General features: G+C 59.8%; 47 protein-coding genes, 2 tRNA genes, 1 other RNA gene and 1 pseudogene (2 of these 51 running past the window's edge). 29 read left to right on the forward strand and 22 right to left on the reverse strand.

The window, feature by feature from the left end; all coding sequences use genetic code 11:
• Positions 1-1,211, forward strand: partial view of a leucine-rich repeat domain-containing protein gene (locus QMK47_RS04895; protein WP_320389888.1) — the 3' portion only. 271 nt of this gene lie to the left of the window's left edge; 1,211 of the gene's 1,482 nt are visible here — the last part of the coding sequence; the start codon falls outside the window, past its left edge; its stop codon occupies positions 1,209-1,211.
• A 67-nt stretch (positions 1,212-1,278) separates the two neighbouring features.
• Here QMK47_RS04895 and QMK47_RS04900 read toward each other — a convergent pair whose 3' ends face one another.
• A complete protein-coding gene (locus QMK47_RS04900) occupies positions 1,279-2,250 on the reverse strand; it encodes a LysR family transcriptional regulator (protein WP_258690343.1) in 972 nt (323 codons plus the stop codon).
• 140 nt (positions 2,251-2,390) lie between these two features.
• Here QMK47_RS04900 and QMK47_RS04905 point away from each other — a divergent pair, with 140 nt between their 5' ends.
• The 5 genes from QMK47_RS04905 (at position 2,391) to leuA (ending at position 7,870) form a co-directional block, all read left to right on the forward strand.
• Entirely contained in the window at positions 2,391-3,560 is a 1,170-nt protein-coding gene (locus QMK47_RS04905) for an NADH:flavin oxidoreductase/NADH oxidase (RefSeq protein WP_024617774.1), read from the forward strand.
• A 50-nt stretch (positions 3,561-3,610) separates the two neighbouring features.
• Positions 3,611-3,997, forward strand: coding sequence for a nuclear transport factor 2 family protein (locus QMK47_RS04910; protein ID WP_018612973.1), 387 nt, complete (start codon positions 3,611-3,613; stop codon positions 3,995-3,997).
• A gap of 162 nt (positions 3,998-4,159) precedes the next feature.
• Positions 4,160-4,993, forward strand: a complete 834-nt coding sequence (locus QMK47_RS04915) for an oxidoreductase (protein ID WP_258690344.1) — start codon at positions 4,160-4,162, stop codon at positions 4,991-4,993.
• A 21-nt stretch (positions 4,994-5,014) separates the two neighbouring features.
• Positions 5,015-5,950: an AraC family transcriptional regulator gene (locus QMK47_RS04920; RefSeq protein ID WP_258690345.1), complete on the forward strand. Its 936-nt coding sequence runs from the start codon at positions 5,015-5,017 to the stop codon at positions 5,948-5,950.
• A gap of 225 nt (positions 5,951-6,175) precedes the next feature.
• Positions 6,176-7,870, forward strand: coding sequence for a 2-isopropylmalate synthase (gene leuA / locus QMK47_RS04925; protein ID WP_320389889.1), 1,695 nt, complete (start codon positions 6,176-6,178; stop codon positions 7,868-7,870).
• Between the two features lie 40 nt (positions 7,871-7,910).
• On the opposite strand, the gene bcsC is transcribed toward leuA, so the two are convergent.
• From bcsC to QMK47_RS05010, 17 genes and pseudogenes are all read right to left on the reverse strand, one after another.
• Complete coding sequence (bcsC, locus tag QMK47_RS04930) at positions 7,911-11,387, reverse strand: cellulose synthase complex outer membrane protein BcsC (RefSeq protein WP_320389890.1); 3,477 nt, start codon at positions 11,385-11,387, stop codon at positions 7,911-7,913.
• Positions 11,375-12,490 (reverse strand): cellulose synthase complex periplasmic endoglucanase BcsZ, encoded by a 1,116-nt coding sequence (bcsZ, locus tag QMK47_RS04935; protein ID WP_320389891.1) that lies wholly within the window; start codon positions 12,488-12,490, stop codon positions 11,375-11,377. Before bcsZ ends, bcsC begins: the two co-directional genes overlap by 13 nt.
• A gap of 4 nt (positions 12,491-12,494) precedes the next feature.
• Positions 12,495-14,777: a cellulose biosynthesis cyclic di-GMP-binding regulatory protein BcsB gene (gene bcsB, locus QMK47_RS04940; RefSeq protein ID WP_320389892.1), complete on the reverse strand. Its 2,283-nt coding sequence runs from the start codon at positions 14,775-14,777 to the stop codon at positions 12,495-12,497.
• Positions 14,774-17,368 carry a UDP-forming cellulose synthase catalytic subunit gene (gene bcsA / locus QMK47_RS04945; protein WP_253471534.1) on the reverse strand — a complete coding sequence of 865 codons (2,595 nt, stop codon included), beginning with the start codon at positions 17,366-17,368 and terminating at the stop codon, positions 14,774-14,776. Before bcsA ends, bcsB begins: the two co-directional genes overlap by 4 nt.
• Positions 17,365-18,087: a cellulose biosynthesis protein BcsQ gene (gene bcsQ / locus QMK47_RS04950; RefSeq protein ID WP_320389893.1), complete on the reverse strand. Its 723-nt coding sequence runs from the start codon at positions 18,085-18,087 to the stop codon at positions 17,365-17,367. The genes bcsA and bcsQ overlap by 4 nt, the downstream gene beginning before the upstream one ends.
• Positions 18,084-18,326: a cellulose biosynthesis protein BcsR gene (bcsR, locus tag QMK47_RS04955; protein WP_214512187.1), complete on the reverse strand. Its 243-nt coding sequence runs from the start codon at positions 18,324-18,326 to the stop codon at positions 18,084-18,086. Before bcsR ends, bcsQ begins: the two co-directional genes overlap by 4 nt.
• On the reverse strand, positions 18,296-19,924 hold the full coding sequence (bcsG, locus tag QMK47_RS04960; protein ID WP_320389894.1) for a cellulose biosynthesis protein BcsG: 1,629 nt from the start codon (positions 19,922-19,924) through the stop codon (positions 18,296-18,298). Before bcsG ends, bcsR begins: the two co-directional genes overlap by 31 nt.
• The gene (gene bcsF / locus QMK47_RS04965) at positions 19,911-20,102 is read right to left on the reverse strand and encodes a cellulose biosynthesis protein BcsF (RefSeq protein ID WP_320389895.1); all 192 of its coding nucleotides are present in this window, start codon (positions 20,100-20,102) and stop codon (positions 19,911-19,913) included. The genes bcsG and bcsF overlap by 14 nt, the downstream gene beginning before the upstream one ends.
• Positions 20,099-21,640: a BcsE family c-di-GMP-binding protein gene (locus tag QMK47_RS04970; RefSeq protein ID WP_253471538.1), complete on the reverse strand. Its 1,542-nt coding sequence runs from the start codon at positions 21,638-21,640 to the stop codon at positions 20,099-20,101. The genes bcsF and QMK47_RS04970 overlap by 4 nt, the downstream gene beginning before the upstream one ends.
• 600 nt (positions 21,641-22,240) lie before the next feature.
• Positions 22,241-22,701, reverse strand: a pseudogene (locus QMK47_RS04975) (integrase arm-type DNA-binding domain-containing protein); the annotation flags it as partial.
• A 186-nt stretch (positions 22,702-22,887) separates the two neighbouring features.
• Positions 22,888-23,283: a transfer-messenger RNA gene (gene ssrA / locus QMK47_RS04980) on the reverse strand.
• A 94-nt stretch (positions 23,284-23,377) separates the two neighbouring features.
• On the reverse strand, positions 23,378-23,656 hold the full coding sequence (locus QMK47_RS04985; protein ID WP_253471540.1) for a hypothetical protein: 279 nt from the start codon (positions 23,654-23,656) through the stop codon (positions 23,378-23,380).
• A gap of 127 nt (positions 23,657-23,783) precedes the next feature.
• Complete coding sequence (locus QMK47_RS04990; RefSeq protein ID WP_320389896.1) at positions 23,784-26,594, reverse strand: FAD-binding and (Fe-S)-binding domain-containing protein; 2,811 nt, start codon at positions 26,592-26,594, stop codon at positions 23,784-23,786.
• Positions 26,591-27,262 (reverse strand): LutC/YkgG family protein, encoded by a 672-nt coding sequence (locus QMK47_RS04995; protein WP_258690357.1) that lies wholly within the window; start codon positions 27,260-27,262, stop codon positions 26,591-26,593. The genes QMK47_RS04990 and QMK47_RS04995 overlap by 4 nt, the downstream gene beginning before the upstream one ends.
• Positions 27,259-28,716, reverse strand: coding sequence for a LutB/LldF family L-lactate oxidation iron-sulfur protein (locus QMK47_RS05000; protein WP_214512207.1), 1,458 nt, complete (start codon positions 28,714-28,716; stop codon positions 27,259-27,261). The genes QMK47_RS04995 and QMK47_RS05000 overlap by 4 nt, the downstream gene beginning before the upstream one ends.
• Positions 28,713-29,537, reverse strand: a complete 825-nt coding sequence (locus QMK47_RS05005; protein WP_063322994.1) for a (Fe-S)-binding protein — start codon at positions 29,535-29,537, stop codon at positions 28,713-28,715. The genes QMK47_RS05000 and QMK47_RS05005 overlap by 4 nt, the downstream gene beginning before the upstream one ends.
• A gap of 150 nt (positions 29,538-29,687) precedes the next feature.
• Positions 29,688-31,382 (reverse strand): lactate permease LctP family transporter, encoded by a 1,695-nt coding sequence (locus QMK47_RS05010; RefSeq protein WP_258690358.1) that lies wholly within the window; start codon positions 31,380-31,382, stop codon positions 29,688-29,690.
• Positions 31,383-31,644: 262 nt separating this feature from the next.
• On the opposite strand from QMK47_RS05010, the gene QMK47_RS05015 reads away from it, so the two are divergent.
• The gene (locus tag QMK47_RS05015) at positions 31,645-32,412 is read left to right on the forward strand and encodes an FCD domain-containing protein (protein ID WP_072411334.1); all 768 of its coding nucleotides are present in this window, start codon (positions 31,645-31,647) and stop codon (positions 32,410-32,412) included.
• A 591-nt stretch (positions 32,413-33,003) separates the two neighbouring features.
• Here the strand turns inward: QMK47_RS05015 and smpB are convergent.
• Positions 33,004-33,486, reverse strand: coding sequence for an SsrA-binding protein SmpB (smpB, locus tag QMK47_RS05020; RefSeq protein ID WP_003197663.1), 483 nt, complete (start codon positions 33,484-33,486; stop codon positions 33,004-33,006).
• A gap of 118 nt (positions 33,487-33,604) precedes the next feature.
• On the opposite strand from smpB, the gene QMK47_RS05025 reads away from it, so the two are divergent.
• Genes QMK47_RS05025 through QMK47_RS05035 form a run of 3 tightly spaced genes read left to right on the forward strand, consistent with a single transcriptional unit; the run spans position 33,605 to position 35,758 of the window.
• Complete coding sequence (locus tag QMK47_RS05025; protein ID WP_253471548.1) at positions 33,605-35,008, forward strand: sodium-dependent transporter; 1,404 nt, start codon at positions 33,605-33,607, stop codon at positions 35,006-35,008.
• A 7-nt stretch (positions 35,009-35,015) separates the two neighbouring features.
• On the forward strand, positions 35,016-35,459 hold the full coding sequence (locus tag QMK47_RS05030) for a type II toxin-antitoxin system RatA family toxin (RefSeq protein WP_024617726.1): 444 nt from the start codon (positions 35,016-35,018) through the stop codon (positions 35,457-35,459).
• Positions 35,456-35,758, forward strand: a complete 303-nt coding sequence (locus QMK47_RS05035) for an RnfH family protein (protein WP_214512211.1) — start codon at positions 35,456-35,458, stop codon at positions 35,756-35,758. The genes QMK47_RS05030 and QMK47_RS05035 overlap by 4 nt, the downstream gene beginning before the upstream one ends.
• 59 nt (positions 35,759-35,817) lie before the next feature.
• Here QMK47_RS05035 and QMK47_RS05040 read toward each other — a convergent pair whose 3' ends face one another.
• On the reverse strand, positions 35,818-36,345 hold the full coding sequence (locus QMK47_RS05040; protein WP_214512212.1) for an outer membrane protein assembly factor BamE: 528 nt from the start codon (positions 36,343-36,345) through the stop codon (positions 35,818-35,820).
• Between the two features lie 97 nt (positions 36,346-36,442).
• Between QMK47_RS05040 and fur the strand changes: the two genes are divergently transcribed.
• Entirely contained in the window at positions 36,443-36,847 is a 405-nt protein-coding gene (gene fur / locus QMK47_RS05045; RefSeq protein ID WP_003197684.1) for a ferric iron uptake transcriptional regulator, read from the forward strand.
• Between the two features lie 77 nt (positions 36,848-36,924).
• On the opposite strand, the gene recN is transcribed toward fur, so the two are convergent.
• Positions 36,925-38,598, reverse strand: a complete 1,674-nt coding sequence (gene recN, locus QMK47_RS05050) for a DNA repair protein RecN (protein ID WP_212797594.1) — start codon at positions 38,596-38,598, stop codon at positions 36,925-36,927.
• A gap of 241 nt (positions 38,599-38,839) precedes the next feature.
• On the opposite strand from recN, the gene grpE reads away from it, so the two are divergent.
• The 8 genes from grpE to QMK47_RS05090 all read left to right on the forward strand — a co-directional run bounded on the left by grpE (position 38,840) and on the right by QMK47_RS05090 (position 49,317).
• Complete coding sequence (gene grpE, locus QMK47_RS05055; protein WP_013692249.1) at positions 38,840-39,406, forward strand: nucleotide exchange factor GrpE; 567 nt, start codon at positions 38,840-38,842, stop codon at positions 39,404-39,406.
• Positions 39,407-39,471: 65 nt separating this feature from the next.
• The gene (gene dnaK / locus QMK47_RS05060; RefSeq protein WP_256211756.1) at positions 39,472-41,424 is read left to right on the forward strand and encodes a molecular chaperone DnaK; all 1,953 of its coding nucleotides are present in this window, start codon (positions 39,472-39,474) and stop codon (positions 41,422-41,424) included.
• A gap of 321 nt (positions 41,425-41,745) precedes the next feature.
• Positions 41,746-42,870 carry a molecular chaperone DnaJ gene (gene dnaJ, locus QMK47_RS05065; RefSeq protein ID WP_014336569.1) on the forward strand — a complete coding sequence of 375 codons (1,125 nt, stop codon included), beginning with the start codon at positions 41,746-41,748 and terminating at the stop codon, positions 42,868-42,870.
• 9 nt (positions 42,871-42,879) lie between these two features.
• Positions 42,880-43,686: a 4-hydroxy-tetrahydrodipicolinate reductase gene (dapB, locus tag QMK47_RS05070; protein WP_003197696.1), complete on the forward strand. Its 807-nt coding sequence runs from the start codon at positions 42,880-42,882 to the stop codon at positions 43,684-43,686.
• Between the two features lie 255 nt (positions 43,687-43,941).
• Positions 43,942-45,078: a glutamine-hydrolyzing carbamoyl-phosphate synthase small subunit gene (gene carA, locus QMK47_RS05075; protein WP_018612875.1), complete on the forward strand. Its 1,137-nt coding sequence runs from the start codon at positions 43,942-43,944 to the stop codon at positions 45,076-45,078.
• Between the two features lie 105 nt (positions 45,079-45,183).
• Positions 45,184-48,405, forward strand: a complete 3,222-nt coding sequence (carB, locus tag QMK47_RS05080) for a carbamoyl-phosphate synthase large subunit (RefSeq protein ID WP_014336571.1) — start codon at positions 45,184-45,186, stop codon at positions 48,403-48,405.
• A gap of 2 nt (positions 48,406-48,407) precedes the next feature.
• Positions 48,408-48,884 (forward strand): transcription elongation factor GreA, encoded by a 477-nt coding sequence (gene greA, locus QMK47_RS05085; protein ID WP_027911987.1) that lies wholly within the window; start codon positions 48,408-48,410, stop codon positions 48,882-48,884.
• A 28-nt stretch (positions 48,885-48,912) separates the two neighbouring features.
• Positions 48,913-49,317, forward strand: a complete 405-nt coding sequence (locus tag QMK47_RS05090) for a hypothetical protein (RefSeq protein ID WP_063322987.1) — start codon at positions 48,913-48,915, stop codon at positions 49,315-49,317.
• 10 nt (positions 49,318-49,327) lie between these two features.
• On the opposite strand, the gene QMK47_RS05095 is transcribed toward QMK47_RS05090, so the two are convergent.
• Complete coding sequence (locus QMK47_RS05095) at positions 49,328-49,636, reverse strand: YhbY family RNA-binding protein (protein WP_003177852.1); 309 nt, start codon at positions 49,634-49,636, stop codon at positions 49,328-49,330.
• 105 nt (positions 49,637-49,741) lie between these two features.
• On the opposite strand from QMK47_RS05095, the gene rlmE reads away from it, so the two are divergent.
• The 10 genes from rlmE to nusA form a co-directional block, all read left to right on the forward strand.
• Positions 49,742-50,374 (forward strand): 23S rRNA (uridine(2552)-2'-O)-methyltransferase RlmE, encoded by a 633-nt coding sequence (rlmE, locus tag QMK47_RS05100; RefSeq protein ID WP_003177853.1) that lies wholly within the window; start codon positions 49,742-49,744, stop codon positions 50,372-50,374.
• A gap of 200 nt (positions 50,375-50,574) precedes the next feature.
• Positions 50,575-52,485, forward strand: coding sequence for an ATP-dependent zinc metalloprotease FtsH (gene ftsH, locus QMK47_RS05105; RefSeq protein WP_214512215.1), 1,911 nt, complete (start codon positions 50,575-50,577; stop codon positions 52,483-52,485).
• 8 nt (positions 52,486-52,493) lie between these two features.
• Entirely contained in the window at positions 52,494-53,345 is an 852-nt protein-coding gene (folP, locus tag QMK47_RS05110) for a dihydropteroate synthase (RefSeq protein WP_253471550.1), read from the forward strand.
• 16 nt (positions 53,346-53,361) lie between these two features.
• Positions 53,362-54,699 carry a phosphoglucosamine mutase gene (glmM, locus tag QMK47_RS05115; protein ID WP_253471553.1) on the forward strand — a complete coding sequence of 446 codons (1,338 nt, stop codon included), beginning with the start codon at positions 53,362-53,364 and terminating at the stop codon, positions 54,697-54,699.
• Between the two features lie 66 nt (positions 54,700-54,765).
• Entirely contained in the window at positions 54,766-55,521 is a 756-nt protein-coding gene (tpiA, locus tag QMK47_RS05120; protein ID WP_212797587.1) for a triose-phosphate isomerase, read from the forward strand.
• A 4-nt stretch (positions 55,522-55,525) separates the two neighbouring features.
• Positions 55,526-55,909 (forward strand): preprotein translocase subunit SecG, encoded by a 384-nt coding sequence (gene secG, locus QMK47_RS05125; protein ID WP_003197714.1) that lies wholly within the window; start codon positions 55,526-55,528, stop codon positions 55,907-55,909.
• A 21-nt stretch (positions 55,910-55,930) separates the two neighbouring features.
• A tRNA-Leu gene (locus QMK47_RS05130) sits at positions 55,931-56,016 on the forward strand.
• A gap of 97 nt (positions 56,017-56,113) precedes the next feature.
• A tRNA-Met gene (locus tag QMK47_RS05135) sits at positions 56,114-56,190 on the forward strand.
• Between the two features lie 140 nt (positions 56,191-56,330).
• Complete coding sequence (gene rimP, locus QMK47_RS05140) at positions 56,331-56,789, forward strand: ribosome maturation factor RimP (RefSeq protein ID WP_253471554.1); 459 nt, start codon at positions 56,331-56,333, stop codon at positions 56,787-56,789.
• Positions 56,790-56,848: 59 nt separating this feature from the next.
• Positions 56,849-57,671, forward strand: the 5' portion of a protein-coding gene (gene nusA, locus QMK47_RS05145) for a transcription termination factor NusA (protein WP_003197716.1). It continues 659 nt past the right edge of the window; the window shows 823 of its 1,482 coding nt (coding positions 1-823); its start codon is at positions 56,849-56,851; the stop codon falls past the right edge of the window.

The following is a 57,671-nucleotide window of genomic DNA, read 5'->3' on the forward strand; positions in this document are numbered from 1 at the left end:
ATTGGTGTGACGCACTGGCCGGGCTGCCCTTGCGCACGCTCGTGCTCAACAGCCCGAGGTTTATCTGCGGCCCGGAAACGTGGCAGCGTTTACCCGCCAATGCCCTCGAAACCTTGGAGGTCAGTAATTTTTCCCGCGACGATAACGCCAATTGCCTCCCGTCGCCCGCACGCTTGCGCCGGCTGAAGTTGCAAACCTACGGCGAGGACTTCGATGACGGTTTCCTCCGTCAACTGAGCGACAGCCCGTTGCAGGAACTGTCGTTGAACCGTTGCGATGAGATGACCGACGACGGCCTTCGCGCACTGTCACGCCTCAAGCTGCGCTCCCTGACCTTGCAACGTGTGGGCGAGCTCACGTCCCGTGGCATGGCGCACTTGGCAAGTCATCCCCTTGAACAGTTGTCGCTCAGTGGCAGCGGCGCGATCCTCGACGATCCGTCCTGGCTTGGCGACCTGACGGGGTTGCGCGGGTTGAGTCTGGATGACTGTTATGCAAGCGAGAACGTGTTGCAGGCGATTCGGGGGCTGCCCCTGGAAAAGCTTTCGCTGCACTCTGCGTTCATCTGCGAAGACGATCTTGAAGTGCTGGAGGGAATGCCGCTCGCGGAGCTGGACCTCAAGTGCCTACGCCAGGTGATCGAGCGGCTCGATGTGCTGCACGGGTTTCCGCTCAAGCGATTGGGACTCTCCGATGTGCAGGGCGTCTGCGCCAGTACGTTGAGTGATCTGCGCGGGTTGGCGTTGGAGTCCCTGGACCTGTCCTTGAACGACATCACTTGGAAGGAGCTGAAACAACTGGTCGGCCTGCCGCTGAAGCGGCTCAATCTGAGCTTTTGCCAGGGCGTCGACGGCAAGGTTTTGCGCAAGCTCGTCGAGTTGGGATTGCCATTGGAGGAGCTTGAAATAAGCGGCCTGAACCTGCGCGATGCCGACCTGGCTTGTTTGCGAGACCTGCCCCTGCAGCGCCTGGGTCTGTATGACAGCCCTTGGCTGACTGACGCCGGGGTGGCCCATCTCGCAGGGATGCCGCTGCGGGACCTGACGCTTGGGGCGGATCCAGGGGAATCGCGGATCACGTCGGCCGTGGTGCCTGTATTGGAGCAATTGCCGCTGCAAACACTGTGGTTGCCCAACTGCGCCGGGATCGATGCAAACGGTTGGGACCGCTTGGCCAGGTTGCCAGCCCACGTGACCGGTCCGGGAATCTGACGCGCCGATAGGAATAGGCTGTGCCCAGGGGCCAGTCTCTTTCGTTGCAGCAAGGAGAACCATTAAATCAAGTGTTGTCCGTTTTATTGGCAGCACGCATAAAGTCTACGAACGCACGCAACTTTCCGGGCATGTACTTGCGGTGTGGATAATAGAGATGAAAGGCATCGTCCAGTACGCTGTGCTGTCTCAATATCTGCCGCAACATGCCGTTTGCCAGCTCTTGTTTCGCAAAGTCTTCCAGAACGAATGCAATGCCGTGGCCTTGTATTGCAGCATCAAGGACAGATCTCATTTCGTCGAAGATAAAGCGTCCTTGAACGTCGACTTGAACCATTTGGCCTTGATCTTCAAACTTCCACTCGTACAGTCTGCCGCCAACGGAATAGCGCTGGCGAATGCAGTTGTGGTTTAGCAAGTCATCGATGGTTTGCGGTTCACTTCGCTCGCGGAAATAATCCGGCGCCGCCACCACGATTCGTTTTTGTAATGGCCCCAGCTGCACGGCGATCATGTCATTTTGTACTTTTTTCCCCATCCGTATGCCGATATCAAATCCGGCGTTGACGATATCGCTAAGTTGATTGTCCAGTGATATCTCGACATTGATCAGCGGGAATTTTTCAAGGAACGAAGCCAGGTGCGGCTCAATCAGGATACGGTACGCAACGTATGAAGAATTAACGCGTACGGTGCCCGACGGTTGATCTGTCGCGAGTAATGCTTGTGACAAGGAATTTCTGATCTGAGCAAGCGCAGGTGCTAATGCTGCGTTCAATGACGCGCCAGCCTCGGTCAAACTGACACTACGTGTTGTGCGATTGAACAGTCGCACATTCAGTTGCGCTTCCACATTCTTGATCGTGCGTGATGCCGCAGTTGGCGTGATGCCCATTTCCGCGGCGGCGCGAGCGAAGTTCAAATGCCTGGCAACGGCCTCGAAGGTTAAAAGACCTGGAAGATGCACCTGTGGAGGAGGGATCGCGCCCTCTATGCGTTCAGCGAGAGGTGGCTGCTCGATTATGACCTTATTGCTCATACTGTATGTTCACTTGTGATCATTCACGTCATTATTGCCGATCTCCATACTGGTTACAGCAAGTAACTTCATCACGGATCGCGACAGCGCAAAGCTGTTCTTCAATCTGGTTACTCGGCCCATCATTCCAGAGCAGAACAATGAGCAAGATTTTTGAACCGTTGACTTTACGCGGCGTCACCCTGCGCAACCGCTTCGTCCTTAGTCCGATGTGTCAGTACACGGCGACAGAGGGTCATGCCAGCGATTACCACGCCGTCCACTACGGACGTTTCGCTCTCGGTGGCTTCGGCCTGCTGATGGTCGAGGCTACGGCGGTCTCTCCCGAAGGACGGATCACACACGGCGATCTGGGCCTGTGGGATGACGCTCATATACAAGGCCTGTCACGCATCACCGCTTTTGCCAAGGCCTATGGCGCAACGCCCGGAATTCAGATTGGACATGCTGGACCTAAAGCCAGCATCCAACGAGCCTTTGAAGGGAACGGTCCACTGGATGAACGCGATGCAGCACGCGGAGAACACCCTTGGGTAGTGGTGTCACCGAGCGCACGCCCAGCCGCTGAGGGATGGCTGGTGCCTGACGCGTTGGATGCAAACGGCATCGCCAAGGTACGTTCAGATTTTGTCGCGTCGGCACGACGCGCCTTGCGGGCAGGTTTCGATGTGCTGGAGCTGCACTACGCACATGGCTTCCTGCTTAACGCGTTCTTGTCACCGCTGACCAACGACCGCACCGATGAATACGGTGGCGGCTTCGAGAACCGCATTCGCCTGCCTCTGGAGATCGCTCGCGAGGTGCGTGAGGTCTGGCCGCAGGACAAGCCGCTGTTCGTACGCTTATCGGCAGTCGATGGTAGCAGCAGCGGTTGGACAATCGACGACAGTGTCGCTTTGGCCGCGGCGTTGAAGAAGATCGGCGTCGACGTCGTTGATTGCTCGTCCGGTGGCTTCGGCGTCTACGAATACCCCAACGGCTATGGATTCCAGGTGCCGTTCGCCGCGCAGATTCGTCGCGAGGCAAAAATCGGCACCATGGCCGTGGGGCTCATCAACGATCCGTGGCAAGCCGAAGCGGTAATCGCGTCTGGCCAGGCCGACTTGGTAGCGCTTGGCCATGCAGCTCTGCGCAATCCACACTTCCCGTTGCACGCACAGCAGACGCTAGGGGCCGTTAGCCCAGGGGCCTCGTATGCCAACTGGAATGTTCAGGTGGGCTGGTGGCTCGACCACCGCGAAAGCAAACTTCTCCAATTGGGCCCATGGGCCCCAACGGTTGACGCCGCGGCGAGTGGCCGCATGAATTGATTCCCATGCCGGCCAAAGCGGCTGGTACTTACAACGACCAGGAGTGAAACATGAGCAAGCCTACCTACGTGCACGACTATCAAGCCATCGTCGAGGTACTGAACAAATACAACGAAGGCTGCAAACAGGCAAAAAGCGGCATCATGAAACCCGCTTTCAGCGAGCAGGCGACCATCTTCGGCGTCGATGTCGAGGGCAAGTTGGTTGGCGGTCCGATCCAAGGGCTGTTTGATGCTATAGACAACCCGCCTTTTCGCCCGTCACCCGAAGCTCAGAGTGTATTCGTCAGCATCGATATCGTAAGCACCGCCGCCAGTGCACGCATCGACACCAACGACGTCTCGGGCTTCTCCTTCACCGACTTCTTCAACCTGCTGAAGATCGAGGGCAAGTGGACCGTGGTCAGCAAGATCTACCACACCCACGTCACACCCTGACACTAAGGCCGCTGGATCCTCGCGCTCGGGTTGCCAGCCCACGTGACCGGTCCGGGAATCTGACGCGCTGATAGGAATAGGCAATGCCCCAAGGCAAACCGGCATAGGTGGGCCATTTTTCGATCGTTACCATGGCCTCCTGTTTATCCATTGGAGTTCACCATGCACGACAGAAAAACCCTCTTCATCACCGGCGTGAGCAGTGGCTTGGGCAACGCCCTGGCGCAAGAAGCGTTCGCAGCAGGCCATCGTGTCATCGGCACCGTGCGCAGTGAGGCGGCGTTGCGGGCCTTCGAAGCGCTCTCCACGGAGCGTGCCCATGGCGTGATCCTGGATGTCACCGAGTTCGATCGAGTCGATAGCGCGGTGGCGGAGATAGAAACCACTTACGGCCCGGTCGATGTCCTGGTCAACAATGCCGGCTACGGCCATGAAGGCATCTTCGAAGAATCGCCGCTGGAGGAGATGCGTCGCCAGTTCGACGTCAACGTGTTTGGCGCGGTGGCGGTGACCAAGGCCTTCGTGCCGTATTTTCGCCAGCGCCGTGCCGGTCATATTCTCAATATCACCTCCATGGGCGGCACGATTACCATGCCGGGAATTTCCTATTACTGCGCGAGCAAGTTTGCCCTCGAAGGCCTCTCCGATACGCTGAGCAAGGAGCTGCTACCGTTCAACATCTTCGTGACCGCGGTGGCGCCTGGTTCGTTTCGCACCGACTGGGCGGGGCGTTCGATGCAGCGTACGGCGCGGAGCATTGCCGACTACGACGCCAGTTTCGATCCGATACGTAAAGCGCGCGTGGAAAAAAGCGGCAAGCAACTGGGCGATCCACGGAAAGCGGCGCAAGCGATGTTGCAGATCATTGCCAGCCCGACGCCTCCTGCGCATGTGTTGTTGGGCAGCGATGCACTGAACCTGGTGCGCGACAAACTCAGTCGTGCGGCCAGTGAGATCGATCAATGGGAAGCGCTGACCCGTTCGACCGACGGTTGAGCGGCCAGCAAAGGGGCATCAATGACTCAGGCCTCAAACACCTCGCGCATGGTGCAGTTGATGGAACAGCTTGCGCCGGTCGAGGGCTACAACCTCAGCGCGCTGGAGGACATCCGTTTTCTGCGTTCGAACCGGCCGCTGACGCGCACGCCGGTGTTGTATGAGCCCGGTATCGTGATCCTGTGCCAGGGGCGCAAGCGCGGTTATCTGGGTGAGGACGTTTACGTGTATGACGCCCAGCACTATCTGGTGGTGTCTGTCCCGGTTCCGTTCACCATGGAGACCGACGCCACCGAAGCTGAGCCCATGCTGGCGGTCTACATGCGTCTCGACTTGCAGCTGGCCAGCGAGTTGATGCTGCAAGTGGACGAGACCCACGGCCCCAGCGATGCCCAACCCAAAGGCATGTACGCCTCGCCCATGGACGATTTGCTGCGCAGCTCGACGCTGCGTTTGCTGGAAGCCATGAGTCGCCCGGGCGAAGCGCAAATACTCGGGCCGTCACTGGTACGGGAAATCTACTACCGGATCCTGACCGGCGAGCAGGGCGGCTCGATGCGCGCCGCGCTCAGTCGCCAGGGGCACTTCGGCAAGATCACCCGGGCGATCCGCAAGATCCACAGCTGCTACCACGAGCACCTGGACGTCGAAACGCTCGCCCACGAAGCCAACATGAGCATCCCCAACTTTCACCTGCACTTTCGCAGCGTGACGGACTCCACGCCCATGCAGTACTTGAAATCGACACGCCTGCACCAGGCGCGCTTATTGATGCTGCGCAACACCATGAGCGCCTCGACGGCGGCGTTCAACGTCGGCTACGAAAGCGCCTCGCAATTCAGCCGCGAGTTCAAGCGGATGTTCGGGCGAACGCCTCAGGCGGAGATTGAATGGATGAAGGCGACTTATGCGTTGCCGGCACCTGCTGAGCCGTCTGTTTATGTTTCGTCGCATTAGGGGTGGGCTGGATCCTGCTAGCGCTTAAATTGTTCAAATATTTATAGTTTGAGCATAAATAACCAAGGTGTTAAATTTTATTGGTTATTTTTTGTTGTTTTATCCTTTTGTTGATGTGAAAACGCAATTTGCATCAAGTTATGTTCATTTATGATTGGATCCAATGTTCGGTGGCGTCAGATGCCGAGCCTGCCCACCTATGGACGTATCAAAAGGATAAGCGCCATGATGCTGAAGGATCCTTCCCGCAAATATCGACATTTCACCACCGTGGATCTGCCGGACCGCACATGGCCCGGCCGGGTCCAGTCCGTTGCGCCTAGCTGGTGCAGCGTCGATATGCGCGATGGCAATCAGGCCTTGATCGAGCCGATGAATGCCGAGCGCAAGCGTCGTTTCTTCGACCTGTTGGTCAAGGTCGGTTTCAAGGAAATCGAAGTAGGCTTTCCCGCCGCTTCGCAGACCGATTTTGATTACGTGCGCGAACTTATCGAAACCGGTGCGATTCCCGATGACGTGACGATTCAGGTCATGACGCAAGCCCGCAGCCATCTCATCGAGCGCACGTTTGAGGCATTGAAGGGCGTTCCCCGCGCTATCGTGCATGTGTACAACGCGACCGCACCGGTGTTTCGAGACGTGGTATTCGGTGTTGACCGCGCCGGGTGCATCGAGATTGCCACTCAGGCCACTCGCGAAATCAAACAGCACATGGACAACAATCCCGAGACGCAGTGGACCTTCCAGTATTCCCCCGAGACCTTTTGTTTCACCGAGTTGGATTTCGCATTGCAAGTCTGCGAGGCGGTGACGGACGTCTTCGCACCAACGCCTTCCAACAAGATGATCCTGAACCTGCCGACAACCGTCGAAGTCTCCACGGCCAATGTCTTCGCCGATCAGATTGAATGGTTTTGCCGGCATTTCAGCCGTCGTGACAGCGTGATCATCAGCGTCCATCCGCACAATGACCGCGGCACCGGGGTTTCCACCGCCGAGCAGGCCTGCCTGGCCGGTGCCGAACGGGTCGAGGGCACGCTGTTTGGTAACGGCGAGCGAACCGGCAATGTCGATATCCTCACCCTGGCGATGAATCTCTACACCAGCGGTATCGATCCGCAGCTGGATTTCTCGGACATCATCCACGTCCAGCGCGAGGTGGAATACTGTAATCAGTTGCCCACGCATCCTCGCCATCCTTACGCGGGCGAGCTGGTGTTCACGGCCTTTTCTGGGTCGCATCAGGACGCGATCAAGAAAGGCTTTGCAGTGCGCCAGGCCAATCCCGATGGCTTCTGGGAAGTGCCTTATCTGCCTATCGATCCGGCGGATATGGGGCGCAGTTATGAGGCGGTCATTCGCGTCAATAGCCAATCCGGCAAAGGCGGCGTGGCCTATCTGCTTGAACAGCATGGGGTCGTGATGCCGCGCCGGTTGCAGATGGAGTTCAGCAGCCTGGTCCAGCAAGAGGCGGATGGATCGGGCCAGGAGATCAGTAGCGAGATGATCCTTGCGTGCTTTACCCGGCACTATCTGGAGGAGGGCAAGCCCTACAGGTTGTTGCAGCCTAAATTGGTCAGTGAAGGCGCTGTGACTTACCTGGAGGGCGTGCTCGACATGGGCGGCACCCAGTTCGACCTCAGCGGTGAGGGCAACGGTCCGCTGGCGGCGCTGGTCGATGCATTTGCCCGGCGTGGCGTTCACTTCGATATCGCCGATTATCATGAGCACGCTGCTCGCGATGGGGCTCAGGCCGAAGCACTGGCCTATGTCGAGATTCGCGTGAACAACCGGCTGCTATTCGGCGCCGCGCGCGACGGCAGTAGTTTGCTGGCGTCGCTCAAGGCGGTGACAAGCGCCGTCAATCACGCATCGCGCCTGGGGCTGCTCAGCGTGATGAGCGCTGCGGTGCCTTGCTGACAGGGTTGCGTGTACAGCCCGGCGCCGCTGCTGTGGCGCTCTAGCGCATATCCGCATAAGGCGAGATCGGCTCCACCGGTAGCGGCAGGTTGCCTTGCCACGGGTCAAATGTGTAGCGCAAGTAAAGCAAGGCCCGGCTCGGGGCGTAGCCTTCGCTGTGCTGCCAGGTGATGCCGGTGCCCAGGACCAGGTTATCGGAAAGGCGACGCTCCACGAGGCCCTGGACACGTAAATTGTAGCCGTTGCTGCTACTGCCACTCTTGGTCAGGGGCGGGTTGTTCACCAGCGTCTTGTTCGATTGCGCCAGCAGGCTCTGCAGATCAGCTTCGCGATTGTCTTTGGGGTAGAGATCAGATCCGTCGATTTTCGCGAACGACCAACCCACTGAGCTTTCGAGCAGGGCCGACCAGTCAGCGTTACGCCAGGCGTAGTTCACCGGCACGCTGACCGAGTAGTACTGCTGTGGGCTGTAGTAGCCGCCCTGGCCGAGAGTGTCTTCGCTCAAGTCCTTGTCGAAGCCCATGTACATCAGGGTCAGGCCAGTGCGCAGACGTTCGTCGGCACGTTCCACCAGGCGATAGTAGTAACCGCCCATGGCTGTGCGCCGTTGGTTGTTCTCAACGTTCTGCCCCACTAACCAATGACTGCTCAGGCTTGCCCACACGCCATCCTTGGCGCCTCGGTCATGGCTCAGGCCCAAGGTGAAGCCGTTGGCGGTAACGCCGCCCCACTGGGTTCCGGTGACCGGATCGACCGCACCGGCATACGACACCAGTGAGTTGGTCAGGGGGCGCCGCGATGCCGTGAGGCGGTAGTCCAGGCTGCTCCAGTCGCCGCTGTAGGTGACACCGCCCACCCAGTTCGACACAGTGAATTCTTGTGGCGTGTGGCCAAGGTCGAAGGCCCATCGATCATCGTGCCAGCCCATGCCCAGCTGGGTGCCGCGCACGCTCTGCGAAGCGCTGGTACAGCCATTCGCCACCACCGCGCACAAGCCGAACCGGTCGCTGCTGGAAAAATTGCTGACATCCAGATTGATGTCTTCAGCCTGGACAAAGCCCTGCCCTTGCGCCACCGGCGCGTCGATGCGCAGGATGGTGGTTTGGGTGGTCAGGTCCGAGACCCCCGAGGAACTGTTGTCGGTGCGCCAGGCGAGGTCGTGGTACAGGTTCACCGTCGGATTCTGCTTTTGGTACAGCTCGTCGACGTCGCTGCGGATGCTGCGCTTCAACCAGTCATCGCTGTCGCTGGCACGGCTGGCCAAGGTCATGGCACGGTTGTCGCGCGGTTCGGCCTGTGGCGGTTCGATCATCCTCGCCGCACCCATGCTGCGCGCATAGTCATCCAGAGCCCGCTGCGGCTCTTCTCGGGACAGCAGACGCGCCGCATCCCGATAGACCAACGGATCACTTTGCGGGGTATTGAGCAACTGCGCGAACAGCGCGTTCGCACGCGTCTTGTCGCCCAGCGACGCCCAGGCATTGGCCAGCCGGCGCTGAAACGACACATCAGCCGGTACCGGCGCCGACACGGCCATAAGACTGACCTTGGCGGCGTTCGGTTGACCGCTGGCGATCAGCACTTCGCTCAGGCCGAGTTGGGCCTCGGCATTTTTCGGCACGCTGGTCAGCACCTTGCGATAGCGGCTTTCGGCCTGTACCAGGTCGCCACGCTGCTGAGCCCAGTCGGCCAGGGTCAGGTAGTCGTCAATGGTCGGCGCGCGCATCAGCAGCGCTTCGGCCTGGGCCTCATGGCCGCCGTCGCGTAGAGCTCGGGCCTTCGCGAGCAACTGGCGACGCTGCAGACGAGCCCACAGCGCGTTCATGTTGTCGCTCCAGGCGGCACGGGGGATCTGTTGCAGCGTGCCCATGGCATCGCCGTCACGCTCGGCATTGGCCAGAAACAGGCCGTGGGCATAGCGCGCGTCGGCGTTCTGGCCCCGACGTTGTAACAGCCCGTGGAAGCTTTGATCGGCCTCGGCATTGAGACCAAGTTCGCGTTGGGCATTGGCCAAGCGGTACACCAACCAGGGATTGTCCGGGTCCAGCACGCGAGCCTTGCTCAAGGCTACCGTCACATGCGCCCAATCGCTGCGCCGGGTAGCGCCATCGGCCTGCGCATTGAGGCGATCCAGCGTCAGTTCTCGACGCACGCTTTGGAACTCTTGCTGTTCCTTGGGCGTCAGGCTGTCGAGGTAGTGCTCGGCCTTTTCCGGTGATTGCGACTGGTACAGGCGGACCATCGCACGCACCGTGCTTGCATTGCTCGGATCGAGCTTGCGCGCACGCACCAGCAAGGCTTCTGCGGTGATGTCATCGGATTCGCCCTGGGCAACGTAGGACAAGCCGATCAGCGGCGCAGGGTCGTTTGGCTTGGCTTGGATCGCCTGCCGGTACCATTTTTTTGCAACGGGATAATCCTTTCGCTCAAGGGCTTTATCACCCTTTTGCACTAGCATCCACTGATAGTTGGCAGCCTTGAGATCCTGCCATTTGGTCATCCAGAAGGTGTCCTGCTCGATGGACGAGGCTTTGACGAAAGCGTGGTATGCCGCTTCGTGCCTGTTCTGGCGCATCAGCGAAACACCCAGCGAGCCCAACAGGCTGGAGTCTTGCGGGTAACGCTTGATCGCCCGAAGCAAACTGGCTTCAGCGCCGACGTTGTTGCCGGCCTCAAGCAATGCCTTGCCTTTGACTCCGGCCTGCCAGGCCGGATCAGTCAGGTATTGCTCCTGCTCTTGCAACTGTTTAGTCGCGTCAGGGCGAAAGCTGGTATTGGGATAGAGCTTCAGAAACACTCGCCAGCCCTGCGCGGTTTCGGGCCCTACCGGTTGTTCGAGCCAATAGTTGTATTCGCGCTCGGCAGCGTTGTTGCTGGCGTTTGGATCGCCGGCCAATTGATGCAGGACGTCCAGTGCCTCAGGATCACGCTTTTCGGCAAACAGCAGGCCGGCCAAGGTCTGGCGCAGCGAGGCATTGCCGGGGTACTGCCGGTCCAGTTCGCGCAACTGTTCGATCACGACAGGGCGCTCGGCCTTGATGCCGCTACGCACGTTCAGATATTCCAGAGCCGTGGCAAAGTCCGGCATGTCATCGCCGAACAACTGTCGATAGGCCTTGATTGCGTCTTCGAAGCGGCCGGCGACGGCCAGCAGGCGCGCCTCCTGCAGCGCCCTTTGACCGTCGGCACCGTGCATTTTCAGCAAGCTCTCGGCCTGACGCAGGGCCGCCGTGCCTGGCGCCTGTTGGCGCAGTTGGGCGACCAGGCGTTCGGCTTCCGGTTGATTTTTTTGCAGCAGTGCCTGGCGGACTTCGACAACTTTCACCTGCGCATTGTCCGGGGCGATCAGCTCCAGACGAGCCAGCGAGTCATGCACCAGGTCTTCGCGGTACAGAGCCTCACCAATGCGGACCTGCTCCAGCAGCCATTGCTGCTGGTCGGGCGGGCTGAGAGGCTCGCCCAGGGCGACCCCATAAACGCTGCTCAGCAGCAGCCCGAAACCGATCATTTTTTGCATGCGGCAATCCAGTTTGGCACGAGGCGTCCGTTCTTATCGAAGCGATAACGTTGTTGGTCCCAGCCCTGCCCGAACAGCATCAGCGATTGGTTGTAATAGGCATCTGCCAAGGGCGGCTGTTGTTGCAGGCGTTGGCGTTGGGTCTTGAGAGCCGCCACGCTGTCCGGGCTGGCAGCCAGCAAGGGCAGCAATGCGGCACTGAAACCAACCGGGCCGGCGCCATTATCAAGACCGCTGAGAGTGTCGACTTTTTCCGGAACGTGGCCCCGCCGCGCAGTCAGGTCCAGCATGGGTTTGAAGTGTTCGATCAACCGGGTGCGCCCGGGGGTATCCTTGTCCAGCATGCCCAGCCAGAGGTAGACACGAATGGCGTCATAGCTACCAACGCTGCCTTTCTGACTGTCCACGGCCCAACCCTGCCCGGGTTTCCACAGTTGCCAGTCGGGTGCCAGGCCCTTGGGTGAACTTTCGATCAGCAGACGCTCGGTGTTGCTGGCCAACTCCGCCCAGATCGGTGCTTCCAGGGCGAAGCGTGCCAGCAATTGTGGCGGCAGATAGCTGGCATTCAGACGCCAACCCTCGGCGTTTTCGAATCCGGAGTCGCCGGGCAACAGCATCAGGCCCAGGCCTGGTAGCTTGCGCAGGCTTTGTGCCGCACTGCGCCAGAGCAGGCTGCGGCCCAAGGCCAGGTAATCCGGTTGATGCCACAGACGCCCGGCTTCCAGCAGGCTATAGGCGATCCACAAGTCGGCATCGGTGGCGTTATTGCTATCCAGTACCTGCCAGCGGCCAGCGTTGTCGCGGCCCCACTGCCATGCCGGAAGCTGCCGGCCAAGGTCTCCGCCGGCCAGGTTGTCCTGAGTCCAGCGCAGCACTTTGGCGAAGCTATCGCGGTCATTGCCCAGCAGGGCGAAAAACAGCCCGTAGCTCTGTCCTTCAGACGTGGAGATCAACTGCTCCGAGGAGTGGTCAATGACTCGTCCGTCCGAGCTGAGCATCGCCTGGCGAAAATTCTGCCAGGCCGGCCAGGCGCATTCAGTGGCACCGGCAAAGCCAGGCGCTACGATCAACGCGGCCAAGGCCAGCGTGAAGAAAGCTTTCACCCGACTACTCCTGACCAGCCAGGCGACGACGGGCAGCCCAACGGAGTGCGCGCCACAGCAGGAATGCCGTCAGCAGCACACTGATGGTGGCCATGACCGCCAGCAGGATCGGGTGCTCGGACAATTGGTACCAGAGCAGCAGCCACCACGGAAGGTGGCCGACGAAGTACTGCTGGCCCACCCAACTGCTATCTACGCCACTGCTGCGGATCAGCGCCACAGAACCGGCAACGGCGTCCATTTTTCCCACGTCGCCCAGGGTGTCGCGCAGCAGTTGGTAATCGGCGTCATCGCTCGCCAGCAAGGCCACGATGCTGCGCTGTGGGTGATACGGCGACTGCAAGCCAACGATGGCGGCGATCGGCGCCTGGGCGCTGACTTCGATGCGGTTGGCAGCCAGGTCGCGTTCATCGCTGAACTGACCGGCGCGGGTCGACTTGCCGCTCTGCTCGTGGGACGGTTTGAGTAGCCAGGCACGCGTCTTGTCCAGCACCAGATTGGCATCGGCACCATCGCCCACGCCCGGCGCCATGGCGCCGAACACCAGCAGATCGACATCCGCCTTGGCGTCGTCCCAGTTGTCCGACAGCCGCAGGCCAAACGCTGGCAGGCCTGAGCGCGCAGAGATTCCGGCGATGGTCTCGAACACCGTACTCAGTTGCACAGCACTGCTGTGGGGCGGCACCATCACCAGGGTTTGCGACAGGTCAGCCATACGGCTGTATGGAAAACCGCTTCGGGCCAGGGCGCGCAGGTCGGGCATGGCGATGTAGTGATAGTAACCGGACAGGTCGATGGTCGACTCTTCATCAATCACTGCCTGGTTGTTCACCGGCAGTGAAGTCTGGCAACGGTCGCGCTGGGCACTGCCAAAGGTGCTGGCGAAGTTGAAGTCGAAACGCAGGGTGTTACGGTCGCCAATCTTCAGCGCTGGCACCAGCAACTTGTCGCTGTGGTTCGCCGACTCGTTGGACAACACCGCCAGGCGCAGCTCCTCCAGACGGCTGTCGGTCTTGCTTTGCAGTGCCAGGCTGGTGATGAACTGGTTGTTCAGGCTGATGCTCAAGCGCGATTCGTCGTTGACCGACGGTGGCGTGTAACGGAACTTGGTTTGCAGCCCAATCCCTTGGTTACGCCAGACGAACAGGTCAGGCGGCAGATTCACGTCCACCGTGATGGGACGTGGCTGCAGCCCGTTGGCCTGAAGCTGCTCGGGGTACTTGATCAACTCGGCGAAACGTACCGCGCGGTCCGTGCGCATCCAGTTCGGCGCGTCATAAGGCACCCGAGGCTTGAGCTGCTCGACCTTGTTGACCGTCACGCTCGAGCCTCGGAACGCGCCTGCGCCCAAGGCCAGGGCGCGGGCAGCTACAGCCAGGTCATCTTCATTGCGACCCAATACCAGCAACACTTTGCTGTAGGGATCCTGCGGGTTGTCGATCATCTGTACTACGGGTGCATCCACGGCCGGGAACTTGTCTGTGTCAGCCAGGAAGGACGGACGATGATCGTTGGTGGCAAAGACAATGGCCGACTTGGCGCGATGGTGTTCATCAGCGGGCGGCAGCTGGTCGAACAGAACGGGGAACTGCGCACCACGCCAAGCGGCCAGGCTGCCGAAATAGGACACCAGGATCCCGGCTGCACGCTGCTCGCCCAGGGTCGGCGCATCGGCCAGGACCATATTCAGGACCGGCTTGTCCTGGCCCCGAGCGTCGAAGAAAGGCATCGGAAAATAGGCCAGGTCGTTCTTGAGTGTGAGTGCCTGCTCCTGCAATTGGATCTGGCTGCTGCGCCCAACGTTCAGCCATAGCGTGCTGTTGGCTGGATCTTCACAGATATCGGTGTAGTGGCCGACGAACTCCAGGCGTATGCGGTTGAAGTCCGAAATCAGTCGCGGGTCCAGGGCTACCGATTGGTTGACCCTCTTACCCAATTGGTCCTTTTCGATCGGCACAACGCTCATCAGCACGTCGTTGAGATACACACGTAAATGCGAGATCTGAGGCTGCAGCGAAGGCGACGGCGTGTACTCCAGCTGCAGTTTCGCGTCACTGGCAATACGATCACGACGCAGGCTGAACTCGATCTGGTCGCTATTGCGGATGCCCAGCAATAGGCTGTCGGCGGGACGGCCCAGCTGTTCGAAGCTGTACGCGGTGTTCCAGCTCGGTACGTTGCTGGCCGCGGCTGGCGCGGCCGGCGCTAGTGCGGTGGCGGCCTGGGCACAAACGGTGGTCAGGAGCGCCAGACTGGCAACAAGGGTTTTGCTGAAGTAGCGGCTCATGGTGCGCTCACTGATCGAGAGTTGAGAGTCGGGGCAACTGCCGGCATGCGCGGCAGGAAACTGGCCAGCCAGCGCAATATTCGCAACGGCGGGCCGGCGATGCGGCGGATCCAGGCAGGCAGGTATTCGTAGAGGCGGTAGTAACCGGTGCCGCCAAGTTTGAGAATGTCCACAAAACTGTGCAGCGGGCGATCCGGGGTGAATTTCTCGCCCCAGTTGAGCCACGCGTCGGCGCGGGCAAACGTGCACTGCACAAAGTCGACTTTCTGTTGTGCATTGAGGCCCGTGAAGCTGATACCGATGAAGTGCTTGTGGCTGCGGCTGATATAGCCCGGGAACACGAATTCACGGGTGCCGCGCTGCATCATCAGCGAGATGCTCCCACCCACCGCCAGCGACTGTGGGGTGTCGAGTTGGATGCCTGCGCCACCGTCGGAATAGTCCTGCAACATGCCTGGATAACAGTGACCATTCTCAAGGCGTACTGCAGCGGGCAACTTGACGTATACCCGGTGGGTCTGGCGAACCTGGCGCACTTCAGCGGCGACCGCCATGGCGCCTCCGATGATCAGCAGGTTGTAGATCACCCAGAGAATACTCACCGCAACGGTGACGATCTCGTCGCGGGGGCCGCAGATCAGACGCCAGACGGCAAAACCCAGGCCGGTAATGTTCAGCAACGCCAGTAGCAGGTACGGCTGGGCGATTTTCCAGTCAAACTGGTTCTGCTCCATCAGGCCGCCCTTGGCGGTGACATTGAACTTGCCTTTGCTGGGGTTAAGCAGTGCCACGGTGGTAGGGCGCGCGATGTACCAAGCCAGGACGGTCTCGTACACCTCCCCCCAGAAAGTCCGACGATAGTCGCCCTGCAGCCGCGAGTTGGTGAGGCTTGCGTGGATCATGTGTGGTAGCACGTACAGCAGGATCATCAGCGCCGGGGCGTAGATGATGTAGGCATGCAGGAACAAGAACGCCAGCGGCGCCATCAGAAACACCAAGCGCGGCAGGCCGGCCAAAAAGTGCATCATCGCGTTGGCGTAACAGATGCGCTGGAAGAGGGTCAGGCCTTTTCCGAACAAGGGGTTGTCGGTGCGGAAGATCTGCGCCATGCCACGGGCCCAGCGAATGCGCTGGCCGATATGCGCTGACAGGCTTTCGGTCGCCAGGCCAGCCGCTTGCGGCAATTTGATATAGGCCGAGTTCCAGCCGTTGCGGTGCAGGCGTAGCGCCGTGTGGGCGTCTTCGGTAACCGTCTCGACGGCAAAGCCGCCAATCGCATCCAGCGCGGTGCGCCGCAGCACCGCGCATGAGCCGCAGAAAAACGCCGCGTTCCACATGTCGTTGCCGTCCTGAATCAACCCGTAGAACAACTCGCCCTCGTTGGGGTGCTCGCGGAATACATTGAGGTTTCGCTCGAAGGGGTCCGGTGACAGGAAATGGTGCGGGGTCTGCACCAGCGCGAGTTTCGGATCACGCAAAAAGCCCCCGGTGGTCATCTGCAGGAAAGAGCGCACAGGTATGTGGTCACAGTCGAAGATGGCGACCAGTTCGCCGTTCAGTTGCTTCAGCGCGTGGTTGAGGTTACCGGCCTTGGCATGACGATTGTCGCTGCGAGTGATGTAGCCCACGCCTACTTCGGCGGCGAACTGGCGGAAGCTCTCGCGTTTGCCGTCATCGAGAATGTAGATGTTCAGCTTGTCGGCCGGCCAGTCGATGCCCATGGCCGCGTACACCGTACCTCGCACGATCGACAGGTCTTCGTTGTAGGTCGGGATCAACAGGTCGACGCTCGGCCACAGGCGCGTGTCGCGCGGCAGCGGCGCCGGTTTTCGGCCCAAGGGCCAGCACGTCTGGATGTACCCCAGGATCAGCACTAACCAGGAATAAGTCTCGGCCACCAGCAGGATCATCCCGCACATCAGGTCCAGGGGCTGGTTCCAGTTCAGGGTCGAGGTGTAGCGCCACCACAGGTAACGGCACGAGACGATGGTCGACAGTACCACCATCAACAACGTCGCAAAGCGGCCCGGAACCCGCCGCACCAGCAGGGCCAAGCCCCACAACAGCAAGACGAATACCAACTGGGAGACGTAGCCGAAGGGCTCGGTGATGCACAGCAACGTAAAAGTGAAGGCGACGACACCGATGGCCGCGTTGATCAATCGTTGGCTGTGACGGTCCAGGCCTTTCCACCAATGGCTGCTCTGACGAATTTGCTGGCTGGACTCGGCGCGCTGGGGCAACGCTTCCAGCACCTTGCCAATCCACGTCCACTGCCGCAGGTACAGCGCTCCGACGCGTTTGAGCCAGGCTGGGGTCGACAGCGTCCACACCCGTGGCCTGGCCGGGCGAACCAGCAGTAGCCAGAGGCTTTGTACCGCATAGCGCAACGGATCGCCCAGGCTCGGCGCCTTGTCGCTCAGTTGTGGATACCAGCGCTTTGGCTGATCGAGCACTGCGCGCCAGTTCGGTGACTCCAGGCGCAACAGCAGCCATGCCAGGGCGTTCATTGTCGCCAGCAGCAACGCAACTGGCGGAGTACCGTCATAGCGCCGACGCAGGTGAGCGTAAGGGAAAATGCGAGCGATCATGCCGTCCCCATGCGTTGGGTCAGGCACCAGGTGGCCAGGCTCAGCACATCCTGGGCAACCAGACTGGCCTCGGAATAAGCCCCCACCGGCATCTTGAACGCCTGGGCTTCGCGCATCGCTTCATCCTGATGCACGTTGAGAGGCAGCAGGCGGGCACCATATTGTTTGCGCCAGATCAGCAGCAGGTCGCGCTGCAATTGGCTGACCGGGTCGAAGCGGTTGATCAGCAGATGCTCGCGGGGGGCTTCCTCCTGCTGCAACAGCACGTGACAGGCAGCGTCCGCCTCGACAATCTGCAGGCGCAACGCACAGGGTCCGACACAAGCATGACCGGGCAGTCGCAAGGGCACATCGAACAGGATCCAGTCAAAGTGCTCGGCAAGGGCGGCCTGTCGGCGGCGCCATAGATTCGGCTCGTTCAGCAGGCGCTGCTCGACGTGGTCCTGCTCTTCCCGTTTCAGGCGGCCGTAAGGCAACACACTCAATCCCGGTTCCACGGTCCAGGCCTGGGTGTTCCAGCCCTTACCTTCGATCATGGCGCGCGCCCAGCCACCGCGCTCGCCGATGCTGACACTGAAGTGCAGGCGAAGCAGGTTTTCCGGGCACATGTCGACCAGCAGCACGCGCTCGCCCAGGCTATGCAATGCATAGCCTGTGGCCGCCAGCAGCGAGCTGGTGCCGACACCGCCGCGCAGACCACGCAGGCTAAGTGTGGTCACGACAGCATCTCCAGTCCGGACTCACGTACCATCGGCAGGGCCGCCGGCTGCAGGCGTTCCATCTCTGCCAGCAGCGGCCAGCGATGCAGGGCCTTTTGCAATTCGATCTGTGCGGAGGTGTCCACGTAGTCCAGTTCGGGCAGCTCAAGCGCCAGTTTCAGGCGGGCGATGTCATCGGCACGATCCGCACGCGACTGCACCCGTGCCTTCACTTGAAGCGCTGTGGGTAAGGCAGCCATCCTGCTTTCTCCTTGATTCGTATGTAAGGTTTCCCGGCGTAGTCAACGACCACCGTGCCAGCGTTTTCGGAGACTGCCGCTGTCTGCGGCAGATTGCTCAGCAGAGCCGACCAGTCGAGACCCTGGCCATCCGCCTGGGGCTGGGCGCTATACAAGCGGCTGATGATTTCCGACAGGGCCAGGAAACTGCTCGGATCGGTGATGTGCAGGGGGGCAGAACCGGGCTTATGCCCCATGCCCACCAACTTGATGCCGACCGGCACGAGGGTAATGGACTGGCTCGGGATCTCGCGCATGCCGGCGATCTGCATACGGTCGCCATGCAGCGCCGCACCATGCTCCGGCACGATCACCACCACTACCCGACGGCCACTGAGTTCCAGTTGTTTGATGAAGCCATTGAGGTCATCGATCAGCCCTTGGGCAAGCGGTTTGTAATCGCTGCTCCTGGTGCCGCCATCAGCGGTCAGCGCACGGTTGCCGTCATGCAATGTGGTGGTGTTGTAGAACAGCGCCACGCGATCGTTCTCTTCTGCTTCGCGGTGCTTCCACCAGGAGTCCAGTACTTGAGCATCGCGCAGGATCGCTGAACCGTCGAAACCCACCAAGGCACGCGGTAATTTACTGGTACTGATCGCGGGCCCCGGCAATGACCCTTGGGCGCGGACTTCGTCAAGGAAGCCTTCGAACTGCCCACTGTGGTTGAGCATGACTTCGCTGGAAAAGCCCAGCTTGCTCAGGTCGTCCATCAACATGCACTGCTCCGGGGCGGTGCCATAGAGCTGGCTGTGCGGAACCTGTCCACAACTGGCGCGCAGCAGGCGGATCGCCGCCGGGCCGCTGTAGGAAGTGGCCGAGTTGAAGTTGTCGAAAATAACGTCCATCTGCTGGAACAGCGTGTTATCGCGCAGGCCCACGGTTTCCAGATCATCCCAGGACATGGAGCAGATATTGATCAGCAACAGGTCGAAAGGCTGCGCTGCAGAGGCCGCAGGCTTGAACTCCACCTGCCGTCCAGCCTCGGTGCTATAGAACTTCTGCAGGTAGGCTTCCAGTGTCGCGCTGTCCGGAGGGGCCGTGCTCACCGCTGCAATGGGAGCGTCACTGGCCGCCTCCGCGACCGGCTCGTTGCTGGGGTTCAGGGCTAGCACATTCGCGCTGGCCAGCCAGGCTAAACCCAGCACACTCAGAGTGGTCAGGCGCAGCCAGTGCCGGACGAAGACGTAGACCACCACCAACACAGCCAGCAGCGCACACAGGTTCCAGTCAATGAAACGACCCATCAGTTCGACCATGTATGCACCGCTGAAATCCAGCACGCCTGGCTGGCTCAGCAGGCGGCTGAAGGGCGGCAGCCAGGTGTCCTGGTAAAACAGCGCTACACCCACGGGGATCGCGATGGCTGTGCGCAGGATACGCAGATAACGATGCGGCAACGGCAGCAGCAACGCCGCCGCGAATACCAGGTTGGGCAATACCTGCAAGTTCAGGTAACCCGCCCACAGCAATGCGAACTTGAGGATGAAATACAGATTCCAGGGGCCCAGGCCCGGCCAGACGCGCACTGACGCCGGGGTAATGACTTCAAACTGGCTCATTGGGCTCGCTCTGGGCCGGGGCACGATGACGCACACCACGGGATTTCAGGTAACGCGGGGGCAGGAGACCCTGCACGACAGATAGAAAATGGCGACCGAACCTGATCAGTACCACGATCAGTGCCAGGGTCAGCAGGCTACTGAGGCCAATCGCCTGTATCAGCTGGGAATAACTCATGAACAAGGGTCCGTAATGGGCAGTGTGGTGCGTCGAGGCGAATAGGCAACACGGCCGGCAGCTTCGGCGGAGCTACCGGCCGTGCGTTCTTCTGCCAGAGCGAACGTGGGAGGCAGCAAGGGTGCCGCGAGGAAGTCCTCGCGCGGCAACGCTTCAATGCCTTGGAGAATCTGGAAACTGCTGAAAAGATCGCGCCAGGCGAGCCGACAGATATTCCCCAATGCGGGTTCCAGTCCGTCCGCGCGACAGCCAAACAGGAACAGATAAAAGGCACCGTTGACCACGCAGGCGACGTCACCGAAACGACGCAAGCCGATTTGACTCGAGTACTGCTCGATTTCCAGGCCACCGCGCGGCATCAGCTTGAGCAGTTGGTGGCTGATTTCTCCAGAGGCGCCGTTATAGACGCGCTCCACCATGCCGATGAATTCCCGGGGCGTTAACAGACCGCGCTCGGGGGGCGGCCGCAGACGTTCGAACAGAGACTGGAAGTTGGTGGTGTGGCTCCGGCGCCAGGTCTGGCCCTGGGCTCTGTCGATGATGCTGAAGAAGTGCGCCAGCGTCGTCCCATAGGGCACGGTGATGTTGGCACCGCAGGACACCAGCAAACGCTCGTCCCGATAACGCAGGCAGGGTTCCATCTCGCGGATGATGATCTTCAGTGCGATACCGCAGCGCTCGCGCAGGTCGTGAATCTGACGAGCCAACGCTTCGACGTGCAGATTGCTGTCGATGGCCACGATGATACTGGCAGCACGCGCGTGACTGGCTTGCTGGAGCAAGTCCTCGCGGCTCTCGAACAGCCTCCACTGATCCGACAACGGCGGCGAGCCTTCAAGCACAGAACGCTGGGTCAGGTAGATCCGCTGGTCGTCGGTATGGGGCACTTGCACATTGGCCTGCTCATTGACCGACAGCGCAAAACCGTCCACCAGCAACTCGAGCTCGAACTCCTGCCCGCTGCACACGCCCAGTTCGCTGCGCCAGTAGTGCAATTGATAGCGAATACCACCATCACGGCGATAGAGCTGAGCGAGCCCGGAGATCGTATCGTTGAGCCGCAACAAACCGTCATGCAGTTGAGGTGTCTGGCCATGGCTGATCACCAACAGGGAGCATTGGCGTGCGCCCAGCCATTGCCTCAGTGACAGGCAGCAATGCCGCAGCTGCGGCGCGACGTCGCCCTGCCATGCGCTCCCCGGCAGCATCAACACAATGGTAGTGCCGGCAACCGGAGCAGCACGGGTCAGCTCACCGACCAGCGATTTGAGGGTCAGGCCAATGTCGTCTTTGTTGATGTCAAACAGCTTCAGCTGACCAGGACCGGTATCTGCCGCCAGTTTCTGGGCCAGGTCCTGACTTGAATGTCCGCAGCACACTAACATCCCTTGCGCATGGGCCGGCATCGCTGCCAGGCACTGGATCGCCAGCGCGGCAGAGTCGCTCGCCTGATCCACTGCCACCCAATAGAGCCCGCTGTCACGTAACAAAATCTGCTCATCGCGCAGATGGCGGATGTCTAAGGTGACCTGACTCAAATGAAACTCCCTTTTCCTTTAAATCGGATGCGGCGCGATCAGCACCTTCCCTGGCGTTACAGTTTTTCAAATGCGTCACGTTTCTGACGACTAGCACAAGCTCTCCGAGCCGGGCTCAGTGTCAGACTTAGTCAGCATAAATAGGATGTTGCACTGCCAAGCAGCCCCCATGATGTTCAGGAAGCGAGCTTTCAAAGCAGTATCGAGCGGCTGGAAGAAGACGAAACATCGCATTCTCCGCCGATCACCCTTGCCAGACTCTCTTGTGCCTCGGTGACGGCGCGCAATTGTGATGAGGTCGGACTGATAGTGTCAATAAATTGTAACGAAATAGCTCAAATATTGTGCATAAACGGTTTGGCTGGAGATTTCGCCATTTTATTGGCGATTGGGCGGAGCCGCCTAATTTCAACGCGCTGATTTATACCGCTTGGGGAATGCTCCGCTGTACGCTGCTGGGTTCAAGGTGGGTCGCCGGCCGGCCGCTGAAACTCAACAGGTAAGGGGGCATCTCATTGCCGGGCAGAGCGGCCGCCTGATCACTCATCTATAACGCCAACGAGTAAACAAACCGCTTACCACGATTGTGAGGCGACCCCACATTCGGGCGCTGACTTCCGAGAGAGGCGTTGATTTCATGCTCGGAAACACATGCAGTGTGAGGGAGCGCCAAATGTCTTCGGCATACGCCGGCGTGACGGAATCCTTCTTCAACTCGAGCCCGGCGGTGGCGACGTTCTCGAAGGTGTGTTCTGTTTCTGCTCGTTTGGCTTTCTGCAGCTCATTGCGCTGAGCTTTTGGGTCGATGCCCTGTGCAAGCAGCTCTCTAGCCTCAACGTTTTCTTCCTTGCTTGCGCAAGAGAAACCTGGGGATAAGAGCCGAGTGCCATGTTGATTCGATTTTTGGTGACGGGATGCCGGTAGTTGAAATTCTACTGCGTCGAGCGATTGACCCAGACTCGCAGCTGGAGCCCGTCGCCATCGGTGAGGACGTAATCCTTGCCCTTCGGTTTGATCGCCTTGGGCTGGCGGTCGGAGAGGTGGGTGGTTTGAGCGCACATGAGATGTACTCCATGACACTTTTTGGTATTCCCAAGATTAGCCTCGGGTAGCCGGGAATACCGTTGGGAATACTAAATCACTTGGAGCTCAAAAAACTGAAAAGCCCCCAGCAGCCCTGAAAGCCCCGTATTTACTGAATTCCAGGCACAAAAAAAGACGTCCGTGGACGTCTTTAGATGATGAAGTGGTGGAGCCGGGGGGATTTGAACCCCCGTCCGCCAGTACTCCGCTGTCGGTACTACATGCGTAGCCGTGTCTATTAAGTTAACCCTCAGCGACCCGACGGGCAGGGTGCTTTGGGCGAGTTGTGTAAGTTTTAGCCGATTCGTCCACAACGTACTGCACGGCGATTCCGTTCTATATGACAATCACTTTGGGTTTACGGACATCCCCTAATGATTGCTGGACCCGAAGGTACCAGAAGCTCAGGTCTAAGGCTGCTTACGCAGCGATAGCGAATTCCTGGCCGTAGTTTTCGTCATTGGCAACTATAGAAGTTGCAACAGTGGATTTACGAGTTCTGTTACCAACTCGGCATGCACCTAAAGTTTCGCAACCGGCGTCGAATCCTAAACGGCCCCGAGCCTGACGCTTCGTGGATCTACTGAAGCGGCAAGCATCTGCAGTGTACGCCAATCCGCGTCTGAGGCCAACCCGAAGGTTGGCCCTCAGCGGTCAGGAGCTTTTACCGTCTTTGCTGACCTTCTGGATCTCCTGGATGGTCTGGGTGGTCTCGGAGATGCATTTCTCGGTGCCTTCCTTGGTGTTCATGGCTTGATGGGCCTTGGCTTGCTGGATGCTGGCCTCGACTTTAGCTTCTATATCCGAGCCCTGATACTGGGTCTTCGCGTTCTCGATGGTTTTCAGGTTGGTATCACAGAGATCGGCGGCAAACGAAGACGACGCCAGCATGGAGGCAGTGACGAACAGACCTAGCAGTACAGAGCGTTTCATGTGTCTCTCCTTGAACTGAGGGCCCAGGCATCGCTGGCCATCAGGACGGCTACCAGTTTTTGGAAGGTCCCGCGTTTGCGGGACTTGATCAGTGGACTGTGCCGGTGCGCCAGGGTTCTATTTTTCTTCAGGTCGCCCTGGCCTGGGTCACTCGATCAACCAGGTAGACCAGCCCGTGGTAGTCAATTGCGCCGTGTTGTGTAAGACCGATCTCACAGGTGCGGCTGGTGGAAATCCCTTCGCTGCAATGCTGTACCGCGTCCTTCAGTGAGCGCAGCGAGTGGGCGTTCAGCTCTGGTGTGGAGAAGCCCTTGTCGCCGGCGAAACCGCAACAATGGATGCCTTCCGGGATGACCACGTTTTTACTGCACTGGCGCGCCAGTTCGATCAACGCCTGGCCTTCGCCAAGGTGCTGCGTGCTGCACGTGACATGCACCGCGATGGGCGCCTCCTGGGGAGTGAAATCGAGACGATCCATCAGATGGGTGCGGATGAAGCGCACTGGGTCATACAGATCCAGGCGCACGTCGCCAAGGTCCTGGACCAGCCGCAATGTGCAGGGGCTGGTGTCACAGTAGATAGGGTCGAGCCCGCCGCGACTGGCGTGCAGCAAGGCGCCGATCAGTTCCTGGCGCTTGTGCTCGGCCTGTTCCGTGTAGCCTTTGGACGCAAAGGGTTGGCCGCAGCAGAGGCTGTCCACGTTGTCTGGAAAGACCACCTGATAACCGGCCTTTTCCAGCAGGCCGCGGGTCTTGTCGTACAGCGACATCTGCTCCTTGTCCGGTGCCGCCGGGCCCATGACCCGCGACACGCACGCCGCCAGGTACACGACTCTCGGACGTTCGTCCGACACGGCGGGGCTGAAACGGATCGCCTTTTCCGGTTGGGGCATGGCGTTGGTCCACTGTGGGACCTGGCCCTTGGACAGGCGCGTCAATGAGGTCGACAGTTTCGCCAGGCGGGGCGCGCCCAGCAGCATGCGCGCACCGTTGGCGACGTGCAGGGCGAAGCGTGCGCCTTGCAATGTGGTGGCGAAATTTCCTTCAATCCAGTTGGCGGTTTTCGTCTTCGTTGCGTCACGGCTGCGCAGTTTTTTCACCAGCTCGCCGGTATTGATGCCTACCGGGCAACGTTGTGCACACAGGCCCGTGGCGGCGCAGGTATCGATGCCCTGGTATTGGTAGGCACGTTCCAGTTCGGTGGTGTCCGTGCCGGCGCGTTTTTTGGCTTGGATATCCCGCCAGATCACGATGCGCTGGCGCGGGCTCAAGGTCAGGTCCTTGGACGGGCACACCGGCTCGCAAAAACCGCACTCGATGCACTTATCCACAATCTCATCGGCGGCCGGCAGCGGTTTAAGGTGCTTGAGGTGGATTTGCGGGTCTTCGCTGAGCACCACGTCCGGGTTGAGGATGCCGTTGGGATCGAGCAGGCGTTTGAGCTGCCACATCAACTGATAGGCGTCACTGCCCCATTCCAGCTCGACGAACGGCGCCATGTTGCGCCCGGTGCCGTGTTCGGCTTTCAGCGAGCCGCCGAATTCCACTGCCACCAACTGCGCCACGTCATCCATGAACGCCTGGTAGCGTGCGACTTCTTCAGGGTTGTTGAAGCCTTGGGTGAAGACGAAGTGCAGATTGCCTTCCAGCGCGTGTCCGAAAAGGATCGCTTCGTCGTAGTGATGTTTGTCGAACAGCTCGATCAGGCGGTTCACGCCAATGGCCAGTTGTTCCACCGGAAAGGTCACGTCTTCGATGATCACCGTGGTCCCGGTTTTGCGTACCGCACCCACGGCCGGGAAGGTGTCTTTGCGGATCGCCCAGAGCCGGGCGTTTTCCCGTGGGTCTTCGGTAAAGTCGACCTGTTTTTCCACTGGGAAGCCGGCCAGCGAGGCCATGATCCGGGCCAGTTGTTCTTGCAGTAAAGACGAGGAAGCGGCGCGGGATTCGATGAGCAAGGCGCAGGCATTGATCGACAGATGCTGTACGAAATCCGGCATGCCCGGTTTGTCCTGCACCGAGCGCAGGCTGCGGCGGTCAAGCAGCTCCACGGCCGAGACTGGTTGGCTTTTCAGCACGGTGACGGCGTTGCAGCAGGTCTCCACATCGGGGAAGACGATCAGGGCCGAGGCTTTGTTCGGGTGGTCGATAACGGTGTTGTAGGTCACCGCGCTGATGAAACCGAGGGTGCCTTCGGAGCCGACCAGCAGGTGGCTCAAGATATCCACAGGCTCGTCAAAATCCACCAGGGCATTGAGTGACAGGCCAGTGGTATTTTTCAGACGGTATTTATGCCGGATTCGCGCAGCCAGTTCAGTGTTGGCGCGGGTCTCGCGGCCCAGAGTCGCCAGGCGTCCCAGCAGTTCGCCATGGCTCGTACGAAAAGCCGCCACGCTGCTGTCGTCTTCAGTGTCCAGGCGCGTGCCGTCGGCCAGCACCAGGCGGATGCCGGCCAGGGTGTGATAGGTGTTCTGCGCCGTGCCGCAGCACATGCCGCTGGCGTTGTTGGCGACGATGCCGCCGATTTTGCAAGCGTTGATCGACGCCGGATCTGGGCCGATCTTGCGCCCGAACGGCGCCAGCCAGGCGTTGGCCTGGGCGCCGATCACGCCGGGCTGCAAACGGATCTGCATGCCCTGTTCACGAATCTCGCGCCCGTTCCAGTTATCCCCCAGCACAATCAGCACCGAGTCGCTGATGGCTTGCCCGGACAGGCTGGTGCCGGCGGCGCGGAACGTGACTGGAACCTGGTCGCGCTGGGCCAGTTTCAGCAGGGCAATCACTTCATCTTCGGATTCGACGCGTACCACCAGTTTCGGAATCAGCCGATAGAAACTGGCGTCGGTGCCGAAGGCCAAGGTCGACAGCGGATCGTCGAAACGGCGTTTCTGCGGGATCAGTTGTTGAACGTCGTGTAGGAAAGAGGCCGGAAGGGTCATTGGTCCTCCAGAATCAAAACCACCAGATCCTTCGGGCCATGGGCGCCATAGGCCAGGATTTGCTCGATGTCGGCGGTTTTCGACGGGCCCGATACCAGCAGGGCGTTGGTGGGCATGCCTTGGGCCCACTCGAATTCCTGCTGCACTTCATAGAAGTTGTCACGGATCTCGCTGGCCTTGAGCAGGGCGAAATGCACCGGTGGCACCAGGCTCATCAGCCGTGGTTCTTCACGGGTTGGCCAGAGAATCAGGCTGCCGGTGGCGGCGATGGCGCCGAGGGTCCCGGTGAGGCTGGCGGGGGTGTCGTTGAACAACTCGGCTTTCCACTCTTCTACTGGGCGGTCGTAGGCCTTGAGGGTTGGCAGGTCCGGATGGTTCGCCCAGAACTGTGTGATTTTTTGCCCGTGCGCGGTGGTCGGGGCGATGAGCAAGCTCGGCAATTGACGGTCGCGCAGCAATTGCGCGAGCAGGGCCGGCCAGCCTTCATCGGACGTCAGGTGGATTTCGGTGTGCACCGCTTCCATCAATTTGCGCAGTTGCGGGATGCGTTCCTCGGGCGCATAGCGGTAGGTCTGCGTCACTAGCTCGACGTCGAAGTTGTCGGCAACGGGCGTGGCGCCGGTCAGGCTTTTACGCAGCTTGGCGAGGATATTGTCCTTGGCGCTCATCGGCGGTCTCCCTGCTGGTTCAGGTGTTCGCGAGCCAGGTCATGCAATGAGCGGGCGGCGGGTTTGGGGGCGCTGTGGTTCTGGGTCCATGGGCCGATGTTGTTGGGCGTCAGGGCGCGCAGGCGCGTGGCGAGGAACCCGAACAGCCGATACAACCGTGGCGAACTGTTGAGCCGAGCCCAGGCATTCCAGATGAAGCGTTCCTTGGGCGAATATTTGCTGCCCTGGCCGCGCATCACCTGATGGGGGCTGTCCGGCGCCTTGACGTTTTCTTCCCGCAGCCGCCGCAGCAAAGCCGGGATCGGAATCTTCACCGGACACACTTCACCGCAGGCACCGCATAGCGAAGAGGCGCTCGGGTGGTCCGGCACCTTGGCCAGGCCGACCATGTGTGGCGTGATGATTTTTCCGATAGGCCCAGGGTAAACCTCGCCGTAGGCATGACCGCCGATTCGGGTATAGACCGGGCAATGATTCATACAGGCGCCGCAGCGAATGCAGTTCAGTGTCTGGCGCAGTTCGCTGTCGGCAAACGCCTGGCTGCGACCGTTGTCGAGCAGGACCAGGTGGACTTCCTGGGGGCCGTCCAATTCGTCAGCCTTGCGCGGGCCGGAGATCATGTTGACGTAGGTGGTGATGGGCTGGCCGAGGGCCGAGCGGGTCAGCAGCGACAGCAGCGGCACGACGTCGCGCAGGTTCTCGACGACTTTTTCGATGCCGGTCACGGCAATGTGCACCGGCGGCACGGTGGTGGACATCCGCCCGTTGCCTTCGTTTTCCACCAGCAGCAGCGTGCCGGTTTCAGCGACGGCGAAGTTGACGCCGGAGACGCCGATGTCGGCCTCGAAGAATTTCTGCCGCAATACCTTGCGACCGATCTGAATGAGTTGGTCAACGTCCTTGGTGTACTCCACGCCGAGTTTGTCGTGGAACAAGGACGCGACCTGACCGGCATTCTTGTGGATCGCCGGCATAATGATGTGTGAAGGCTTCTCGTGGTCGAGCTGGACGATGTATTCCCCCATGTCGGACTCAAGACATTCAATGTCCCGAGCCTCGAGGAAATGGTTCATCTCCATCTCTTCGCTGACCATCGATTTGCCCTTGATCACTTGCCGCGCCTCGTGAGCGCGGATGATCGAGAGGACGATGCCGTTGGCTTCGTCCACCGTTTCCGCCCAGTGCACGTTCACACCGTTGCGGGTCAGGTTGCTTTCAAGTTGCTCGAGCAGGTCGGGCAGCTTCGATAACGCACGGGCGCGGACGGCATTGCCCAGCACGCGCAGGTGTTCTCTTTCGTGGGCATCGCTGAAGGACGTTGCCCGCTTGGTCATCAGTGAATCCATCGCGCTGCGAAAGTTGTTTCGCAGTTGCGTGTCGTCCAGGGCCTTGTGGGCTCGGGCGCGAAAATCTTCCTGCACCTCAACGGTCGGAATCAGCGTCGGCGTGCTCATGCGACACCTCCGCTACGCTGCCAGAGGAAGCTCGCCAGGTGCTGGCCGCGTAACGCCTCCTGCTGTTTTTCCAGTGCGCCGTTGATGTTCATCAGGCAGCCACAATCGGCACTGATGACCTTGTGCGCGCCGGACTCCTTCAGCGCTCGGGTCTTGTCGGCCACCATCGCGCCGGAAATATCCGGCATGCGAACGCTGAACGTCCCACCAAAGCCACAGCATTCACTTTCGTGGCTGTGTTCAACTCGTTCCACATTGCGCAACTGCGCCAACAACGCGCGGCCGTGCAGGTGGGTGTTCATTTCACGCCGTGCCGAGCAGGACGTATGCAGCGCGACTTTCACTGGTTCGCCGCTGTCGTTCAACTGCACCTTGCAGACGAACAGCAGGAATTCAGCCAGTTCATAGGTCCGGGCCGCCAGGGCCTGGACCTGTTTGAGCGTGTCGGGCTCATCCTTGAACAGATCGGCGTAATGCTCGCGCAGCATGCCGGCGCAGGAGCCCGAGGGCACGACCACCGGATAATCTTCGGCAAACAGGGCCAACTGCGCCCGTGCCACCGTCCGCGCCTGCTCGGTGTAGCCCGAGGTGTAGGCCGGTTGGCCGCAGCAGCTTTGCCCTTGCGGGTAGTCCACCCGGATTCCTTCGCGCTCCAGCAGATGAATCGCATCCATCCCGGCTTCGGGATAGAACAGGTCCACCACGCAAGTGCCGAACAGGTAGACCCTTTGCGGTTTCTCGCTGGGGTACTGCCGAGGCTCAGGCAATGGCGGGGCGACACGGGTCGCGTTCGGCACGGCGTTGTAAAAAAGCTCGCTCATCAGGCGTGTCTCCGGGTGGTCCCGGTTATCCGTCCGCTGAGGCTGCTGAATATAGACAGGAAATCTTTCAGCAGCCTTGCAGACCCGGTGGTGAATAGCAGACGCCGAATCACGGTTCGGCGTCGGTTTTTTCAGTGCTGCGTGTAGGACTTAATGAACCAGCATGCCGGTAAACCAGTAGGCCTGGGCCAACGTGATCAGGCCGACAATCGTTGCAAAGAATAGGCTGTGTTTGAGGGTGAAACGGAACAGATCCGATTCCTTGCCCACCAGCCCGGTCGCCGCGCAGGCCACCGCGATCGATTGTGGCGAAATCATCTTGCCGGTCACGCCGCCGCTGGTATTGGCCGCGACAAGCAAGGTGTCGTTGACGCCGAGCTGGTGCGCGGTGGTGGCTTGCAGCGAGCTGAACAGCGCGTTGGACGACGTATCGGAACCGGTCAGGAACACACCCAGCCAACCCAGGAACGGCGAGAAGAACGGGAACGCCGCGCCCGTGCCGGCCAACACCAGGGCCATGGTCGACGACATGCCCGAGTAGTTGGTGACGAAGGCGAATGCCAGCACCATGCCGATGGACAGGATCGGCCAGCGCAGCTCGAAAAGTGTCTCTTTAAAAGTGGTAAGACCAGTTTTTACATTGATCTTCAGCACCAGCATCGAGATCAATGCGGAGAAGAAAATCGCCGTGCCGGTGGCGGAAATCGGATCAAGCTTGAACACGGCCGGAATGGCAGTGGGGTTGATCACGATGGGCGCGACCTTGATCACCATCTGGTCCAGGTGCGGGATGGCGAAGTTGAACACCCAGCCGTACATCGAGCCACCTGCGGCGAACATCGCCTTGAACGGCTTGAGGGTCCAGATCGTCACCAATACGGTCAGGATCAGGAACGGCGACCAGGCCTTGATGATTTCTCCCAGGCTGTAGGGCGAAGCCACGGTGCTGCGCGGTTGGCCGAAACCGCCGGCGCTGGCGGTGACCGTGGTGCTGGAGGTGGCGCCGGCAATCTGGGCGCCAGCGGTGCGCTTGGGCTGCCAGACTTTCAGGAACAGCGTCAGGGAAATCAGGCTGGCCAGGGCGGAGGTGATGTCCGGCAGTTCCGGGCCAATGAAGTTGGAGGTGAAGTACTGGGTGACGGCGAAGCTCAGGCCTGCCACCAGTGCAGCAGGCCAGGTTTCCCGCACGCCGCGCAGGCCGTCCATCATGAACACCAGCCAGAACGGCACGAACAACGACAGCAAGGGCAGTTGGCGACCGGTCATGGCGCCGATCTTGAAGGCGTCGATCCCGGTGACCTGACCGGCCACGATGATCGGAATGCCCAACGCGCCGAACGCGACCGGGGCGGTGTTGGCGATCAGGCACAGGCCCGCGGCGTACAGGGGGTTGAAACCCAGGCCGACCAGCAGGGCGGCAGTGATCGCCACCGGAGCACCGAAACCGGCGGCACCTTCCAGGAATGCGCCGAAGCAAAAGCCGATCAGCAGCACTTGCAGGCGTTGGTCATCGGTAATCGACAGCACCGAGCTGCGGATCACCTCGAACTGGCCGCTCTTGACCGTCAGTTTGTAGAGGAATACGGCGGCGACGATGATCCAGGCGATGGGCCACAGGCCGTAGGCAAAGCCATAGCCGGCGGCTGCGAAGGCCATGTCGGCGGGCATATTGAACGCGAAAATCGCCACGGCAATCGCCAGGGCCAAGGTGATGCTGCCGGCCACATGCCCCTTGAGGCGAAACACCGCCAGGGCCAGGAAGAAAAATACGATGGGAATGACGGCCGCGAGCGCGGACAAGCCGAGGCTGCCGAGCGGGCTGTAGAGCTGTTGCCAGGTTTGCATGATGGGTGGGCCCCTAATTGTTGTTGGTCAGGCACTGCCAGCGGGTTTGGTTAATTGGTAATACCAATTTACAATCGCTGTTGGCTAGGGTAAAAGCCTTGGTTGTCATGTGTCAATTTGCCGCCCTGAAACTTTCGTCGAATAAGCGGTGCAGAGCGCATCTGATCCGGTGGTGCAAAACGGCTTTGATGGGTGTGGACAAGGCCCGGATGGGCCAGAATAGAGAGCCCGGCGAGCGGTCGGGATCGTGGAGAATTGAGTTATGGGGTTTGATCAGATTCGTCAGCGCCGTTTGTCTGACGATATTGTCGAGCGGCTTGAAGGCATGATCCTTGAGGGCACGCTCAAGTCCGGTGAGCGGCTGCCGGCCGAACGGACCCTGGCTGAGCAGTTCGGTGTGTCACGCCCTTCGTTGCGCGAGGCGATCCAGAAGCTGGCGGCCAAAGGCTTGTTGGTCAGTCGCCAGGGCGGCGGCAACTATGTGGTGGAGTCGCTGGGCTCGACGTTCAGTGATCCGCTGCTGCAGCTTCTGGAAAGCAATCCCGAAGCGCAGCGTGACTTGCTGGAGTTCCGTCACACCCTGGAAGCGTCCTGTGCTTATTACGCGGCCCAGCGGGCCACGGATGTGGACCGCGAGCGGCTGACGGCGGCATTCGACGAACTGCAGGACTGTTACTCGCGCCACGACGAGGTGAGCCGGGCGGAGGAGGGCGCGGCGGATGCCCGGTTTCACCTGGCGATTGCCGAGGCCAGTCATAACGCGGTGTTGCTGCACACGATTCGCGGCTTGTTCGACCTGCTCAAGCGCAACGTGGTGACCAACATCGGCGGCATGTACAAGCAGCGCAGTGAAACCCGCGACATGCTGATCAGCCAGCACCGGGAGTTGTACCAGGCCATAATGGACGGACACGCCGAACAGGCGCGGGAAGTGTCCAGCCGGCATATCTTGTATGTGCAGGAGGTTCTGGAGGAGGTGCGTCAGGAAGTGCAGCGCGTGGCGCGGGCGGAGCGGCGTAAAGGGATGTAGCGCACGAACCTTGTGGGAGCGAGCTTGCTCGCGAAAGCGGTCTGTCTGACACATCACTGCCGGATGTGTCGACGCCATCGCGAGCGAGCTCGCTCCCACATTGGATCTTCAGTGAACACGGGGTCTGTGTGTTGCCGGGATCTGGTGTGGGGGCGAGCCTGCTTGCGAAAGCGGTCTGTCTGACACATCACTGCCGGATGTGTCGACGCCATCGCGAGCAAGCTCGCTTCCACATTGGATCTTCAGTGAACACAGGGTCTGTGTGTTGCCGGGATCTGGTGTGGGAGCGAGCCTGCTTGCGAAAGCGGTCTGTCTGACACATCACTGCCGGATGTGTCGACGCCATCGCGAGCAAGCTCGCTCCCACATGGATCTTCAGTGAACACGGGGTCTGTGTGTTGCCGGGATCTGGTGTGGGAGCGAGCCTGCTTGCGATAGCGGTCTGTCTGACACGTCACTGCCGGATGTGTCGACGCCATCGCGAGCAAGCTCGTTCCCACATGGATCTTCAGTGAACACAGGGTCTGTGTGTTGCCGGGATCTGGTGTGGGAGCGAGCTTGCTCGCGATAGCGGTCTCAAGGACGAAAGAATCAGTCTTCCTTGCCCTTGTTGCGCACCGCGCGCTGCAGCTCGCGGCCCGCATCGCGTTCACGCTCGGTATCGCGCTTGTCGTATTCCTTCTTGCCTTTGCCCAGGGCAATTTCGCACTTGATCAAGTGCTTGCTCCAGTACAACGACGTGCAGACGCAGGTGTAGCCCTTCTGTTGCACAGAGGCGAAGAGCTTTTCCAGCTCGCGCTTGTTGAGCAGCAGCTTGCGCGAGCGCGTCGGGTCGGCGATCACGTGGGTGCTGGCGGTGGTCAGCGGCGTGAAATGGCTGCCCAGCAGCCAGGCCTCGCCGTCCTTGAGCAGCACGTAGCTGTCGACCAGTTGCGCCTTGCCGGCACGCAGGCTCTTTACTTCCCAGCCGGCCAGGACCATGCCAGCCTCGAAACGTTGTTCGATGAAGTAATCGTGTCGCGCCTTTTTATTTTGCGCGATGGTCCCTGTGGGGTGTTTCTTCTGTTTAGCCATAGGGGCGGCATTATAGGCAGTTGCGTGCGTGTCGGCTACGGTGAAGCAGCGTGCTTGAGCACGTTGAGTGAATCCCGGACAATGCGGCCTCTTTTTTTAAAGCTTGGGCGTGATCACGATGTCGACAGACAAGGTTTCTGTCCACGGCAGTTGGGCTAGCCGCTGGGTTTTTATATTCGCTGCAACCGGTTCTGCGGTGGGGTTGGGCAGTATCTGGAAATTCCCCTACATGGTCGGCATCTACGGTGGCGGAGCCTTCGTACTGATGTTCCTGGCGTGCATTGCGCTGATCGGCGCACCGGTAATGCTGGCCGAAACCCTGATCGGTCGTCGGGCCCGGCAAAGCCCGGCCAATGCCTTGAAGGTGCTGGCAGTGGCGGCGGGGCACTCGCCCAAGTGGTCGTGGGGCGCCTTCGCCGGGATGATCACGGCGCTGTTGATCCTGTCTTTCTATAGCGTGGTCGGCGGTTGGTCGCTGGACTACATCATCGACATGGGGCGTGGGGATTTTCAGGGTGTGACACCTGACCAGGTGGGCGCCTACTTCGGCAATGTGATTGCCGATCCCTGGAGGCTGACCCTCTGGCACACGATTTTCATGGTGCTCTCGGCGGTGGTGATTGCCCGGGGCGTGGTGGCCGGGCTTGAGCGCAGCCTGCGGATCATGATGCCGTTGCTGTTCGTGATGATCCTGGTGCTGCTGGGCTACAGCATGACCACCGGGCATTTCATGGAAGGCGTGCATTTCATGTTCGACTTCCAGCCGGAGAAAGTCCTGGACGGCCTGCTGCCGGCCATGGGGCATGCGTTTTTCTCCCTGAGCGTCGGGGTCGGTTCGATCATGATCTACGGCGCCTACATGCCCAAGAATGCCTCCCTGACCCGGACCGTTGTCGGTGTCGCACTGCTGGACACCTTCGTGTCGCTGCTGGCGGGTGTGGCATTGTTTCCGATTGTGTTCGCTGCCGGCCTGAACCCCAGTGAGGGGCCGGGGCTGATGTTTGTCAGCCTGCCTTTTGCCTTCGGCAGCATGGCGTTCGGCCAAGTGATGGGCGTGGTGTTTTTCCTCCTGGTGGCCATCGCCGCCTGGAGTTCGGCCATCTCCCTGTTGGAGCCCATGGTGGCTTACCTGGTTGAGCGGACCCGACTCAGCCGCGCCTGGGTAACCTTCTGGTTGGCCTTCACCTGCTGGTTTGTCGGCCTGGGTACGGTGTTCTCCTTCAATATATGGAAGCAGGCGAAGTTTTTCGTGAACGAAGACGGGCTGTTCCATCTCTACCAGTGGGGCGCAACCGGAGGGCTGGATTTCTTCGGCGTGATTGATTTCTTCACCTCGCGGATCATGCTGCCATTGGGTGGTTTGTGTTTCGTAGTGTTTGCAGGATGGATCATGGGGCGTGAAGCGGTGCGTGATGAATTGTCGCTGCGTAGCCCTGTATTGTTTGGTTTGAGCCTGTTCTTGATGCGCTACGTGGCGCCCATTGGCATTCTTGTAGTGTTTGCCGCCCAGCTGTGGAAGTGACGCTTACATGACGACACATATTCAACGCTCGGCCTTGCTGCCCTACCCGGCGCAGGCGCTGTATGACCTGGTCAACGATGTGGCGAGCTATCCGGAGTTCTTGCCGTGGTGCTCGTCGGCCGAGGTGCTGGAGAGCTCTGAAACCCATATGCGCGCCAGCCTCAACATTGCCAAGAGTGGCTTGAGCCAGCGCTTCGTCACGCGTAATACGCTGGTGCCGGGGCAGTCCATCGAGATGAATCTGGAAGAAGGGCCTTTCAACCAGCTCCACGGTGTCTGGGTGTTCAAGCCGCTGGGTGAAAAGGCCTGCAAGATCAGCCTGGATCTGTCGTTCGACTACGCCGGCCCTCTGGTGCGGGCGACGCTGGGGCCGCTGTTCAATCAGGCCGCCAATACCCTGGTCGATGCGTTCTGCCAGCGGGCCAAGCAGAATGCAGAGCTCAAGCGTTGATTGAGATAGAAGTGGTGTATGCCTCGGCGGAGCGTCAGGTCTTGCGCACCTGCGCGGTGCAGGAGGGTGCGAGTGTTCGCGCCGCACTGGCGGCATCGGGTATTGCCGATGCGTTTGCGGAGCTGGATCTGGCGACTTGCCCAGTGGGGATTTTTGGCAAGCTGGTTGCCGATCCAGAGCACCAGGTGGTGCAGGCGGCCGATCGACTGGAGATTTATCGCCCGTTGTTGGCCGATCCGAAGGAAATTCGGCGCTTGCGCGCGGCCAAGGCAGCCCAGGCACGCCAATCGGAGCAATAACCTGGCTTGAATGGCAGGCAATAAAAAACCCGGCATGCCGGGTTTTTTTATGCCGCAATTTATTGCGGCGAGGTGTCCAGGGGCTCTGGCGTCGGGACTGGTACGGTCTCGACTTTGTCCACATCCTTCTGGATCTGGTCCAGCAACGAACCTGGCTTGGCCGGTTTTTCCGGTTTCGGCTGTTCGGCCTTCTGGGCCGGGTCGGTCACGGTGTTGTCGCTGTCCTTGCCCAAGATGGCTTCGTCACGGCTCACGCCAGGCATGAAATCGCCTGACAGGCTGACAAGTTGGTCGTTGGGGCTAAAGATAACGCTGATGCGTTCCTGCTGGCGCTCACCGCCGCCTGGCTGCAAGCTGTACAGGTAATCCCAGCGATCGGCATGGAACGTGTCGGTCAGCAGGGGATTACCCATGATAAACCGTACTTGCCGGCGGGTCATTCCCGGGCGCAACTGGTCTATCATGTCCTGCGTGACGACATTGCCCTGCTGGATGTCGATTTTGTAAACCCCGGGGAATGAACAACCGGCGAGTGCGAGCAGTCCCACAAAGGTGAAACTGGTTAGCAAGAGCTTGGTGTTTTGCATCGGTGGGCGACTTCCACTATCTTGGCTGGGACAACGTAAACGCCGATCATACCCGCATTAAGAGAAGCTGCGAAGCAGCATCGCGAGAAAGCTGACCATGGTTGAAAATAGCGAACTACGCAAAGCCGGCCTCAAAGTGACCCTGCCACGGGTCAAGATTCTACAAATGCTCGATTCCGCCGAGCAACGCCACATGAGTGCTGAAGATGTCTATAAGGCGCTTATGGAGGCTGGTGAGGACGTCGGTCTGGCCACGGTTTACCGTGTTCTGACCCAGTTCGAGGCAGCTGGCTTGGTGGTGCGGCACAACTTCGACGGAGGCCATGCGGTCTTCGAGCTGGACGACGGCAAGCATCACGACCATATGGTCAACGTCGAAACCAGTGAAGTGATCGAATTCTTCGACGAAGAAATCGAGCGGCTGCAGAAAGCAATCGTCGACAAGTATGGCTTCGAGATGGTCGATCACAATCTTGTGCTGTACGTACGCAAGAAAAAGTAAGCATGTCGCGTGGACTATTACGGTTCGCGAAACGAACGAAGGCGACCCCAGGGTCGCCTTCGTGCTTTCTGCCGTTCTCAGATTTTCGCGGTAACGACCATTTTTTTCGCGTGGGCCAGGGATTCCTTGGTGAGGTCGATGCCCCCGAGCATTCGCGCCACTTCCTCTACGCGCTCGTTTTTGTTGAGCTTGGACACGGCGGTGCGAGTGGCATCCTCGCCGCGTACCTTGTGCACAAATAGATGCTGGTGTCCCTGGGCGGCGACCTGGGGTAGGTGAGTTACCGTCAGCACCTGGCCGCGTTCCCCTAGTCGGCGCAGCAACTGGCCGACAATTTCTGCGGTTGGGCCACCGATGCCCACGTCTACTTCGTCGAATACCAGCGTCGGCACGCGAGAGGTCTGCGCGGTGATGACCTGGATGGCCAGGCTGATCCGTGACAGCTCGCCGCCGGACGCGACTTTGGCCAGGGCCTTGAGCGGTTGCCCCGGGTTGGCGCTGACCAGTAGTTCCACTTGCTCCAGCCCGTTGGGCTGGAGCTCGTCGCCAGCGTTGGGGCGCAATTCGATGGTGAAGCGCCCGCCCGGCATGCCCAGGCGCTGGATTTCCTGCTCCACGGCGCTGGCCAGCCCTGTTGCGGCGTGCTGCCGCAGTTCACTGAGCTCCTTGGCCTTTTCCTGGTAATGACGGGCATAAGACGCCAGTTCGTCCGCCAGGCGCTCGATGGATTCATCGTTGGCGTTCAGGGTTTCCAGTTCTTCCAACAGCCGCTGCTGGAGTTCGGCAACGTCGGTCGGCTGGATGCGGTGTTTGCGCGCCAGTGTATAGATGGTGTCCAGGCGCTCTTCCAGGTACTGCAGGCGGGCCGGGTCGGCATCGAAATGATCGAGGAACCGATTCAGCTCCCCGACGGCCTCTTCGACCTGGATCTGCGCACTCGTCAGCAGGTTCGTCGCTTCGTTCAGGGCGCCCACCGAATTGTTCACGCTGGAGAGTCGGTTCAAGCTCGCTGTCAGTGCATTGAGCACATTGCCCGAATCGCTCTCGCTGCACTGTTCGACCACTTGCCGGCAAATGCCCAGCAGGGTTTCGGCGTTGGTCAGGTTCTTGTGTTCCTGCTCCAGTTCTTCCAGTTCATTTTCACCCAGGGCCAGGTTCTCCAGCTCCTCGAGCTGGTAGCTCAACAACTGGTGACGGGCACGCTGTTCGTCGCCGGAGTTGGAGAGTCGATCCAGTTCCTGGCGGGTCTGGCGCCAGCGCTGGGCCGCCAGTTGGACCTGTCGGGCCAGGTCGGTGGCGCCGGCGTATTCATCCAGCAAGCGGCGATGGGTGTCGGTCTTGAGCAGGGATTGGTGTTCATGCTGGCTGTGAATGTCGATCAGCAGCTCGCCGAGGGCCTTGAGGTCGCCCAAGGGGCAGGGCGTGCCATTGATGTAGCCTCGGGAGCGGCCTTCAGCGGTGATGACCCGGCGCAGGATGCACAAACCGTCGGTGTCCAGGTCGCGTTCGGCCAGCCAGGCGCTGGCCTCGGGGATGTCGACCAGGTCGAACGTCGCCAGGATGTCGGCCTTGTCCGCTCCGGGGCGCACCACGCCACTGTCGGCGCGGTCGCCCAGCGTCAGGCCCAGGGCATCGAGCATGATCGACTTGCCTGCGCCGGTTTCACCGGTGATCACACTCATGCCTCGATCAAGTTCGAGGTCGAGGTGTTCGACGATGGCATAGTTGTGTACGGACAGGTGCACCAGCATAAGGCCGCTCCCAGGCTTTAGGTCTGGTTATTTATACAGTGTTTTGTTTTGACCTGACAATGCCCTCGCTTAGCTCGATTTGCTTGGATAGATGATTTTCTTAGCGCGGCGGGGAATGGTTATGCAGCTGTTTTTTGTAAGGTTAATTCGTCAGATGGCCCTTGAAGCTGCAAAACCCGACCCCATATACCGGGGCAGAAGCGCGAGTTGAGCTCGCGGACGAAGTTGAGAGGAGAAATCTATGGCTGACGAACAGACGCAGGACACGCAAAATCTAGACGCCAATCAGGCTTCCCAGGACTCCGGTGAAGACCTGGCGGCACGTGTACAAGTGCTCGAGGAGCAACTGGCCGGTGCGCAGGATCAGGCGTTGCGTGTAGCAGCCGACCTGCAGAATGTCCGCCGTCGCGCCGAGCAAGATGTAGAGAAGGCTCATAAATTCGCCCTGGAGCGTTTCGCCGGCGACCTGCTGCCGATCATCGACAGCCTGGAGCGTGGCCTGGAGCTGTCCAACCCGGATGACGAAAACATTCGTCCGATGCGTGAAGGCATCGAGCTGACCCTGAAAATGTTCCAGGACACCCTCAAGCGTTATCAGCTCGAAACCCTTGATCCGCATGGCGAACCCTTCAACGCCGAGCACCACCAGGCCATGGCGATGCAGGAAAGTGCCGACGTCGAGCCAAACAGCGTGCTGAAGGTTTTCCAGAAGGGCTATTTGCTCAACGGTCGCCTGCTGCGCCCGGCCATGGTCGTGGTCAGCAAGACGCCAGCGCCGGTTTCGCCTTCTATTGATGAGCAGGCTTGAAATCGGTCGTAGCGGCCCCATCTATATGTCAAGCGTTTAAGTGCTACCGCAGTTAGCCACCACTGCTGCGGCAACCAAATCCAAGTTCCGGGAGAGTTAACATGGGCAAGATTATCGGTATCGACCTGGGGACCACCAACTCGTGCGTCTCCGTGCTGGAAAACGGCAAGGCCAAAGTCATCGAAAACGCTGAAGGCGCGCGTACCACGCCGTCGATCATCGCTTACGCCAATGATGGCGAGATTCTGGTTGGCCAGTCGGCCAAGCGTCAGGCAGTGACCAATCCGCATAACACCCTGTACGCGGTGAAGCGTCTGATCGGTCGCAAGTTCGACGAAGAAGTCGTCCAGAAAGACATCAAGATGGTGCCTTACAAAATCGCCAAGGCTGACAACGGCGACGCCTGGGTTGAAGTGAACGGCCAGAAAATGGCACCGCCACAGATCTCGGCTGAAATCCTCAAGAAAATGAAGAAAACCGCCGAAGATTACCTCGGCGAAGCGGTGACTGAAGCGGTCATTACTGTTCCTGCCTATTTCAACGACAGCCAGCGCCAGGCGACCAAAGACGCCGGCCGCATCGCGGGCCTGGACGTAAAACGTATCATCAACGAACCGACTGCGGCCGCTCTGGCCTACGGTATGGACAAGGCCAAGGGCGATCACACCGTGATCGTTTACGACCTGGGTGGCGGTACCTTCGACGTTTCCGTGATCGAGATCGCTGAAGTCGACGGCGAGCACCAGTTCGAAGTATTGGCAACCAACGGTGACACGTTCCTCGGTGGTGAAGACTTCGACATCCGCCTGATCGACTACCTCGTCGACGAGTTCAAGAAAGAAAGCGGCATGAACCTCAAGGGTGACCCGCTGGCCATGCAGCGCCTGAAAGAAGCCGCTGAAAAAGCCAAGATCGAACTGTCCTCGAGCCAGTCGACCGACGTGAACCTGCCGTACATCACTGCAGACGCCACCGGTCCTAAGCACCTGAACGTAAAAATCTCCCGCGCCAAGCTCGAAGCGCTGGTGGAAGACCTGGTTCAGCGCACCATCGAACCTTGCCGCATTGCCATGAAAGATGCCGGTATCGACGTTGGTTCGATCAACGACGTGATCCTGGTTGGCGGTCAGACCCGTATGCCGCTGGTTCAGAAGCTGGTGACCGATTTCTTCGGTAAAGAAGCACGTAAAGACGTCAACCCTGACGAAGCTGTTGCCATGGGTGCTGCTATCCAGGGCGCGGTATTGGCTGGTGACGTGAAAGACGTCCTGCTGCTCGACGTCAGCCCGCTGACCCTGGGTATCGAAACCATGGGCGGCGTAATGACCGCGCTGATCGAGAAAAACACCACGATTCCTACCAAGAAATCCCAAGTGTTCTCGACTGCCGACGACAACCAGGGCGCAGTAACCATTCACGTGCTGCAAGGTGAGCGTAAGCAAGCCGCACAGAACAAGTCCCTGGGCAAGTTCGACCTGGCCGAGATTCCACCAGCACCACGTGGCGTGCCACAAATCGAAGTGACCTTCGACATCGACGCCAACGGCATCCTGCACGTCGGAGCGAAAGACAAGGCTACCGGCAAGACTCAGTCGATCGTGATCAAGGCCAACTCCGGTCTGTCCGAGGAAGAAATTCAGCAGATGGTTCGCGATGCTGAAGTCAACGCTGAGGAAGACCGCAAGTTCGAAGAGCTGGCCAGCGCTCGCAACCAGGGCGATGCCTTGGTGCACTCGACTCGCAAAATGATCGCTGATGCTGGCGAAAAAGTGACCGCTGAAGAGAAAACCGCCATCGAAGCGGCCGTGGTTGCCCTGGAAGCTGCCGTCAAAGGCGACGACAAGGCTGCCATCGAAGCGAAGATCGAAGAGCTGTCCAAGGTCTCCGCGCCAGTGGCCCAGAAGATGTACGCCGAACAGGCTCAGCCTGCAGAAGGCGCGGCTGCGCAGGGCGAATCGGCCGAGAAAGCCGACGACGTCGTTGACGCCGAGTTCGAAGAAGTGAAAGACCACAAGTAATCGCTTGTTGGTCGGCCGGTTGACTGCATTTGTGCGGTGGCTGGTAGGATGTCGCCGCGCGGGAGCTTGCTCCCGCGTTGGCGTGTCTGGAGCTAATGAATTTTTACAGCATGCGACAGTGTTCGGGTGCTGACGGTGTGTTCGGGAATGCTCCTGCTTTCCGAGCGACATGCACCGCGTTTTGGCCGGGTCCCCGGCTGAAAGAAATATGACCAGGATCGTTGAATTGACGTGAGTTGGGTCCGGGCCTGTATTGGGGCTCAACGAGTTTGGCAAGGTTCAGGAGAGGTTTGCCGGACATCCATGAGAGTGCAAAGACCAATGGCAAAGCGTGACTTTTACGAAGTATTGGGTGTCGAGCGGGGGGCCAGCGAGGCAGACCTGAAAAAGGCCTATCGTCGCCTGGCGATGAAGCACCACCCGGACCGTAATCCCGACGATAAAGCGTCGGAAGAGATGTTCAAGGAAGCCAACGAGGCTTACGAAGTACTGTCCGATTCGAGCAAGCGCGCGGCGTACGACCAGTACGGGCATGCTGGTGTCGACCCGAGCATGGGTGGCGGCGGTGCCGGTTTTGGCGGCCAGAACTTCTCCGATATTTTCGGTGATGTGTTCAGCGATTTCTTCGGCGGTGGTCGCGGCGGTGCCCGTGGTGGCGCCCAGCGTGGCAGTGACCTGCGCTACACGCTGGAATTGAACCTGGAAGAGGCGGTGCGCGGTACCACCGTCAATATCCGTGTTCCGACACTGGTCAATTGCAAGCCGTGCGATGGCTCGGGTGCCAAGAAGGGTTCCTCGCCCGTTACCTGCCCAACCTGCGGCGGCATCGGCCAGGTCCGCATGCAGCAGGGCTTCTTCTCGGTGCAGCAGACCTGCCCGCGTTGCCATGGCCAAGGCAAGATCATTTCCGACCCGTGCGACTCCTGCCACGGCGAAGGGCGTGTCGAAGAGTACAAGACGCTGTCGGTCAAAGTGCCGGCCGGTGTCGACACAGGTGACCGCATTCGCCTGTCTGGCGAAGGCGAGGCGGGTGCCCAGGGCGGCCCGACGGGCGACCTGTATGTGGTCATCAATGTGCGCGAGCATGCGATTTTCCAGCGCGACGGCAAGCACCTGTTCTGCGAAGTGCCGATCAGCTTCGTCGATGCGGCCTTGGGTGGGGAGCTTGAGATCCCGACCCTCGACGGTCGCGTCAAGCTGAAAATCCCCGAGGGCACGCAGACCGGCAAGCAGTTCCGGATCCGTGGCAAAGGCGTCGCGCCAGTGCGTGGCGGTGGGGCGGGCGACCTGATGTGCCGTGTGGCGGTGGAGACTCCGGTCAACCTGGGTCGGCGTCAGCGTGAGCTGTTGGAAGAATTCCGCAACTCGTTGGCGGATGACAACAGTCACTCCCCGAAAACCACCGGTTGGTTCGAAGGCGTGAAGCGCTTCTTCGGCGACCTGTAAGGAGTTCGCATGCGACGTATAGCTGTGATGGGCGCTGCGGGGCGCATGGGCAAGGCGCTGGTCGAGGCGGTGCAGCAGCGCTCGCCGCTTTCCGGCCTGACGGCGGCCATCGTTCGGCCCGACAGCACGCTGGTAGGCGCCGATGCGGGCGAGTTGGCCTCGCTGGGGCGTATCGGCGTGCCGATGTCCGGCGGCCTGGAGAAAGTGCTCGACGAGTTCGATGTGCTGATCGATTTCACCCTGCCGGAAGTGATGCTGAAAAACCTCGCGATCTGCCGCAAGCACGGCAAGGCCATGGTGATCGGTACGACGGGGCTGGATGCTGCGCAGAAGCAATTGCTGGCCGATGCGGGCAAAGATATTCCGATCGTGTTCGCCGCGAACTTCAGCGTGGGCGTGAACCTGTCGCTGAAGCTGCTGGACATGGCGGCCCGGGTCTTGGGTGACGATGCGGATATCGAAATCATCGAGGCGCATCACCGGCACAAGATCGACGCACCTTCGGGAACGGCCTTGCGCATGGGCGAAGTGATTGCCGATGCACTGGGTCGCGACCTGCAGGAAGTGGCCGTGTATGGGCGCCAGGGGCACACCGGTGCGCGTGAGCGCAGCACCATCGGTTTCGCCACTGTGCGCGGCGGAGATGTGGTGGGCGACCACACCGTGCTGTTCGCCACTGAAGGCGAGCGCCTGGAGATCACCCACAAGGCATCGAGTCGGATGACTTTCGCCAAGGGAGCGGTACGTGCCGCGCTGTGGCTGGATGGCCGCGAGCCCGGTTTGTACGATATGCAGGACGTTCTCGACCTGCGTTGATGCCCTTAAGTGCGGGGTTCAGGTTATACTGAGCCCCGTTTTACACCGCTTCGCGACGTCCTGTCGCATTCCCCTGCCTTTAAGGCTCATTAGCGGTGGACCAAAAAAGCCTTTTTCTGTAAGCTACAGCTTTAGTGTGTCCACTAAAAGCGCGCAGAATAATTCAGTGAACAAGCGGGGTGACGTGTCCATACGTCACTCCGCTTTTTTACAACCTGCGATCGCCCTTTCAGGCTTTATTTACGGGAGGTCTTCTTGACTAAGCCAGCCATACTCGCCCTTGCTGATGGCAGCATTTTTCGCGGCGAAGCCATTGGAGCCGACGGTCAGACCGTTGGTGAGGTGGTGTTTAACACCGCAATGACCGGCTATCAGGAAATTCTTACCGATCCTTCCTACGCCCAACAAATCGTTACCCTGACTTACCCGCACATCGGCAACACCGGCACCACGCCGGAAGACGCCGAGTCTGATCGTGTCTGGTCCGCCGGCCTGGTCATCCGTGACTTGCCGCTGGTAGCGAGCAACTGGCGTAACACGATGTCCCTGTCCGATTACCTGAAAGCCAACAACGTCGTGGCGATCGCCGGTATCGACACTCGTCGCCTGACCCGCATCCTTCGGGAAAAAGGCGCGCAAAACGGCTGCATCATGGCCGGCGACAACATTTCCGAAGAAGCCGCCATCGCCGCTGCCCAGGGCTTCCCTGGCCTCAAGGGCATGGACCTGGCGAAAGTCGTCAGCACCAAGAAGCAGTACGAATGGCGCTCCACGGTCTGGGACCTGAAGACCGACAGTCACGCGACGATCGAGGCTTGCGAGCTGCCTTACCACGTGGTGGCCTACGACTACGGCGTCAAGCTGAACATCCTGCGCATGCTGGTCGAGCGTGGTTGCCGCGTCACCGTGGTGCCGGCCCAAACCCCGGCCGCCGACGTCCTGGCCCTCAAGCCTGATGGCGTGTTCCTGTCCAACGGCCCGGGTGACCCGGAGCCTTGCGACTATGCGATCCAGGCGATCAAGGATGTGCTGGAAACCGAGATCCCGGTATTCGGTATCTGCCTCGGTCACCAGCTGCTGGCTCTGGCTTCGGGTGCCAAGACCTTGAAGATGGGCCACGGCCACCACGGTGCCAACCACCCCGTGCAGGACCTGGACACCGGCGTGGTGATGATCACCAGCCAGAACCACGGTTTCGCGGTGGACGAAGCCACTCTGCCGGCCAACGTGCGCGCGATTCACAAGTCGCTGTTCGACGGCACGCTGCAAGGTATCGAGCGTACCGACAAGAGCGCGTTCAGCTTCCAGGGCCACCCTGAAGCGAGCCCGGGCCCGAACGACGTGGCGCCGCTGTTCGATCGCTTCATCAATGAGATGGCCAAGCGACGCTGACTGCGTGAAGCCCGAAGGCGGCCCCGAATACGGCGGCCCCTTTGGGCGCTACAAAGATTGTTCGACGGCCTAGCCGACTGACCTGCGGATTTGAGTGACAAACCCATGCCAAAACGTACAGACATAAAAAGCATCCTGATTCTCGGCGCTGGCCCGATCGTGATCGGCCAGGCCTGCGAATTCGACTACTCCGGCGCCCAGGCCTGTAAAGCCCTGCGCGAAGAGGGCTACCGCGTCATCCTGGTGAACTCCAACCCGGCCACCATCATGACCGACCCGGCCATGGCCGACGCCACCTACATCGAGCCGATCAAGTGGCAGACCGTTGCCAAGATCATCGAGAAGGAACGCCCGGACGCGCTGTTGCCGACCATGGGTGGCCAGACCGCGCTGAACTGCGCCCTGGACCTGGAGCGCGAAGGCGTCCTGGAGAAGTTCGGTGTGGAAATGATCGGCGCCAACGCCGACACCATCGACAAGGCCGAAGACCGTTCGCGCTTCGACAAGGCGATGAAATCCATCGGCCTGGACTGCCCACGCTCGGGCATCGCCCACAGCATGGAAGAGGCCAACGCCGTCCTGGAGCGCCTTGGCTTCCCGTGCATCATCCGTCCGTCCTTCACCATGGGCGGCACCGGTGGCGGCATCGCCTACAACCGTGAAGAGTTCGAAGAAATCTGCGCCCGTGGTCTCGACTTGTCGCCGACCAAGGAACTGCTGATCGACGAATCCCTGATCGGCTGGAAAGAATATGAAATGGAAGTTGTCCGCGACAAAAAGGACAACTGCATCATCGTCTGCTCCATCGAAAACTTCGACCCGATGGGCGTGCACACCGGTGACTCGATCACCGTCGCACCAGCCCAGACCCTGACCGACAAGGAATACCAGATCCTGCGTAACGCCTCCCTGGCGGTACTGCGTGAGATCGGCGTGGAAACCGGCGGCTCCAACGTCCAGTTCGGCATCTGCCCGAACACCGGTCGCATGGTGGTCATCGAGATGAACCCGCGGGTATCCCGTTCGTCGGCCCTGGCTTCCAAGGCCACCGGTTTCCCGATTGCCAAGGTCGCTGCCAAGCTGGCCGTGGGCTACACCCTGGACGAGCTGTCGAACGACATCACCGGTGGCAAGACCCCGGCGTCCTTCGAGCCGTCCATCGACTACGTCGTCACCAAGCTGCCACGCTTCGCCTTCGAGAAGTTCGCCAAGGCTGACGCCCGCCTGACCACTCAAATGAAGTCGGTCGGTGAAGTCATGGCCATCGGCCGGACCTTCCAGGAGTCCCTGCAGAAAGCTCTTCGCGGTCTGGAAGTGGGCGTCTGCGGTCTTGATCCGAAGCTGGACCTGGCCGACCCGGAAAGCATGAGCGTGCTCAAGCGCGAGCTGACCGTGCCAGGCGCCGAGCGCATCTGGTACGTGGCCGACGCCTTCCGTGCCGGCATGACCGTCGAGCAGATCTTCGGCATGAACATGATCGACCCTTGGTTCCTGGTACAGATCGAAGATCTGATCAAGGAAGAAGAGAAGGTCAAGACCCTGGGCATGTCCAGCATCGACCGCGACATGATGTACCGCCTCAAGCGCAAAGGCTTCTCCGACATGCGCCTGGCCAAGCTGCTGGGTGTGACCGAGAAGAGCCTGCGCACGCATCGCCACAAGCTGGAAGTGTTCCCGGTCTACAAGCGCGTCGACACCTGCGCGGCCGAGTTCGCCACCGACACCGCGTACCTGTACTCCACGTACGAAGAAGAGTGCGAAGCCGCGCCATCGACCCGCGACAAGATCATGATCCTGGGTGGCGGTCCTAACCGGATCGGCCAGGGCATCGAGTTCGACTACTGCTGCGTACACGCGGCACTGGCCCTGCGCGACGACGGTTACGAGACCATCATGGTCAACTGCAACCCGGAAACCGTGTCCACCGACTACGACACCTCCGATCGCCTGTACTTCGAGCCAGTGACCCTGGAAGACGTGCTGGAAATCGTCCGCGTCGAGAAGCCAAAAGGCGTGATCGTCCAGTACGGCGGCCAGACCCCGCTGAAACTGGCGCGCGCCCTTGAAGCCGCTGGCGTGCCGATCATCGGCACCAGCCCGGACGCGATCGACCGCGCCGAAGACCGTGAGCGCTTCCAGCAGATGGTCGAGCGCCTGAACCTGCGCCAGCCGCCAAACGCCACCGTGCGCAGCGAAGACGAAGCGATTCGTGCCGCCGCCAAGATCGGTTACCCGCTGGTGGTGCGTCCGTCCTATGTACTGGGCGGCCGTGCGATGGAAATCGTCTATCAAGAAGACGAGCTCAAGCGCTACCTGCGTGAAGCGGTCCAGGTCTCCAACGACAGCCCGGTGCTGCTGGACCACTTCCTCAACTGCGCCATCGAAATGGACGTGGACGCGGTCAGCGACGGCAAGGACGTGGTGATTGGCGCGATCATGCAGCACATCGAACAAGCGGGCGTTCACTCCGGTGACTCCGCTTGCTCGCTGCCGCCTTACTCGCTGCCAGCGCACATCCAGGACGAGATGCGCGAGCAGGTCAAGAAAATGGCCCTGGAGCTGGGCGTTATCGGCCTGATGAACGTGCAACTGGCCCTGCAGGGCGAAGACATCTACGTCATCGAAGTCAACCCGCGCGCTTCCCGGACCGTACCGTTCGTCTCCAAGTGCATCGGTGTTTCCCTGGCGATGATCGCTGCACGGGTCATGGCGGGCAAAACCCTGAAGGAACTGAATTTCACCAAGGAAATCATTCCGAACTTCTACAGTGTGAAAGAAGCGGTGTTCCCGTTCGCCAAGTTCCCTGGCGTCGACCCGATCCTCGGCCCTGAGATGAAGTCCACCGGTGAAGTGATGGGTGTGGGCGATACCTTCGGTGAAGCCTTCGCCAAGGCCCAGATGGGCGCGAGCGAAGTGTTGCCGACTGGCGGCACGGCGTTCATCAGCGTGCGTGATGACGACAAGCCACTGGTTGCAGGCGTGGCCCGTGATCTGATCAACTTGGGCTTCGAAGTGGTCGCCACTGCCGGTACTGCCAGGCTGATCGAAGCGGCAGGCCTGAAAGTGCGCCGCGTGAACAAGGTGACCGAGGGGCGTCCGCACGTGGTCGACATGATCAAGAATGACGAAGTCACGCTGATCATCAACACTACCGAAGGTCGCCAGTCGATCGCCGATTCCTACTCCATTCGTCGCAATGCGCTGCAGCACAAGATCTACTGCACCACGACCATTGCTGCGGGCGAAGCGATCTGCGAAGCGCTCAAGTTCGGTCCCGAGAAGACCGTGCGTCGCTTGCAGGATCTACATGCAGGATTGAAGGCATGAGCATAACCAAGTACCCGATGACAGTTCAGGGCGCGAAGGCCCTGGAAGAAGAACACGCTTTCCTGACCAAGGTCGAGCGGCCGCGCTTGAGCCAGGCTATTGGTGAAGCGCGTGAGCTGGGCGATCTCAAGGAAAACGCCGAATACCATGCTGCCCGAGAGGAGCAGGGGATGGTCGAGGCGCGTGTCCGTGATATCGAAGGTCGCATGCAGAATGCGGTGATCATCGATGTCACGACGATCCCGCACACCGGCAAGGTGATCTTTGGCACTACCGTGGAAATCGCCAACGTCGAGACCGATGAAAGCGTCACTTACCAGATCGTTGGTGAGGACGAGGCAGACATCAAGCTCGGCAAGATCTCCGTTGGTTCGCCCATCGCTCGCGCCTTGATTGCCAAGGAAGAGGGCGATGTGGTGGTGGTGAAGACGCCGGGTGGTGTCATCGAGTATGAGATTGTCGAAGTCCGTCACATCTGAACGAAGGCGCCCGCTGCGAGCGGGCGCCATGATCTGGCAGCTCACCCAGATGTTGTGGGTGGGCGGCGTCTGGTTGTTGCACGTCGGTTTGCTGCCGGTGCTGGGTCGAGTCGGCCTGGCGCCGCTGCTCATCGATGAAATCGCAGGCATGCTGACGGCGCTGCTGGTGGGTTTCTCCGCGGCGTGCGTAATATTTCAGGCTTTGGTGCTGGTTCAGGCCGAGGGCCTTGCCAGTCTATGGCGCGACATTCGTGGGCAATTGTTGCTCATGTCGTTGTACGCGTGCGGGATGTTCTTCGCGGTGCGTCTCGGCTGGCCGGATGCGAGCCAGTGGCAGGCATTCAGTTACCTGGTGCTGGGTTTTTCCGGATTGGTGCTGGTGTTGCAACCGGTTCCCGGCTGGAGTGGCAGGGTGTGCGAGGCACACCCTTGACCCTTTGACATCACTTGAAACGGTGAACGTTCGACAGTTGCTTGTTGACGCTGAAGTTCTTGCGATAAATCAGCGCCATCTTGCCGATGACCTGTACCAGGTCTGCCTTGCCGGTCTTGCACAGTTCGGCAACGGCAGCCAGGCGGGCTTCGCGGTCGAGGATGTTGAGCTTGATCTTGATCAGCTCGTGATCGCCCAAGGCGCGTTCCAGTTCGGCGAGTACACCTTCAGTCAAACCGTTGTCAGCCACAGTCAAAACCGGTTTCAGATGGTGGCCAATGGATTTGTATTGTTTCTTCTGCTCTTGAGTGAGCGGCATAATCTGACCCCTGCGTCTGATCTTGTAAAAAGCGGCGGCCAGTTTACCCGAGCAAGTCCGGGACCGCCCACTTAATCACGACCCGTTTTATTTTTGAGGTGGCCCGTGGCCCGTTCCAAGACAAGTCTTAAATGGCTGCAAGAGCATTTCAACGACCCATTCGTGAAAATGGCGCAAAAAGACGGCTATCGTTCCCGTGCCAGCTACAAGCTGCTGGAGATTCAGGAAAGAGACCGTTTGATCCGTCCAGGCATGAGCGTGATCGACTTGGGCGCCGCCCCGGGTGGCTGGTCCCAAGTGACCAGTCGTCTGATTGGTGGGCAAGGCACACTGATCGCTTCCGATATCCTGGAAATGGACAGCATCCCGGATGTGACCTTCATTCAGGGCGACTTTACCGAGGACGCCGTACTCGCGCAGATCCTTGAAGCGGTTGGAAAAAACGAGGTGGACCTTGTGATTTCCGATATGGCCCCCAATATGAGTGGACTGGCATCTGTTGATATGCCGCGATCGATGTTCCTGTGCGAGTTGGCACTGGATCTTGCGACTCGGGTGTTGAAGCCAGGTGGTGATTTTTTGATCAAGGTCTTCCAGGGTGAAGGCTTTGACGAATACCACAAGAGCGTGCGCAAGCAGTTCGAGAAGGTCACGACGCGCAAGCCGAAATCATCGCGTGATCGCTCCCGTGAGCAGTACCTGCTGGGCCGTGGTTTCCGTGGTCGCAGTGAGGAATAAGAGGTTTTTCGACCGGGGCGATAGGTTTTTCGTATTTCGTCCCGTGAGCATTAGCGAATATTGTGTAGAAAGTGTTTCACAAAGGGTTACAGACGGCGCCTGCCAGAGTCGTAGGTAATGTAGTAAGTTAGGCCGGTGAATATCATGCGAAGCACGCGCCAGTAGCGGAGCTTGCTTCAGAGGGTAGTTAATTGAACGATATGGCAAAGAATCTGATCCTGTGGTTGATCATCGCCGCTGTCCTTGTGACCGTGATGAACAACTTCTCCAGCCCTAACGAGCCGCAGACCCTCAACTATTCCGACTTCATCCAGCAGGTCAAGGATGGCAAGGTCGAGCGCGTAGCCGTTGATGGCTATGTGATTACCGGTAAGCGCACCGATGGCGACAACTTCAAGACCATTCGTCCGGCAATCCAGGACAATGGCCTGATCGGCGACCTGGTGGACAACCATGTCGTGGTCGAAGGCAAGCAGCCTGAGCAGCAAAGCATCTGGACCCAGCTCCTGGTCGCCAGCTTCCCGATCCTGGTGATCATCGCCGTGTTCATGTTCTTCATGCGCCAGATGCAGGGCGGCGGTGGAGGCAAGGGCGGGCCGATGAGCTTTGGCAAGAGCAAGGCCCGTCTGCTTTCCGAAGACCAGGTGAAAACCACCCTGGCCGACGTCGCGGGTTGCGACGAAGCCAAGGAAGAAGTTGGCGAGCTGGTCGAGTTCCTGCGTGATCCGGGCAAGTTCCAGCGTCTGGGCGGCCGTATTCCGCGCGGCGTACTGATGGTGGGCCCACCAGGTACAGGTAAAACCTTGCTGGCCAAGGCGATTGCCGGTGAAGCCAAGGTGCCGTTCTTCACGATTTCCGGTTCCGACTTCGTCGAGATGTTCGTCGGCGTGGGCGCCAGTCGTGTTCGCGACATGTTCGAACAGGCCAAGAAACACGCGCCATGCATCATCTTCATCGACGAAATCGACGCCGTCGGTCGCCATCGTGGTGCCGGCATGGGTGGCGGTCACGATGAACGTGAACAGACCCTCAACCAGTTGCTGGTCGAGATGGACGGTTTCGAAATGAACGACGGCATCATCGTGATTGCCGCCACCAACCGTCCTGACGTACTTGACCCTGCGCTGCTGCGTCCAGGTCGTTTCGACCGCCAGGTCGTGGTGGGGCTGCCGGACATTCGTGGCCGCGAGCAGATCCTCAAGGTTCATATGCGCAAGGTGCCAATGGGCGACGACGTCGCTCCGGCGGTCATCGCGCGTGGTACGCCGGGCTTTTCCGGTGCCGACCTTGCTAACCTGGTCAACGAGGCGTCGCTGTTCGCCGCTCGCACCGGCAAGCGCGTCGTGGAAATGAAGGAATTCGAGCTGGCCAAGGACAAGATCATGATGGGCGCAGAGCGCAAATCCATGGTCATGTCGGAGAAAGAAAAGCAGAACACTGCGTATCACGAGGCGGGTCACGCGATCGTCGGTCGTGTCGTGCCTGAGCATGATCCGGTCTACAAGGTCTCGATCATTCCGCGTGGTCGTGCCCTGGGCGTGACCATGTTCCTGCCGGAAGAGGATCGCTACAGTCTGTCCAAGCGTGCATTGATCAGCCAGATCTGTTCGTTGTACGGCGGTCGTATCGCTGAAGAGATGACGCTGGGCTTCGACGGTGTGACCACAGGCGCGTCCAACGACATCATGCGTGCCAGTCAGATCGCCCGGAATATGGTCACCAAGTGGGGCCTGTCCGAGAAGTTGGGGCCGCTGATGTATGCCGAAGAAGAGGGGGAAGTATTCCTCGGTCGTGGTGGCGGTGGCCAGCATGCAAGCTTCTCTGGCGAAACGGCCAAGCTGATCGACTCCGAAGTGCGCAGCATCATCGACCAGTGCTACGGCACAGCCCGGCAGATTCTCACGGACAACCGTGACAAACTCGATGCCATGGCCGATGCCCTGATGAAGTACGAAACCATCGATGCCGAGCAGATCGACGACATCATGGCGGGTCGCGTACCTCGCGAGCCTCGTGACTGGTCGGGTGGTACTGGCACCTCCGGTACACCTCCGGCTGTACAGGGTGAGCGTCCGGAAACACCGATTGGCGGTCCGGCCGCTGATGTCTAAGGCTTGAAATGACTTCTGTTCAGTCCTCGACCCGGTTGCCTTGCGGCAACCGGGTTCTTGATTTGGCCCATGCGCATGTCATGGGCATTCTCAATGTCACGCCTGATTCCTTTTCCGATGGTGGTCGATTCAGCCAGCTCGATGCTGCGCTGCGGCATGCCGAGGCCATGGTGGCCGCGGGCGCAACGCTGATCGATGTGGGTGGTGAATCGACCCGGCCGGGCGCACGTGCGGTCTCGCCTACCGAAGAGCTGGAGCGAGTGGCGCCGATTGTCGAGCGCATCCATCGCGAACTTGATGTCATTATCTCGGTCGATACGTCCACGCCTGCGGTCATGCGTGAGACTGCGCGACTGGGGGCGGGCCTGATCAATGATGTTCGGTCCTTGCGGCGCGATGGTGCCCTGGATGCGGCGGCGGCCACCGGGTTGCCGGTGTGCCTGATGCATATGCTCGGCGAGCCGGGGACCATGCAGAATGACCCGCACTATGATGATGTAACCAGGGAGGTAGGTGAATTCCTGGTGGAGCGTCTGGATCGGTGCGTCGCCGCGGGCATTCCCGCCGAGCGGATCATTCTTGACCCCGGGTTCGGCTTTGCCAAGACCCTGGCTCACAACCTGAGCCTGTTCAAACATATGGAAGCCTTGCATGCCCTGGGGCGGCCCCTGTTGGTTGGGGTCTCGCGAAAGAGCATGATAGGCAATGCCTTGGGCCGCCCGGTGGGGGAGCGTCTGTATGGCGGTCTCGCCCTTGCAGCCTTGGCCCTTGCCAAAGGTGCGCGCATATTGCGCGTGCACGATGTAGCCGAAACGATGGATGTCGTGCGGATGATTGCAGCTGTGGATTCAGCCGAATAAGAATGACGGAGCACTTATGAGCAAGAAATACTTTGGCACCGACGGTATTCGTGGTCGGGTCGGCGAATACCCTATTACCCCTGATTTCATGCTCAAGCTCGGCTGGGCGGCCGGCATGGCGTTCCGCAAAATGGGCGCGTGCAAGGTGCTGGTCGGCAAGGACACGCGAATTTCCGGCTACATGTTCGAATCGGCACTCGAAGCCGGCCTGACATCGGCGGGTGCCGATGTGATGTTGCTGGGCCCGATGCCGACGCCCGCCATTGCCTACCTGACGCGTACGTTCCAGGCCCAGGCAGGCATCGTGATCAGTGCCTCGCACAACCCTCATGATGACAACGGCATCAAGTTCTTCTCCGGCCAGGGTACCAAGCTGCCGGATGATATCGAGCTGATGATCGAAGAGCTGCTGGACACGCCGATGACTGTGGTTGAGTCGAGCAAGATCGGCAAAGTGTCGCGGATCAACGACGCGTCGGGTCGCTACATCGAGTTCTGCAAAGGCAGTGTGCCGACCGGTACCAGTTTTTCCGGCCTGAAAATCGTCGTCGATTGCGCCCATGGGGCAACCTATAAAGTTGCGCCGAGCGTCTTTCGCGAGCTGGGCGCCGAGGTGGTGGTGCTTTCCGCCCAGCCTAATGGCCTGAACATCAACCATAACTGTGGCTCCACCCATACCGAGGCGTTGCAGGCTGCGGTGCTGGCTGAGCAGGCCGATCTCGGGATTGCCTTCGATGGCGACGGTGATCGGGTCCTGATGGTCGATCACACCGGCACGGTTGTCGATGGTGACGAATTGCTGTTCATCATCGCCCGTGACCTGCATGGGCGCGGCAAACTGCAGGGCGGCGTGGTCGGTACGTTGATGAGCAACCTGGGGCTTGAACTGGCCCTGGCGGACCTGGATATCCCGTTCGTGCGGGCTAACGTGGGTGACCGCTACGTGATCTCGGAGCTGCTGGAACGCAACTGGGTGATTGGTGGCGAGAACTCCGGCCACATCGTGTGCTTTGACCATACCACCACAGGTGATGCGATCATTGCAGCCCTGCAAGTGCTGATGGCGCTCAAGGCGCGTAGCGAAGGGCTCGCACAGTCGCGCCAGGCATTGCGCAAATGCCCGCAAGTGTTGATCAACGTGCGTTTCGGTGGCGGTGTGAATCCTCTCGAGCATGCGAAGGTCAAGCAGGCCAGTGAGCATGTGACGCAGGCGATGGCGGGGCGTGGGCGCGTGTTGTTGCGCAAGTCCGGCACAGAGCCTTTGGTGCGCGTCATGGTCGAAGGAGAGGATGAAGCGCAAGTTCGCGGTTATGCCGAAGAGCTGGCAAAACTTGTTACTGAAGTTTCTGCCTGAATTCGGCTTGCCAGTCATGAATCCGTTGGGTAACATCTGCGCCCACTTTGACCGACGAGGTACAGCATGCGTCGCCCTATGGTAGCTGGTAACTGGAAGATGCACGGTACCCGCGCCAGCGTCGCTGAGCTGATCAATGGCCTTCGTCATCTGGCCTTGCCTAGCGGTGTTGATGTCGCGGTATTCCCGCCTTGCCTGTATATCAATCAAGTGATTGATGGCTTGAAAGGTAAGTCGATTTCGGTCGGCGCGCAGAACTCTGCGGTGGAATCCATGCAAGGTGCGCTGACCGGCGAGATTGCGCCGAGTCAGTTGGTGGATGCAGGTTGTTCCCTGGTCCTGGTCGGACACTCCGAGCGTCGCCAGATCATGGGTGAGCAGGACAAGACCTTGATCCGCAAGTTTGCTGCGGCCCAGGCCTGCGGTCTGATTCCGGTGTTGTGCGTAGGGGAAACCCTCGAGCAGCGTGAAGCTGGCAAGACCCTTGAAGTTGTCGGGCGTCAGCTGGGCAGCATCATCGAAGACCTGGGTGTCGGTGCTTTTGCAAAGGCAGTCATTGCTTACGAGCCAGTTTGGGCTATTGGTACCGGGCTGACTGCTTCGCCGCAACAGGCGCAGGATGTGCACGCAGCCATCCGCGCGCAGTTGGCGGCAGAGAATTCTGAAGTGGCACGAGGTGTGCGGCTTCTATACGGCGGCAGCGTGAAGGCGGCCAATGCGGTCGAACTGTTCGGCATGCCGGATATCGATGGGGGGCTCATTGGTGGAGCGTCCCTGAATGCAGATGAGTTCGGTGCGATTTGTCGCGCCGCGGGAAACTGAGAAAATGCTGGAAACAGTCGTAGTCGTTTTTCATCTGCTGGGTGCACTGGGCGTAGTTGCTCTCGTATTGCTGCAGCAGGGTAAAGGTGCGGATGCTGGTGCGTCTTTCGGTGCAGGTGCTTCAAATACTGTGTTCGGAAGCCAAGGTTCCTCTACCTTTCTTAGTAAGTTTACTGCTATACTTGCCGCCGGTTTCTTCATGACCAGCTTAGGGTTAGGTTACTTTGCTAAAGAGAAAGCTCATGAGCTGACTCAAGTAGGTTTGCCAAACCCAGCGGTACTGGAAGCGCCAAAGCAACAACCGGCTTCTGATGATGTCCCGGTGCTTCAAGAGCAAAAGTCGGCCAACCCGGCGACTGACGTACCTCCAGCTCAAGAGCAGAAGTAAGAAGGTTTCAAACGCTGTATTGCCGAGGTGGTGGAATTGGTAGACACGCAACCTTGAGGTGGTTGTGCCCATAGGGTGTAGGGGTTCGAGTCCCCTTCTCGGTACCAATTATCAGGAGAGCCCGCGATTGCGGGCTTTCTTGTAGGTGGAAGGGTTACATTGACCCTGTAAGGGATCGGTCGTATACTTCCGCCCCAGCTTTGTCGCGGGATGGAGCAGTCTGGTAGCTCGTCGGGCTCATAACCCGAAGGTCGTCGGTTCAAATCCGGCTCCCGCAACCAGTTTCAGGGGCCCCTTCCAAGGGGCTTTTTGTTAGCTGGACACTTTACAACGCCGCTGTTCGACGGCGTTTCAGGGATGGGCGATTCGCCCATTTTTTTTTATTTGCACAGCATGCACAAACATGCACGAGGGGGTTCAGGTGTCGAGCAAGCTAGAACAGTTGCAGGCCTTGTTGGCCCCGGTGGTCGTGGCCCTTGGCTATGAATGCTGGGGTATTGAGTTTTCGGCTCAAGGTCGCCACTCAATGTTGCGCGTTTATATCGATAAGGAAGGCGGCGTGTTGGTGGATGATTGCGCCATCGTCAGCCGTCAGATCAGCGGTGTATTGGATGTTGAAGACCCAATCACCTCCGAATACACCCTTGAAGTTTCCTCGCCTGGCATGGAGCGCCCCCTGTTCACACTTGAACAGTTCGCTTCGTTTGCCGGTGAACAAGTGAAGATCAAGCTGCGCTCGCCTTTCGAAGGTCGACGCAACTTCCAAGGCCTTCTGCGCGGTGTAGAAGAGCAGGACGTCGTGGTGCAGGTAGATGACCATGAGTTCCTGTTGCCGATCGATATGATCGACAAGGCCAACATTATTCCCAGTTTTGACTGATACGTGCCAGATACTGCGGATCCCGCGGATCCAATGGCTTGCGAAAGGCGAGGCGTACGATGAGCAAAGAAGTACTGCTGGTTGTTGAGTCGGTATCCAATGAAAAGGGCGTACCGGCTAACGTTATTTTTGAAGCGCTGGAGCTGGCTCTGGCCACTGCTACCAAGAAGCGGTTTGAAGACGAAGTTGATTTGCGTGTGGAAATCAATCGCCACACCGGTGCCTACGAGACTTTCCGTCGCTGGACGGTGGTCGAGGAAGCCGACCTGGATGATCCGGCTATCGAAACCTGGCCGAGCAAGGTTGCAGAAACGCATCCGGGCGCCAAGGTTGGTGATGTAGTAGAAGAAAAAATCGAGTCCATTGAGTTCGGCCGCATCGCTGCACAGACTGCCAAGCAGGTTATTGTGCAGAAAGTTCGCGAAGCCGAGCGCGCGCAAGTCGTCGACGCTTATCGCGAGCGCCTGGGGGAAATCATCTCCGGCACCGTGAAAAAAGTGACCCGCGACAACGTGATCGTCGACCTGGGCAACAACGCCGAAGCGTTGCTGGCTCGCGAAGACATCATCTCTCGCGAAACTTTCCGGGTCGGCGTGCGTTTGCGTGCGCTGCTCAAGGAAATCCGCACCGAGAACCGCGGCCCGCAGCTGATCCTGTCGCGTACCGCGCCGGAAATGCTGATCGAGTTGTTCCGCATCGAAGTGCCGGAAATTGCCGAAGGCCTGATCGAAGTAATGGCCGCCTCCCGTGATCCGGGTTCGCGTGCCAAGATCGCGGTCCGCTCCAAGGACAAGCGCATTGACCCGCAAGGTGCCTGCATCGGCATGCGTGGTTCGCGTGTCCAGGCCGTATCCGGCGAGTTGGGCGGCGAGCGTGTGGACA

This window comes from Pseudomonas sp. P9_35 (genome assembly GCF_034008205.1).
In the GTDB taxonomy this organism is placed as follows: Bacteria; Pseudomonadota; Gammaproteobacteria; order Pseudomonadales; family Pseudomonadaceae; genus Aquipseudomonas; species Aquipseudomonas kilonensis.

Bases quoted from the DNA above. Each gene is read 5' to 3' on its own strand.
- QMK47_RS05025 (WP_253471548.1), top strand. From the start codon at position 33,605: ATGTCGACAGACAAGGTTTCTGTCCACGGCAGTTGGGCTAGCCGCTGG.
- bcsA (WP_253471534.1), bottom strand. From the start codon at position 17,368: ATGATCGCTCGCATTTTCCCTTACGCTCACCTGCGTCGGCGCTATGAC.
- QMK47_RS05040 (WP_214512212.1), bottom strand. From the start codon at position 36,345: ATGCAAAACACCAAGCTCTTGCTAACCAGTTTCACCTTTGTGGGACTG.
- glmM (WP_253471553.1), top strand. From the start codon at position 53,362: ATGAGCAAGAAATACTTTGGCACCGACGGTATTCGTGGTCGGGTCGGC.
- fur (WP_003197684.1), top strand. From the start codon at position 36,443: ATGGTTGAAAATAGCGAACTACGCAAAGCCGGCCTCAAAGTGACCCTG.
- bcsC (WP_320389890.1), bottom strand. From the start codon at position 11,387: ATGCAAAAAATGATCGGTTTCGGGCTGCTGCTGAGCAGCGTTTATGGG.
- bcsB (WP_320389892.1), bottom strand. From the start codon at position 14,777: ATGAGCCGCTACTTCAGCAAAACCCTTGTTGCCAGTCTGGCGCTCCTG.
- QMK47_RS04900 (WP_258690343.1), bottom strand. From the start codon at position 2,250: ATGAGCAATAAGGTCATAATCGAGCAGCCACCTCTCGCTGAACGCATA.
- QMK47_RS05090 (WP_063322987.1), top strand. From the start codon at position 48,913: ATGATCTGGCAGCTCACCCAGATGTTGTGGGTGGGCGGCGTCTGGTTG.
- QMK47_RS04905 (WP_024617774.1), top strand. From the start codon at position 2,391: ATGAGCAAGATTTTTGAACCGTTGACTTTACGCGGCGTCACCCTGCGC.
- QMK47_RS04910 (WP_018612973.1), top strand. From the start codon at position 3,611: ATGAGCAAGCCTACCTACGTGCACGACTATCAAGCCATCGTCGAGGTA.
- bcsR (WP_214512187.1), bottom strand. From the start codon at position 18,326: ATGGCTGCCTTACCCACAGCGCTTCAAGTGAAGGCACGGGTGCAGTCG.
- carB (WP_014336571.1), top strand. From the start codon at position 45,184: ATGCCAAAACGTACAGACATAAAAAGCATCCTGATTCTCGGCGCTGGC.
- recN (WP_212797594.1), bottom strand. From the start codon at position 38,598: ATGCTGGTGCACCTGTCCGTACACAACTATGCCATCGTCGAACACCTC.
- bcsF (WP_320389895.1), bottom strand. From the start codon at position 20,102: ATGAGTTATTCCCAGCTGATACAGGCGATTGGCCTCAGTAGCCTGCTG.
- QMK47_RS05030 (WP_024617726.1), top strand. From the start codon at position 35,016: ATGACGACACATATTCAACGCTCGGCCTTGCTGCCCTACCCGGCGCAG.
- QMK47_RS04920 (WP_258690345.1), top strand. From the start codon at position 5,015: ATGACTCAGGCCTCAAACACCTCGCGCATGGTGCAGTTGATGGAACAG.
- QMK47_RS05015 (WP_072411334.1), top strand. From the start codon at position 31,645: ATGGGGTTTGATCAGATTCGTCAGCGCCGTTTGTCTGACGATATTGTC.
- QMK47_RS05005 (WP_063322994.1), bottom strand. From the start codon at position 29,537: ATGAGCGAGCTTTTTTACAACGCCGTGCCGAACGCGACCCGTGTCGCC.
- ftsH (WP_214512215.1), top strand. From the start codon at position 50,575: ATGGCAAAGAATCTGATCCTGTGGTTGATCATCGCCGCTGTCCTTGTG.
- dapB (WP_003197696.1), top strand. From the start codon at position 42,880: ATGCGACGTATAGCTGTGATGGGCGCTGCGGGGCGCATGGGCAAGGCG.
- secG (WP_003197714.1), top strand. From the start codon at position 55,526: ATGCTGGAAACAGTCGTAGTCGTTTTTCATCTGCTGGGTGCACTGGGC.
- QMK47_RS05010 (WP_258690358.1), bottom strand. From the start codon at position 31,382: ATGCAAACCTGGCAACAGCTCTACAGCCCGCTCGGCAGCCTCGGCTTG.
- folP (WP_253471550.1), top strand. From the start codon at position 52,494: ATGACTTCTGTTCAGTCCTCGACCCGGTTGCCTTGCGGCAACCGGGTT.
- QMK47_RS04915 (WP_258690344.1), top strand. From the start codon at position 4,160: ATGCACGACAGAAAAACCCTCTTCATCACCGGCGTGAGCAGTGGCTTG.
- leuA (WP_320389889.1), top strand. From the start codon at position 6,176: ATGATGCTGAAGGATCCTTCCCGCAAATATCGACATTTCACCACCGTG.
- bcsG (WP_320389894.1), bottom strand. From the start codon at position 19,924: ATGAGCCAGTTTGAAGTCATTACCCCGGCGTCAGTGCGCGTCTGGCCG.
- smpB (WP_003197663.1), bottom strand. From the start codon at position 33,486: ATGGCTAAACAGAAGAAACACCCCACAGGGACCATCGCGCAAAATAAA.
- tpiA (WP_212797587.1), top strand. From the start codon at position 54,766: ATGCGTCGCCCTATGGTAGCTGGTAACTGGAAGATGCACGGTACCCGC.
- dnaJ (WP_014336569.1), top strand. From the start codon at position 41,746: ATGGCAAAGCGTGACTTTTACGAAGTATTGGGTGTCGAGCGGGGGGCC.
- QMK47_RS04995 (WP_258690357.1), bottom strand. From the start codon at position 27,262: ATGAGCGCCAAGGACAATATCCTCGCCAAGCTGCGTAAAAGCCTGACC.
- QMK47_RS04990 (WP_320389896.1), bottom strand. From the start codon at position 26,594: ATGACCCTTCCGGCCTCTTTCCTACACGACGTTCAACAACTGATCCCG.
- QMK47_RS05095 (WP_003177852.1), bottom strand. From the start codon at position 49,636: ATGCCGCTCACTCAAGAGCAGAAGAAACAATACAAATCCATTGGCCAC.
- QMK47_RS04985 (WP_253471540.1), bottom strand. From the start codon at position 23,656: ATGAAACGCTCTGTACTGCTAGGTCTGTTCGTCACTGCCTCCATGCTG.
- grpE (WP_013692249.1), top strand. From the start codon at position 38,840: ATGGCTGACGAACAGACGCAGGACACGCAAAATCTAGACGCCAATCAG.
- QMK47_RS05000 (WP_214512207.1), bottom strand. From the start codon at position 28,716: ATGAGCACGCCGACGCTGATTCCGACCGTTGAGGTGCAGGAAGATTTT.